Genomic DNA, 56,055 nt, shown 5'->3' with positions numbered 1-56,055 from the left:
GCACCGCAGGCGAGCAGGGCCGTGGAGACGATCATCAGGAGGACATGAATCTTCATGGGTTCCAATCTCCTCCCTCTCCCCTCGGGAGAGGGTCGGGGTGAGGGTATCTCGGGCCCCGGAATCCCCCCGTGTAACCTTTTCGAGCCCCCCGTCGTGGTCCCAGTGAGCCCAAGAGAAATCGGCTCGGAAACAGGGAGCGGACGATGAAGAAGACGACGGACGTGGTGGTGGTGGGAGGGGGGCTGGGCGGGCTGGCGGTGGCGGTGCTGCTGGCGCGAGGGGGGAAGAAGGTGACGCTGTTGGAGAAGTCGAAGCACCTGGGGGGCCGGGCGCACACGACGGAGGTGGAGGGCTACCACTTCAACCTGGGGCCACACGCGCTGTACCTGGGAGGAGCGGCGGGGCGGGTGCTGGGGAAGCTGGGAGTGCCGATGCCGGGAAGGAGCCCGGGGGAGGGCAGCTTCGCGCTGAGAGGGAATCGGCTGCACCCGATGCCGGCGGGAGCGGTGTCGCTGCTGATGACGGATCTGCTGGGAGCGGCGGGCAAGCTGGAGTTCGGGCGGGTGATGACGGGCCTGATGAAGACGGAGGCCGGGGAGCTGGAGGGCCGGAGCGTGAGCGGATGGCTGGACGAGCACGTGACGAGGGTAGAGGTGCGCGAGGTGCTGGAGGCCTTCTTCCGGGTGGCGACGTACTGCGCGGACACGAGCGCGATGGCGGCGGACGTGGCGGTGGAGCAGTTCCAGCTGGCGAGGAAGGGGGTGCGCTACCTCGACGGAGGCTGGATCGGGCTGGTGCGAGCGCTGGCGGGGATGGCGGGGGAGGCGGGGGTGGAGGTGGTGGGCTCGGCGAAGGTGGAGTCGGTGGTGCGGGAAGCGGGAGGGATACAGGACCGGGTGCGAGGGGTGCGGTTGGCGGACGGAACGGAATACGAGGCGGAGACGGTGGTGCTCGCCGGGGGGCCCAGGGACGTGGCGGCGCTGTTGCCGGGGGACGAGGTGGTGGCGGGGTGGGTGGCGGAGGCGAAGCCGGTGAAGGCGGCGACGCTGGACGTGGGGCTGTCGAAGCTGCCGAAGCCGAGGGCGCTGTTCGCGTTGGGGACGGACCGGCCGTGGTACGTGTCGGTGCACTCGGCGTTCGCGAAGCTGGCGCCGGAGGGGGGCGCGATGGTGCACGTGGCGAAGTACCTCGGGGGCGCGGAGGAGTCAGCGGACGAGGCGGAGCTGGAGGGGGTGCTGGACGTGCTGCAGCCGGGGTGGAGGGAGCACGTGGTGACGAAGCGCTTCCTGCCGGGGCTGACGGTGATGAACGCGCTGCCGGCGAGGAGCCTGGAGAAGAGGCCGGGGCCGCGGGTGGAGCACGTGCGAGGGCTGTACGTGGTGGGAGACTGGGTGGGGCGGGAGGGGCTGTTGGTGGATGCGTCGTTGGCGAGCGCGGAGACGGTGTCACGGCTGCTGGGCACGGAGGCGGGAGCGCGAGCGGCATGAAGCAGACGGCACACGAGGCGCTGGAGCGTGCGGCGCGGGAGCACGAGAAGTTCCTCTGGGGCCTGTGCTACCGGATGACGGGAGTGTCGGCGGACGCGGACGAGCTGGTGCAGGAGACGTACGCGAGGGCGCTGACGTCCCCGCCGGGGAGGCTGGAGGAGGTGCGCCCGTGGCTGACGCGGGTGGCGATGAACCTGGCGAGGGACAGGCTGAGGAGGAGGAAGCGGGAGGGGTACGTGGGCCCGTGGCTGCCATCGCCGGTGGACACGGGGGAGGAGGCGGTGGCGGCGGTGGAGGCGGAGTTGCCGGGGGGAGGGACGACGGAGGGCCGCTACGAGCTGTTGGAGAGCGTGTCGTACGCGTTCCTGCTGGCGCTGGAGGCGCTGACGCCGAGACAGCGGGCGGTGCTGTTGCTGAGGGACGTGTTCGACTACTCGGGGCGGGAGGTGGGGGAGTGCCTGGGGATGAGCGAGACGAACGTGAAGGTGACGCACCACCGGGCGAGGCAGGCGATGGCGAGCTACGACCGGGCGAGGTGCATGCCGACGAAGGCGTTGCAGGAGCGGACGAGGGAGGTGCTGGTGGGCTTCCTGGGGGCGCTGGCGTCGGGGGACGTGGAGGCGGCGGAGGCGTTGCTGGCGGATCCGGTGAGGGCGCTATCGGACGGGGCGGGCGAGACGTACGCGGCGCGGTTGCCGGTGGTGGGGCTGAAGAGGGTGTCGCTCTTCTACCGGCGGGTGCAGGAGATGAGAGGAGCGCCGGAGGCGGTGGAGCTGAGGATGTTCAACGGCCTGCCGGCGGTGGTGGCCGAGTGGAAGCACGGCCCGCCACGATTGCCGACGCGGATGGTCATCCGGGTGGATCTCGACGCGGAGGGAAGAATCGCGGAGGTGCACTCGGTACTGGCGAGCCGCAAGTTGACCCATATCCCCTCGCCCCCCGGGAGAGGGACGGGGTGAGGGTGCCCGGGCCCCGGGTTGAACCCGTGTAAACCCCCTCTCCCTTTGGGAGAGGGTTGGGGTGAGGGTCAGTCACCCCGGGACCCGCGGAACCTACCGGACCTGCGGCTGAACCCCTGCGTCCGAGCCCACGGTGGGAGAATCCCTCCGTTCAGGAGCCCGCCACTTCGCCAGTCCATAAACGCCGAAGGCGATGAGCGCGAAGCAACCGAACTGAGCGGGCGTCAGGCCGAAGTACCGTGCATCGACATAGGAGAGGTCGGTGGCGCGGAGGGAGTCGAAGAAGAACCGCCCACACGCGTACAGAATGGAGAGCAGGGGAAGCAGCCGGCCGCGGAGCGCCCCGGCGTTGCGCAGCAGCAGCAACAGGCCGGAGATGGCGAAGAGGAAGGCGGCGTCATACATGCCGAGGTCGTGGCGGGGCCCGAGGGGGAGGGGGAAGTCGACGGCGAGGAAGAAGTCGGTGCGGACGCCGGGGTGGTCGTGGACGGCGAAGCAGCCGAGGCGGGCGATGGCCCAGCCGGGGGCGACGGAGAGGGCGAAGGCGTCGGCGTAGTCGCGGAAGCGCAGCTTGCGGACCTTGAAGAAGACGACGGCGGCGAGGATGCCGCCAATCAGCCCGCCGAAGGACGACAGCCCGTCCCACACCTTGAAGATCTGGAAGGGGCTCTTGGAGAGCTCCTCGGGGTGGTAGGCGAAGAGGTGGAAGAGGTGTCCGACGACGACACCCACACCGACACCCCAGGGGGCGTAATCGGCCAGCGGGTTGGAGTCGAGGCCCTCGCGCTCGGCGTGGCGGGTGAGCATTCGGGCGGCGAAGAGGACGCCGAGCGCCACGAAGATGCCGAAGGGCTCGAGGGTGAAGGGGCCGAGCGGGATGGAAGGCGGTTTGATGTAGGGAATCAAGAGTCTCTCCGGCGGGCGGACGGGAACAGCCATAGTCCGCCTGGCCATCGGGTGGCGAACAAATGTGGGGGGTGGGGTGCTTCCCCCGGTTTCAACCCAGGAGCAGGCGGGCGAGCGCAATCTCCCCAGCGGACACTCCGTGCGGCCGCTATTTTCCAGCCTGTCGCGACTCGTATTACGCTTTCCCGAAGTGAATGGTTTCCGGTTTCGTACGTTGTGACAGTCATCCACTGGAACACACGGGGGGCCGATGGCGTCCAGAGCGGGGATGCCTGGGATTCATGTCAGGGGGGGCCGCTCTAGTCACACTGTGAGCCGACGGTGTGGAGAAGGGCGGTGTGACGGAGGACGGTGTCCCACCTCGGCTCCGAGAGGGGACGGCCGAAGCCAGGCCGTGGCCACCGGGCAGTCCGTGCAGTCGGTATCGAGTAAAGGAGCGAACCCATCATGAAGTCCTACCTCCTGGTTCCGAAGGAGTCGATCGAGACCCACGCCCATCCCGGCGTGCGGGGCACGGAGCAGGGAGAGCGCGTCCTGCAGCGCACCACCGCCCTTCAGTTCATGATCAGCGGGCGGGCGCCGGACATGCTGCGCAGCCTCGGTTTGCGCTCCGCCACGCTGCCCGGGCGTCTGCCCGAGGTGAGCAAGCCTCCCACCGCGGCGAAGAAGAAGACGGCGAAGGGCCGCGGCCGCAAGAACGAAGTCCAGGTGTCGGTGAACAACGACGGCCCGGTGATGGAGCCGCCCACGGCCTCGGAGGTGGGCACCTACCGCCACATGCCGCTCATTGGCGCGACCATGGCGCACTTCACCTCGGAGCAGGCCGAGCGTGTGGCCAAGGAGGAGCTGGGGCGCGACTTCGAGTTCATCCCGGACACGGTGCAGCTCACCTTCCCGGGCCCGGTGTCCGCGGGGCAGCTCGGCCCGCGCAACCAGGGCCTGTCCTCGCTCGTCAACCGCGAGTGGCCCGAGGAGTGCGGCGTCAACTCCGCCCATGCGCAAGGCATCAAGGGCGCGGGTGTGATGCTCGGCATCCTCGACACCGGCGTGGACGCGGATCACCCCGAGCACCAGAACCGCCTCATCCAGTTCCGCTACGTCTCGCTCTTCCCCAACTCGCCGCACAACCCGGCGCGTGACGTGCGCGGCTTCGACCCGGATGGGCACGGCACGCACGTGGCGGGCATCGCCGCCGGCCAGTACCACGGCGTGGCGCCCGAGGTGGACCTCTACGTCGCCTCCGTCATCGAGTCCGAAAGCATACGGACGAGCCTGGGCCGTGTAGCCGCCGGCATGGAGTGGCTGCTACACCAGTTCTCACGTCCTGAGAACGCCACCCGTCCCGCGGTGGTGAACATGTCCCTGGGGTTCCCCGTGCAGCCGCCTCAAGGTGTCAGCGACATGGAGTACCGCCTCAACATCCGCGCGCTGCAGACGCTGCTGCGCCGCCTGGTGGACTCCAACGTCCTGCCCATCGTGGCGGCCGGCAATGGAGGCGCTGGGACGGCTGGTTACCCAGCGGCCTTCCCGGAGGCCCTGGCCGTGGGGGCGGTCGACTTCTCGCGGCGGGTGGCCAGCTTTTCGGCCAGCGGCGTGGTGAATCAGCGATCTGTTCCCGACGTGATGGGTTATGGCGTGAACGTCTACTCGAGCACAGAACGAAGGTGTAACAACCAGGCGTTCTATGAACGAATGAGCGGAACGAGCATGGCCGCCCCTTACGTCGCGGGACTCGCCGCGCTATATCGCTGCCGTTCCCCGGACTTGACGGCACTTGAAGTCAGGGATTTGATTCTAGACAATGTGCTGAAGCTGCCCAAGACGCCTTCTGGGCGCGCGGGCAGGGGTCTGGCGGTCTACAAGTGATGGCGGCTACCAGGGCCGGCGGCGGGTGAGCGCCGGGCCTGTGGGAGGATGCAGGATGAGCAGGAAGACAGCCACATCGCCGCGCCGGGCCTCCGGCCGCTTCCCGAAGATCTCCGCGGTCACTCCGCTGCCGGGCTCTCGCGTGGAGAGCGTGCAGGGGTGGATCGAGGCCATGGTCATGCCCCGGGAGGAGCCCGGAGCGACCTGGCAGCCGTCCATCTCGCGCGACCGCTCGCACGCGCACAAGAGTGCGTGTGAGCAGAGCAAGAACTTCCGCGACTCGGTGCTGAACTACCTGCAGGCGCACCACCTCATGGGCGCCGTCAGATGGATCAGCGAGCCGGGCTCCACGGAGATGGTGACGCTCTACTGCACGCCCCGCGTGTTGGAGCAGCTCCAGCGCTCGCGCGAATTCGATGCCGGCCGCACCGCTGGCCTCGAGATGTACACCTGAGCCTTCCCCTCAGTTGTGACACCTGAGCGGGGCCCGAGGTTCCCCTCGGCGTCGGGACTACCGGACTGCGTGCGGTTCGCTCGGCTCCCTCGACTCGCGGGGCTCGCCGCCCTGGGTGGGCGTGTCCCGCCTGCCATGCTCGACCTTCCGAGCGTCCCGTCTATTCCCGACTGGAAATGATTTACTCACTTGACTTCCAAGCGGCAACCCCCTGAACGCTTGTTGCGGTTGCATCTGGGCGAAGAAGTCCCACCTTGCACCCTTTTTGATCGCGTTGTGCACGGGCCCCCCCGTGTGTGCTCCCTCTCCCCCTGGGAGAGGGTTGGGGTGAGGGTCTTCCTCCCCCTGTCCCTTGAACGAACGGGCCGGGCGGATGGGTCTGACCCCGTTCCGCGCCGGCCTGTTCACCCACCTACATCGTGAGGCCGCCGTCCACGTCGATGGTGCGGCCGTTGAAGTAGTCGCACTCGAGGACGAACTTCACCGCCAGCCACAGGTCCTCGGGCAGGCCAATGCGGCCCACGGGGATGTTGGCCACCAGGGCGTCGCGGGCCTTCTGGTTCATGCCCTGCGTCATGGGCGTCTCCACCATGCCGGGGGCCACGGCGCCCACGCGGATGCCGAAGGAGGCGAACTCGCGCGCCCAGGTGAAGGTGTTGGCGGCCAGGGCGGCCTTGGCGGACACGTAGTTGCTCTGCCCGCGGTTACCGTGCCGGGCGATGGAGCTCATGTTGACGATGACGCCGGGCTTCTGGTCCGTCTGCACCATCTTCGCCACCACCTCGCGCACCATGAAGGTGGCGCCGGTGAGGTTGACGCCGATGACGGCGTTCCAGTCCGCGGTGGAGAGCTTCTTGATCTCTCCCGTGGTCCGGTCCTTCTTCACCAGAAGTGAGTCGCGGAGGATGCCGGCGTTGTTGATGAGGCCATTGAGGCCGCCCATGGACTCGTGGGCCCACTGCACGAAGGCAATACAGTCCTCTTCCTTGGACACGTCCAGGCGGCGGCGGTGGATGCCCGCGGGCAGCGCGGCGAGCTTCTCATCGGCCACATCGCCCACGGCCACCTGGGCGCCGGCCTCGTGGAGCCGCGTGGCGAAGTGAGCGCCCATGCCCTGGGCGCCGCCCGTGACGATGACCTTCAAGTCCTTGAGCTGCATGCGTTCCCTCTCGTGACTGACGCAATGCGTTGCATGTTTGTGCGTCAGTGATGAATGACGGTTTTTGACAATACCGCGAGGGGAGTGTTACGCAAGGTTGAAAGATGAATCGGTCTTCAACTTCGGCAGCCGAGCGCCTTGTTCCAGCGACCCCGCGCGGCCAGCGCACGCGCCAGCGTCTGCTGCTGGCGGCGGAGACCGTCTTCGGGGAGAAGGGCTACGAGCACGCTTCCATCGCGGATATTACCCGGGAGGCGGAAGTCGCGCTGGGAACTTTCTACGTTTATTTCCCGGACAAGCAGTCCATCTTCGTCGAGGTGGTGGACGAACTGGGCGCGCGGCTGCGCCGGCTCATCGCCGAGGCGGTGAGGGAGTGCGAGGACCGGATTGAAGTGGAGCGCGAGGGTCTGCGCACCTTCTTCCAGTTCGTGAGCCGCCACCACAACCTGTACCGGATTGTGCGGCAGGCGGAGTTCGTGGATGAGGCGTGCTACCGGCGCTACTACGACCGTTTCGCCGAGGGCTACGTGTCGGGCCTGGAGCGGGCCATGGCCAAGGGCGAGGTGCGGCGCATGGACGCGGAGGCGCTGGCCTACTGCCTGATGGGCATTGGCGACTTCCTGGGCATGCGTTGGGTGCTGTGGGACCGCAAGGGCGGCCTGGAGCACGTGTTGGACACCGCGATGGAGTTCATCCGCCACGGCATGGACGCACGTTCTGCTGGAGGCGACACCGGCAGCAAGAAGGGGCCGCGCAAGGTGCGCGCTCCGCGGAGCAAGACGAACCGATGAGATACGCCAACATCCTGGCCACCGGCCGCTATGTCCCCGAGAAGGTCCTCACCAACGCCGACGTGGAGCGCATCATCGGCGAGCCGGTGGACGAGTGGCTCCAGCAGAACGTGGGCATCAAGCAGCGCCACCTGATGGCGGACAACCAGGTGACGAGCGACCTGTGCGTGGAGGCCGCGAAGCAGGCCATGGAGCGCGCGGGGGTGAAGCCGCAGGATCTGGATCTCATCATCATCTCCACGGACACGCCGGACTACCTGAGCCCGGCCACGGCCTCGGCGGTGCAGGCGAAGCTGGGCGCGAGCAACGCGGGCACGTTCGACATCAACGCCGCGTGCGCGGGCTGGGTGACGGCGCTGGACGTGGCGAGCAAGACGATCGCCGCGGACGACAGCTACCAGCGCATCCTGGTGGTGGGTGCGTACGGGATGAGCCGGTACATCAACTGGAAGGACAAGAAGACCTGCACGCTCTTCGCGGACGGCGCGGGCGCGGTGGTGCTGGGCGCCAGCGACAAGCCAGGCTTCATGGGCGCGAAGCTGCTGGCGGCCGGCGAGTACCATGACGCGCTGGGCGTCTACACGGGCGGCACGTACCGGCCGGCCACGGCGCAGACGCTGGAGCTCACCAACGGCAAGCCCTCGGTGCAGTTCGTGCGCAAGTTCCCCGCCACCTTCAACACCGAGCGCTGGCCCATGCTGCTCAAGCAGCTGCTGGAGCGCGCGAAGCTGACGATGAACGACGTGGACCACTTCGTCTTCACCCAGCTGAACCTGCGCACCATCGAGGCCACGATGAAGGTGCTGGAGCAGCCCATGTCCAAGACGAACTGGACCATGGACAAGTGGGGCTACACGGGCTCGGCGTGCATTCCCATGACGCTGGATGACGCGGTGGTGCAGGGCCGCATCAAGAAGGGCGACCTGGTGGCGCTGTGTGCCAGCGGCGGCGGCCTCGCGATGGCCTCGGCGCTCTACCGCTGGACGGCCTGAGCGTACCGGCAACACCACGGCAGGAGGGGACGACGCATGTTCATCGGCGATTGGATGGGCCGGGGGGCCATGTACTGGCCCGAGCACACCGCGGTGGTGGACGTGGCCAGGGGAGAGTCCGGCCGCTTCACCTACCGTGCGATGAACGCGCGCGCCGAGGCGCTCGCGGGCTGGTTGCGTGACGTGGCCGGCGTGGCACCGGGAGACCGGGTGGGCCTGGTGGCCCACAACGGCGTGGAGTACCTGGATGCCTTCTTCGCCTGCGGCAAGCTGGGCGCCATCTTCGTCCCCTACAACTGGCGTCTGCATGCGCAGGAGCTGTCGGAACTGGTGCGTGACACCGGCCCGCGCGTGCTCCTCTACGGCGATGACTTCCGCGGCGCCGTGTCCACCGTGCGCGAGCAGGTGGGCAGCGGGCTGCAGCTCGTCCACCTGGACGGGCAGGGGCTGCTGGCGAGCGTCCCGTACGCCCGGACGCTCGAGCACGTGTCCGCCTCGAAGGTGGCGAACCCGCGGGTGAGCGAGGAGGACATCATCTGCCTGCTCTTCACCGGCGGCACCACGGGCAAGAGCAAGGGCGCGCGCATCAGCTACCGGATGGTGGCGTGGAACACGCTCAACACGCTCATCCACGAGGTTCGTCCCGGCGACGTCACGGTGACGCACACGCCCATGTTCCACACGGGCGGACTGCTCGTCTACACGGTGCCGATGCTCTCCAGTGGCGGCACCGTGGTGCTCATGCGCCGCTGGGACGCCGAGGAGATGTTGCGGCTGGTGGAGCGCGAGAAGGTGACGCTCTTCTTCGCGGTGCCCACGCAGTACCAGCAGATGTATGACTCGCCGCGCTTCCGCTCGGCGGATCTCTCCAGCGTGCGCTTCGTGACGAGCGGTGGCGCACCGCTGCCGGTGCCCCTGCTGCAGGCGTGGCAGGCGGTGCACCAGGTGCCCTTCAAGCAGGGCTTCGGCATGACGGAGTTCGGCCCGGGCCTCTTCAGCATGGGCCCCGAGTTCGCCGTGTCCAAGGCGGGCTCCATCGGCCGGCCCAACTACTTCATCGACGCGCGCCTGGTGGACGACGACGGCCGCGACGTGCCCGAGGGCGCCACGGGCGAGCTCATCCTCAAGGGCCCTTCCATGTGCTCGGGCTACTTCGAGAACGCGGAGGCCACGGCCGAGGCCATCGACAAGGACGGCTGGCTGCACACGGGCGACCTGGCGCACCGCGACAAGGACGGCTTCTACTTCATCAACGGGCGCAAGAAGGACATGTTCATCTCCGGCGGGGAGAACGTGTACCCGCTCGAGCTGGAGACGGTCCTCTACGAGCACCCCGCCGTGCAGTCCTGCGCGGTGGTGGGGGTGCCCGACCCCAAATGGGGCGAGGTGGGCCGGGCCTTCGTGGTGCTCAAGCCCGGGACGCAGGCCTCGCCCGAGGCGTTGCTGGAGCACCTGCGGGGCCGGTTGGCGCGCTACAAGGTACCCAAGCAGGTGGAATTGGTGGCCTCCCTGCCGGTGTCCGCGGCGGGAAAGATTCTCAAGCGCGAGTTGCGTGAGCGGGCCATCAAGGCCGGCGTAAGCTGAGCCCAACCCCTTTCACGGGGCAATCCCAGACACATTGCGTCAACGGAGCCGGCATACGCCGGGAGAGAGGAACTGTCACATGAAGAAGCAACTGCTGTCGGCGGTGGTGCTGTGTGCGCTGAGCGTGGTGGGCTGCGAGGAGGACCTCACCCCCACCCCGGATGCGGGCACGACGGACACGGACGCGGGCACGGACGCGGGCACGGAGATCAAGTACAACACCGCGGACAAGGTCTTCACGTTCCTGGAGGGCAAGACGATGGTGATGGAGGGGGCCAACATCCCCAGCCATCCCAATGGCATCAACGAGAACCTCCTCTACGACCCGAGCACCCAGTGCTACAACAAGGTCACCATGCAGATGGCGTCCCGCAACCTCACGGTGACCAGCGTGCGCGCCGTGGTGGAGGGCGCGAGCGGCCAGGGCTCGGTGGGTGACTGCAACCGCGACAACATCCGCGACACGCTGGCCCCGTTCGTCTCCACGGTCGTCAACATCGAGAACGTGAAGGAGGACGGCACCTGCTTCGACATCACCGCCACCTTCAACGGCTTCTCGCAGTCGGGCCGCGGGTTGATCTCCCAGGATGGTACGAAGGTGCAGCTGGAGCTCTACTTCGCGGCGACCGGCCACCGCTGCGCGGACGGCGCGGTGGGCGCGAACACCGTCAAGCTGAACGGCAATGCCTTCACCGGCAACGCGATCCAGACGTACGTCATCCAGTAATACCCAACCGCGCTCGTGAGCGCGCACCCTCTCCGGAGACGAGACACGTATGACGTGGCGGTGGCTTGCTGACACGACTGGCAGGACGAAGTTTCGAGGGTGCGCGCTGGCGCTGGCCCTGGGTATGACGGGGCTGGCGCTTCCCGCGGCGGCGCAGAGCACGCCGCTGCCGGGGGCTTATGCCGAGTGGCAGGAAGCCCGGGAGCGCACGGAGGACGCTCCCGCGCGGGAGTTCGTCCTCATCAACTACTTCTTCACCCGCGTCACGGCGAGCAACCAGCTCGGTGACCCGGCGGGTCTCCGGGGCGTGTCACTCGGCCCCATCGGCTTCCCCGCGGGCAGCGCGGTGCGCGTGGAGAAACGCGAGGCCTTCTTCGTCGAGCAGCGCTGGATTCCAGTCATCGAATACAGCCCCATCTTCGTGGATGGCATGGCCAGCTTCCGTGCCCAGTTCGAGGTGGACTACCTCTGGGGCCGTGCGGCCAACACCGTCCAGCAGAACGAGGGCGGTGGCTTCAACGCGGATCAGATCAACATCCAGACGAAGAACGTCAACGTCGCTCTCTACCCGACGAAGGATCCCAACCAACTCACCCTCCTCTTCGGTACCCAGCCCGTCTACGACTCCGTCCACGACCCGACGCGCGCCCCGCTCGGCGACATCATCCGGACGGGCTACAAGCTGACCTTCCTGGGCAGTGATGCCACCGGTCTGTCCGTCTTCAGCAACTACCTGGGAGGCCAGGCCCGCCTGAGCCTGCTGCCGCTGGGCAGCTTCCAGGCGGACAAGGCCACCGATGACGATCCGCGCCTCAAGTTCGTGTGGACGGCCCTCGCGGATTACACCTACCCGCTGGCTCCGGGCACCAACGTGGGCCTGTCCCTGTGGCACCTGCGCGACGACACCAAGGGCGAGGCCTATGCCTTCGAGGGTCTGGTGCGCAGCGGCCCCGGCTCTCCGGGACTCGGCAGCTTCACCGGCGCGCCGCAGTTCGCCATCGAGCGGCCCAGTGGCTGGGTGACGTGGCTGGGTGCCAACTTCAACCACAACATCGACTTCCGCACCGGGCCGTTCGGCGCCTCCGGCTTCGTCATGTACAACGCGGGCCGTTTCCGCAGCAACCGGCCCGACACGACGCTCAACCGCCAGGTGGATATCAGCGGCCTGTCCGCCAACCTGGAGCTGCTCTACAACTTCGGGCGCACCTCGAATGACCTCGTCACGCTCGAGGGCATGTTCTCCACGGGTGACTCGGACCTGCGCGACGGCCGCTACACCAGCGCCTTCACCTTCAACGAGTACGGCCTGCCCGGCGCCGTGTGGTTCAACCACAAGATGCTCATCCTATTCCCCTTCACCAGCACGGTGAACAACTACACGGGCGCGGTGACGGACATCTCCAACCAGGGCTTCGGTCTGCAGAGTGTCATCGCCACCGGCGCGTATGACCTCATCCCCAACAAGCTCAACCTCAAGCTGGGCGTGGGCCACGCGCGGAGCTCCGTCACCGCGCCGGAGAACACGCCGGGCATCCCCCGTGGCCGCATCATCGGCACGGAGATCAACGCCGAGCTGCGCTACACCATCCGCTACCTCATGACCGTGGGTCTGCACGGTGGCTACATGTTCCGCGGCGCCTTCTACAACGGGAACCCGCGCGTCACCGAGAACCCGTGGGCCGCCTTCACCACCTTCACCTGGTACGCCTTCTGACCATGAAGACTCGTGCTCTGGGCCTGCTCGCGCTCGCCGCCCTCTCCTCCGGGTGCGTCACCTCGTACAAGGCGCGTCCGCCCCTGTCCTTCCAGGACTTCGACTACTCCTCCCTCGACGGCAAGCCCTGGCCCCTCCAGCGCCTGGCCCTGCCCGGCACCGCCGCCACCCACCACCTCGCGCGCGTGCCCGAGGTCGCCTACGTCGAGCTCAATCCCCAGGGACAGCAGACCGTCCTCTTCATCCACGGCCTGGGCTCGTACCTGAAGTTCTGGCGCTATCAGCTCGATGCCTTCGCCGCCCAGGGCTACCGCGTCATCGCCGTGGACCTGCCCGGCTTCGGCAAATCCGACAAGCCCGCCTCCTTCCCCTACACCATGGAAGCCATGGGCGACGCGGTGCACGAGCTCGCCCAGAAGCTCGGCGCGCAGAAGCCCATCCTCGTGGGCCACTCCATGGGCGGGCAGACGTCCCTCTCCTACGCCCTGCGCTACCCCGAGGACGTGAAGGCACTCGTGCTCACGTCCCCCGCCGGTTTCGAGAAGTTCAGCGCGAAGGAGAAGGCCTGGTTCAAGCGCTCCTTCAGCGTCTCCCTCATCAAGGGCTCGCCCGAGTACGGCATCTGGGGCAGCGTGCGCCAGTCCAACTTCGAGCGCTGGCGCCCCGAGCTCGCCTGGCTCATCGAGGAGCGCGTGCGCGTGGTCAAGAGCCCCGAGTTCGACTCCTACGCCTACGCCAACGTGCGCACCGTGAACGGGCTCGCGAACAACGACTTCGTGCGCGACAGCCTCCACCGCGTCTCCGTCCCCACCCTCATCATCTACGGCGAGGACGACCGCCTCATCCCCAATCCCTTCCTCCACGGGGGCGAGGTGCGTGACATCATGAGCTACGGCCACCAGAACATCCCCGGCTCGAAGCTCGTGGGGCTGGACCGCTGTGGCCACACCGTCCAGATGGACTGCCCCCAGGACTACAACGTGCAGGTGCTCGCGTTCCTCGAGGGCCTGGAGTGAAGGGTCCTCCCTCTCCCCCTGGGAGAGGGCCGGCCCCCACCCCCCTCCACTACGGGATGGTGTGGTTCCTCACCATGTTGAACTGCACGTTCTGCGTGAGGTCCTTCGAGTTGAAGTGCCCGTACGGATAGGCCGAGTACGTCTTCTCGCCCGTCTGTCCCGGGATGCGCGAGGTGTAGCTGCCGTAGACCACGTTGCCGTAGCCGATGATCTCATCCGCGGTGGACCAGATGGAGTAACGGTAGGCGCCCTCGTAGCTGCTGCTGCTCCGCAGGTTGTCGAGGTACGCCGAGCGGCCCGTGACGAAGGCGCCGACCAGGTAGCCCGGGTACAGGCCGTTGGTGCTGCCGCAGGTGGGCGTGCCCGGGCCCGTCTGGTAGCACGAGGTCAGGCCCAGGTTGGCGCCCGCGATGCCCACGAAGGTGTCCACCGAGGACGTCAGCGGCGCGCCCACGTAGTACTGGCCGCCCTCCAGCGAGTCCGTGGCGTAGCCGCCGAGAATCGCCTTGCGCGCCAGCGTCACGCCCATCGAGTGCGCGATGATGTCCACCTTGGCGGCGCCCGTGTAGGCCTTCACCGCCTCGATGAACTTGCGGACCTTCATCACGTTTGTCTTCGAGTGGTACTGGTACGCCGACATCATGGCGTCCGCCGGGCCCCACGTCGTCGCGTACAGCTCGCTCGTCTTGTAGCCCTTGGATTGGAAGAACTCGATGGAGGCATTCCAGCCCGACTGGCCCGCCGTGCCCGTGCCAATGGCCTTGTCCGAGTTGCCGTGGATGAAGATGACCGGCTGGTTCACCACCGTGTCCGTGCTGCTCGCCTTGCCGCCATGGCTGCCGCCCGCCAGGTCCGCGCGCACCAGGTTGTACGTGGGCTCATAGCCATTGGCCCTCAGCCAGTCACGGAAGTGCGTGGTAAAGCCAGACGTCGACACCGCCGCCTGCTCCGCGCTGCCCGTCTCCTCCGCGGACGCCTCCTGCACGGGGGCCTCCACCGGAGTCTCCACCTCCTCGGCGGGACCGCAGCCTGGAACGAACGCGCCCAACAACAGCGCACCCGTCAATGAAAGGGAATGACGCAGCCGCATGATTGCTACTCCTTGTTTTGGATGGGGAGCATGCGGCACGGGGGTGTGTGCCGCATTGCACGATTATAACGTTTTTCACGATTCATTGCCCGTGCGTTGGAGTTGGTGGGTGCACGAAAGGGCGACCTGTCCCCTCGCCATGTCAGTGCCTGCTGCGTAGGTTGGGTGACGCATGAGGTCAGGAATCACGCAGATGACTCTCTGCGTCATGCTGTTCCTGACCACGCGTGTCTCCGCTGAGGGGCAGGAGGCGCAGCACGGCTTACGCAAGCCGAGGCTGCGTGCAGTCCGGGTGACGGGTCGGGCCGAGGAGGTACGCGTGGCCGCCAGGACGGCGACGCGGATCCGTTTCGACACCGCCCTGGACGCGGAGCGCACGCGTCTGGAGGACGGGCTCGGGCGCTTCGAGCCGCTCCTGATGGGCAATGGCTTCCTCATCGTCACCCCGCGCGAGGAGCTCCCCGGCGGTGAGCACGTGACGCTGCGGGTGGTGCTCTCCGATGGCACCGAGGTGCCCTTCGTGCTCGCCACCAGCGACTCCGAGGTGGACGTGCAGGTGCGCGTTTCCCGCTACGACCTTCGTCCCCGTGGAAGGGCCGAGGCACCGGCCACAGTCTCCGCGGTGTGGCGCGAGCGGGTGTGGGGGCCTCGCGGCGCGAGCGCGGAGTGGCCCGAGCGGCGGCGCTCGCGTTGGGACGAGGGCCGGGCCGGACGGCTCGCGGAGTCCATGTTGGTGCTCGCCGCGCGCTCCGGGCCACTGCAGCAGGGAGTGCCGGGCGCGGGGCTCGAGGTGGAACGGCGCCAGTTCCACGCCGGAGGACTGTCCGGCTTCGTGGTGCGCGTGAGGAATCCGGACCCGCTGCGGTCCTGGGAGCCCGGCGATGTCCGGGTGCGTCATGCGGACGGAGGCGGGGAGGTGGAGGTGCTGGCCCTGCGGATGGGGCCCGGGTCGCTCCCGCCCGGAGGGTGGGGGTGGCTCGTCGTCGTCACGCCGGCGCTGCCCGAGGACGGGCAGGCCCGGTTCGAGCTGGAGCTGCGGGGGCGGAAGGGCGTCGCGCTGTAAGGGCAGCCGTGAGTGCAGTCGTGAGCCCGGAGGACGTCATGAAGATGAACAAGAAGACGTACTGGCGTCGTTGGATGTTGGCCCTTGGTGCTGCCGCTGCTCTCGCCGGAGGTGCGGCCTACGCCCTGCAGAAGGAGTGTTGGCAGTGCTCGCCCTGCGGATGCTCGTCCGATGGTGGTTACCTCATGTGTTGTGACGTCTACGCTTGCTGAGCGAGGCGCGCGACTCATGAAGATTGGTGCGGAACCCGGGCACGTCTTCCTCCCATAATGAGGGAGGCGTGCCTGGAGACATCGCACCGTGACTGGACTCGCCACCTCACGGAGGGGATGACATGAGAGGCGCAGCACATGCGTGAGCGGACACGCTCGAAACGGTTCGCGCTCGCGTTCGCCTTTGGCGGCGTCGCGGTCTTCCTCTGGCAGCTCGCTACTGCGTCCCCGGGCCCCGTTCCCTGGGAGCCGCCCCCGCTTTCCGGCCCGCTCCTCATTCCCCGCGCTTCTCCCCGGCCCCGGGCCCTCCTGCATGGCGCCTCCGTGCTCGATGCCAGCTTCGCGGCCTCCTCGGCCTCGCGCCTGGTGAAGGCCGTCCCCGCCTGGGTGTACTCCCATCCGTTACATGGTGTACCGGCAGCTCCTCCCGAGCCGCCGCCGCCTCCACCGCCTTCGCTCGCCAGTGTGATGCCGCTGTCCTCGCGGGAGCTCGCGCCGGATGGGCTTCCCGTCTCGGCGATGCGCTGCAAGCGGACCGGCGAGGGGCTCGACTGTGGAAGCTGCCGCACCGATGGGGACTGTCCCGCCGGCCAGGGTTGTGTGGCCAACCGCGAGACGCGCCGCTTCGAGTGCATGGCCTCCGAATGCGAGGTGGATGCCCACTGTTTTCCGGGCAGCCTGTGTCGAGCCGTCACAACAGGGGCCACCGGCATCGTCGTCCGCCGCTGTTCCCCCGAAGGTGTCCGCCGCGAGGGGGAGTCCTGTGATGCGCTGCCCGTCTCGCCCGCCAGCTCCTGCCGCGAGGGACTGCGCTGCGTGAACCAGGTGTGCTCCGCGCCGTGCTCGCAGGATGGCGCCGTGCGCTGTGCCCAGGGTTTCGTCTGCACCGACAGCCGCGAGGGCCCCGGTTGTGTTCCGGACTGTCAGCAGCTCGGATGCCCCGAGGGGCAACTGTGCTCCCGCGTCCAGGAGGGCCAGTACCAGTGTCTCGCGGCCTCGGAGGGGGATTGCCGAGACACCCCGTGCTCCGAGGGCGAGCGCTGCAACATGCGCATGTCCCGGGGCAGGGCCGTCTTCTGGTGTGCTCCGCTCTGCAACCCCGTGCTGTCCGGTTCATGCTCCGCCGGGAACGTCTGCGGCATGGGCAGCTCCACCGCCAGCACCTGCTTCCGCCAGTGCGAGCCCGGGGACCCCCAGTCCTGTGGCCCCGGTTGGACCTGCTCCACCGTCACCGAGGACATGTCTGTCTTTGGGTGTACCCCGGAGTTGCGTTAGGCCCTGTCTGACTTTGTCAGGGCACTGGCGAGTGCGGCGATGTGCCGCTCGTCGGTGCCACAGCACCCGCCGAGCAGGCGCGTGCCGAGTTCCGCATGGACGCGGGCCATTTCCCGCGCGAAAACGTCCGGGGGCTCGCTGTCGAGCTCCGCGCGCCCGTCGAGTTCCTCGGGCGAGAGGCGGGAGGTATTGGCCTGCAGGCCCACCACTCGCGCGCCGAGGGAGGGCGAGGCGGCCAGCTGGCGCGACAGGCCCTCGCGGAAGGCGGAGGGGTGGACGCAATTCACCATGTACGCTGCCGGGCGCGCACCGGGCAGGGCGTCGATGCGCGCCACGGCCTCGCCCAGCGGGGTTCCGTCGAGCAGCGTCCCGGTGGGACGGAGGACGAAGCTCAGCATGAATGGCGCCCCGGTGCGCGCCATCGCCAGGGCGAGGCCCTCGGCCTCCGAGAGGGCCGGCAGCGCCTGGGCCACGAGGAAGTCCACCCCGGCGCGGGCGAGCGCCTCCACATGGGGCGCGTGGAAGGCCGCCGCCTCCTCGCGGGGGAGGGCCTCCGCGGGTTGGTAGGCGTCCCCGCGGCACCCGACGAGCCCCCCGATGAAGACGCTCGCCCCCCGGCCGCCGGCCTCGTCGCGCAGGCCCGCCAGCAGCCCCACTGCCTCGGTGAAGACGTCCCGGCCAGCGAGGCCCGCGCGCGCGAGCCGTTCCTCGTTCGCGCGCCAGGTGGGCGTGAGGAGGAGGGTGGGCAGGCCGTGGCGCAGACCGATGTCACGGTAGTCGCGGTAGATGCCGGCGAGCGCCTCGCGTCCCTCCGGACTGAAGAGGAGGCCCGCGTTGGCCACGTGCGGGTCCAGCAGTCCCGCGGGGTGGCGGCGCAGGCGCTCGACCACGGAGCCCTCGGCGAGTATCAGCGGTGCCTCGTCCAGGGCACGAAGGAAAGGTGAAAGATTTCTGGTCATGGTGCCTGGGGAACCCTACCAAGGGTCAGCTGTACTTGTTGCGTCCTGCCATGACGCCGCCGTCGACATCCCAGATTGCGCCGGTGACCCAGGAGGCCTCGTTCGACAACAGATGGGCGATGGTCCGCGCAACATCCTCCGCGCGGCCCACGCGGCCGAGCGGATGGAATCCGTTGAACCCCTGGAGCGCACCGTGAACCTGCTCCTTCGGGATGAAACCCTCGTAGATGGGGGTCTCGACGACTGCCGGTGAAACCGCGTTGACGCGGATGCCATGGCCGGCCAGCTCCATCGCCAGGTGCTGCGTCAGCGAGTGAAGTCCTGCCTTGGCCATGGAATAGGCCGAGGAGGGAGTGGCCTGGATGGCCTGCCTGGCCCACATCGAGCCGATGTTCACGATCGCGCCCCCCTTGCGCAGCGCGACCATGGACCTGGCGACGGCCTGCGTGATGAAGAAGGTGGCCTTGTTGATGTCGAGATACAGGTCGTAATCGCGTTCCTCGTGCTCCAGGAATGCCTTCGGCAGGAAGACGCCCGCCGCGTTGACCAGCAGCGTCGCGTCGGCGTGGTCCCTGTTCAGTTGGGCCACCAGCGCCTGTCTCTCCGTGCCAGAGGTGATGTCCGCGCGCAGGCCGTCCACGGGACCGAACGCAGCCAACTCAGCGACGGCGGCCTGGACCTTGTCGTCCCGATGCCCGATGACAACGGCTCGCCCGCCCTCCTCGAGGACGATGCGGGCAACGGCCTTCCCCATTCCGCTGGTACCGCCCACGACGATGAGCTTCTGCTGGGTGAATCGCGCACTCATTGAAAGTTGCTCCCTTGCTTGGCCCGGCACGGAAAACCTCAGGCGGCCTGATAGATTCGGACGTTTGGGGCGGCGTCGAGGAGCGGCTTCAACGCGGTCACGACATCGGCGTTGAACAGGCCGCTCTCGAGGTAGGCGCTGGCCTGCTGCGCCGTGTCGAACCCGTGGAGCACCTGCACGTCCTCGTCACGGACGAGCAATTCCTTCGACTGCGCGCCGGCGATCGTCTCGAGGAATGGCGCCTTGTAGCGCTGGTACACGCCCACGGCCGCGGGCCGGTTGGCGGGAGAAATCTGCAGAGTGATTTGAAGGTAGACCATGGGTTTCCTCCGTTTGGACGTCTGTACTGCGTGTAAGATGAGCTATCCCGCAGGGGCAGCTCACCGAGGGCCGACGAGGAATTCATGCGTCTGGGTACCCGCCGCCGCAAACGAGATGTTCTTGGCTTCCGGCAAAGGAAATCTTGACCGCCCATGAGCGCGCCCGAATACCTCAACGCCCTGCGCGCCTTCGAGGCGAGTGCCAGGCACGAGAGCTTCTCCGCCGCGGCCGCCGAGCTTCACGTGACCCCGGCGGCGGTCGGACAACTCGTGCGAAGCCTCGAGGAGGCGCTCGGCATACCGCTGTTCCTCCGAGGCACGAGCGGACCGAAGCGGCTCGTCCTCACCGAAGCGGCCCAGCGGGCGCTGCCGGAAATCCGCGCCGGGTTCGAGCGGCTGAGCGCCGGCGTCGCGCGGTTGAAGGAGAGCTCGTCGGCGGGTGTGCTGACCGTGACGGTCAGCCCCGCCTTCGCGGCCAAGTGGCTCCTGCCGCGCCTCGAGCGGTTCCAGGCCGCATGGCCGGAGCTGGACGTGCGGCTCGACGTGTCCATCGAGTTGCTCGACTTCGCCGCGCGCGGGGTGGATATCGGCGTGCGCTACGGAGCTGGTGTCTGGCCCGGGCTGAGCGCCGACAAGCTCTTCGACGAGGAGGTCTATCCCGTCTGCTCGCCCGCGCTCCTGCGGCAGAGCCGCCGTCCGCGCCGGCCGTCGGACCTGGGCGGCCTACGACTCATCCACGACCGGTCCGTGGATGCCCGCGCGGGGTTCGCCACGTGGGAGGCCTGGCTCGAGAAGGCGGGCGCGAAGGACGTCGAGACGAAGCGAGGCCTGCGTATCAACAACTCCGCCGCGGTGCTGCAGGCGGCAATCGACGGGCAGGGCGTGGCGTTGGCCCGCAGCATCATGGCGCATGACGACCTCGCGGCCGGACGGCTGGTGCGCCTGTTCCCCGAGGTGGAGTTCCCTTCCGCGCTCGCCTACTACGCCGTCTACCGGCCCGAGTGCGCCACGCTCCCGAAGCTGGTGGCGTTTCGTGAATGGCTCGTTCGCGAGGCGTCCGAGCGCCAGGCTCTCTGACGGAGGACCGCCACCTCCATCAGACAGAGCCTGGACGCGGAGGCGTCAGTACCGGGACAGGTAGGCGCGGGAGCCGCCATCCGCCGCGCCGTAGTTCCAGTAGATCTGGTCCGCCGCCCCGCTGCCGTCGAGGTCCGCGAAGAAGTACTGCGTGTTGGCGGACTGGCTATATCCCGGGTTGTTCATCAGCGGGCCTCCCGAGAAGCCCGTGGCCGAGCCGAGGTACACCTGGATGCGCCCCTCGCGGTAGTCCGGACGCCAGAAGAGCTTGTCGGCGTGGCCATCGCCGTTGACGTCGGTGAAGTAGAGCCGCGTCTCGGGATTGCCGCTATAGCCGCCCGTGTGCGAGGTCAGGAAGGTGAACGTGCCGTTGCCGTTCGAGGCGTAGACGCGCGTGCGCCCCGAGTCCGCCGCCGGGTCCCACACGATCTTGTCCGCACGGCCGTCTCCCGTGACGTCCGCGAAGTAGAAGTGCGCGTCGCCGTTCTGGCTGCTCCCGGCATCCGTGTTGGTGTTGGACCAGGCGAAGGTTCCGTCACAGTTCGACAGGTAGACGCGCGCCCGGCCCGAGTCGAACGTCGGGTTCCAGTAGATCTTGTCCGCGCACTTGTCCCCGGTGATGTCCGCGAAATGGAAGGTGGTCGCGCTCGACTCGCTCCCGCCGTTGTCGTTCGAGTTGGTCCAGCGGAACGTCCCGTCACAGTTCGACAGGTAGACCCGCGTGTGGCCCGTATCGAAGGTCGGGTTCCAGTAGATCTTGTCCGCGCACGCGTCCCCGTTCACATCCGCGAAGTAGAAGGTCGTCGCGTTGGACGCGCTCCCTCCATTGTCGTGCACGATCGCCGGACCGAAGGTCCCGTTGCAGTTGCCCCGGAAGGCCTGGGTCGCTCCTCCGAGCAACGTGGGATTCCAGGACAGCTTGTCCGCGCAGCCGTCCCCCGTCACGTCCGCGAAGTAGAGCCGCGTGCTCGCCGAGGTTCCGTTGCCCTGCGTATCCGTCGTCGAGCCCGCCTGGAATACCGCCGGACGGATGGTCGCCATCACCGCGAAGTGGTCCGATGGCGAGATGCCGTCGTACTTGCTCGTGTCGATGAGCTGGTCCGACGTGGTCATGTCCCCGCCACTCACGAGGATGTAGTCGAGCCGGTTGTAGTTGGTGCTCGGGTTCTTCCAGGAGCTGTTGAAGGTCGCCGTGTCCGCCGTCGTGGCTCCCGTGTGCCGCGCCGAGCGGTACAGCGTCGGGGACGCTCCCGTCTCGAGCATCGCGATGGAGTCGTCGTTCGTCGAGTTCGGGTTCTGCGGGTCGGAGTTGAAATCTCCGAACACGATGATGGAACGGCCTGTCGCCTTCTGGGTGATGATGCCGCGGATCAGCTCCGCGTTCTTCTCTCGCGCCAGGCCACAGTTCACTCCGTGTGCCGGGTGCGAGTTGACCAGGAAGTACTGGCGGCCCGAGAGTTTGTCATCGAGCTTGATCCAGGCCGCCGTCCTCCCGGATGCATTCGGGTAGCAGGCGTTGGACTCGGCGTACGGATTGGCGATGCTGAAGTAGCCCTGCACGTCCGTGCCCGCCGCCAGCGCGAACCGGCTCCGGCGATAGAAGATCATCTTCGGGCTTCCGTTCGGCGGCTTGTAGTAGTCGTAGTTCCCCTGGAACGCGTTGATGAGATCGTTCTGGATGGCCGCCGCCGACGCCTCCTGCACTCCGAAGACGTCCGGGTTCCTCGCGGAGATGAGCTTGATGACGTCCGGGCTCCGCTGCGTCCAGCTGTAGATGCCCGTGTCATCCGCGTTCACCTGCCGCACGTTGTATGTCATCACCGTGAACGGCCGGTGATCCACCGCCGCCGCTGACTCGAGGCTCGCGAGCTCCTCGGGTTCGTGCGCGTCCAGTGTCGCCGGTCCACAGCTGGACCACAGCGTCGTCAGGGCCAGCAGGGCCGGGCCCTGGAGATTGATGCGAAGCCTGCGCGTCTCGAGCTTCATCTCTGCGCTCCTCTTGGGGGGGAGGCGCATCCTCGAAGAGTGGGACGGTGAGTTCAAGTAATTCGTGAATTGATTGGAATCCCTCACCCTAGCCCCTCTCCCAAAGGGAGAGGGGACATCGCACGGGCTCAACCCGGGATTCGTGGCACCCTCACCCCGTCCCTCTCCCGAGGGGAGAGGGGTTGTTGGTCCGTGAGGGTTCTTGACTGTGTTTGGGATTGGACCCTTGGCTATGGGACTACGACCCGGCGCAGGTGGGCGCCCAGGCGCGTCGTGAACTCGTAGTGGATCGTCTGCGCCCAGTCCGCCAGGTTCTCCACGTGCAGGTGCTCGTCCCCATCCTTGCCGAGCAGCGTCGCCGTCAACAGCCGCTCGTCATGCGTCGCCCTCGTCACGTCCACGATGATGTGGTTCATCATCACCCGCCCCAACACCGGGCACCTCCTCCCGTTCACCAGTACGTGCGCCTTCCCCGACAGCAGCCGCGCGTACCCGTCGTAGTACCCCACCGGTAGCACCGCCACCCGCGTCGCCTCCGCGCACCGGTACGTGCACCCGTACCCCACGTAGCTCCCCGCCGGCAGCCACTTCACCACCTGGCTCGGGCACCTCCACGACAGCACCGGCCTCAGCTCCGGCACCCGCCCCAACACCAGCCGCGCCGAGAGTCTCGTCTCCGTCGACGGCCACAGCCCGTACAGCGAGATGCCCACCCGCTGCGCGTCGAAACGCGCCCTCGGCAGCACCAGCGTCGCCGCGCTCGCCGCCATGTGCCGCTGCAATGGCTCCTCCACCGGCACGCTCGTCCGCAGCGCCATCAGCCCACCCTCGAAGACGTCGAGCTGGGACTCGGCGTACGTCTGCTCCGTCACGTCCTCCGTGTTCGCGAAATGGCTCAGCACCCCCACCACCCGCAGCACGTCCGCCGCCTCGCGCAGGAAGTCCAACTCGCCCCCCGCGATCTGCCCCGGCGTGAAGCCCTCTCGCCCCAGCCCCGTGTCCACGTGCACGTGCACCCTCAGCGGGTGCTCCAGTTTCGCCCGGCGCAGCTCCTCCGCCGTCTCCCTCCACGAGCCGTCCCCCACCACCACCTCCACCCCCGCTCGCGCCAGCGCCACCGCCTCCTCCGCGTCCGTGGCGCCAATCACCAGCACTTGCTTGCGCGGCAGTCCCTTCGCTTGCTCGAAGGCCCGTGCCGTCAGCGCGTCCCCCGGCGTGATGAAGTACAGGACGTCCACCAACGGGTGCACCAGCGGCAACATCTGCGTCAGCCCGTGGCCGTATGCATTGCCCTTCAACACCGCGCCCAGCGCCCTCGGCCCATTCGTGTCCACGGATAGCTTGCGCAGCGTCGCCACGTTCGCCGCCAGCGCTCCCGCCGACAGTTCCAGCCTCGATGCCACCTTCGCCGGTGCTCCCGCAGTCACTTCGTGCATCTTCCGCCTGACCGTCCTTCGCGCCCGCCGGCGCCCTGTGTGATTCTTTTTCTTCCAAAGCCCGCCCCATTGCACGCTCCATCCGAGCGGGCAGCCATGGGAGCGTCCGATGCTCCGCACCCGGAGGGGAGCCGCTCATGTCTTCCAAGTTGGCACTGAGCCCCGATGACACGGACTGGGAGCGGCCCACCGCCGGCCCCGGTTTGCTCCTGGATGTGCCCGCCGAGGGGTCCTGGCGCCATCGGCCCTTCTTCCACGTGCAGGCCACTCCTCCCTTCCTGCGCTTGATGGCCGGAACGCAGCCCCTGCTGTGGATGCATGTGGAGGAGGGCTGGGAGACCTGTGGCTTCCTGCGCGGCCCCGCTTGGGTGCCCGCCGTCCTTCCGCCCATCACCGCCGCTGACGTGCGCGCCATCCGCGAGCAGCCGGGTTCTCCCGCCTGGTGGGATGCCTGGAACCGCTATGTCGTCCGTCACCTCGAGGCTTCTCCCGCGTCGCCGCTCCACGCGGGCCGCTGGTGTCTTCGTCCCCTTCCCGAGGTGGACGCCGGCGCGGCCCGGAAATACTCCACCCGTCCCGCCGGGCCCGGCGTGCCGCCCGAGCCCCCGTACCTGGTCCATGGCGTCAGTGCTCTCGGCTTCGAGCCCTTCTGGCGCGAGTATTGGCAATTCGATGGGTACTCCCGGGACTCCCTGGGCGAGGACTTTCCTCCCAGTCCTCCCAAGCACTCGGGGCAGTTCGTCTGGTGTGGCGGGGTCATCTCGCTCCGGCCTCCCTCTCCCGAGGACTCCGGCCGCTTGAAGGTCTGGCGCAAGGCCGCTCGCGACGGCTCCCTTCCTCCCGTGCTCCTCTTCTACCTGGCCCCCTTGCGCAAGTGGGTGGTGCTCGATGGGCATGACCGGATCCTCGCCGCCTCGTTCGAGCAGTGTCCCGTGCCCATCCTCGGGCTCTGGCTGGTGCGCGAGTCGCCTGTCCCCGAGGAGGCGATCGCTCATGCGCGCAGGCGCGCCGAGCGGATGGTGGAAGGGCGTCTGCGGGAGGACGTGGCTCCGGATGTTCTCGATGACGTGAATCGCTACGTGCTGAAGGGGTACGTGGACGTCCACCGCTCCGCCATCACCCGCGCCTGGCCTCTGCCCGGCGGCGCCCGCGCCTGGCGCTCCGAGGTGCTCGACTGGTGCGAGTCCCAGCGACTGCATCCCCAGGCTTGGGAGTGGGAGCGCTTCGTGGCCCCCAGTTGGTGGTGAGCCCGGCCGTGCCCCTGGCGGGGGAGGGGGCTCGCTTCGTTCCCGTCGTGCGCATCCTCTCCGGCAGGAGGTCTCCCCATGAGCATCTGGCAGAAGCTGTCCTCGCGTTTCCGTGGGCATTCCGATGAAGAGGCGTCTCGTCCTCGACCTGAATCCACTGGCATGTCCTATGCCGACTTCGAGCGCGACAAGGACCTCAAGGAACGGCAGCTCTCCGGCGCCTTCGAGCCGCCTTTCGGCAAGGACGCCTCCGCCATCGAGCAGGACGAGTAGGGGGGACGGGTCTGGAGAACGGGGACGGGCACCCTCACCCCGGGGAGCGAGGGGATGGATGGCGAGTGAGGAGTCCTGTGATAGGTCGCTCGCTCGTTCCTCCTTCCTCCCTGCTCTCCATGCGCCTCCTGCTCGCCCTCCTCGTCGCGCTCCTCTGTGTCGTGCCGTCCATGGCCTCCGCACAGGCTGCCAGCCCCGCTGTGTTCCTCCTGCGTCCCGCCCGTGTCTTCGACGGTGTCTCCGCGAAGCCCCAGGAGGGTTGGGTCGTGCTCGTCCGAGGGGACCGCATCGCCGCCGTCGGGCCCGCTGCCCAGGTGACCGCTCCCCTGGGGACGGAGGTCGTCGAGCTTCCCGGCACCACCCTCGTCCCCGGTCTCATCGAGGCGCACTCGCATCTGCTCCTCCACCCCTACAACGAGACCTCCTGGAATGATCAGGTGCTCCGCGAGCCGCTCGCCCTCCGCGTCGCCCGCGCCACCAATCACGCCCGCGATACGTTGCTCGCCGGCTTCACCACCGTGCGCGATCTCGGCACCGAGGGCGCCGCCGATGCCGATGTCGGTCTCAAGCAGGCCATCCAGCAGGGCATCATCCCCGGGCCCCGCGTCCTCGCCACCACCCGCGCCCTCGTCGCCACCGGCTCCTATGCCCCCAAGGGCTTCGCTCCCGAGTGGCACGTCCCCCAGGGCGCCGAGGAGGCCGATGGTGTCGACAACCTCATCCGCGCCGTCCGCGGCCAGATGGGCAAGGGCGCTGATTGGATCAAGGTCTATGGCGATTACCGCTGGGGCCCGCGCGGCGAGGCGTTCCCGTCCTATTCGCTCGAGGAGATGAAGCTCATCGTCCAGACCGCTCGCGACGGTGGACGCCCCGTCGTCGTCCACGCCAGCACCCCGGAAGGCATGCGCCGCGCCGTGCTCGCCGGTGCGGAGAGCATCGAGCACGGGGACGGTGGCACCCCCGAGGTCTTCAAGCTCATGGCCGAGCGCGGTGTCTTCTTCTGCCCCACGCTCGCCGCCGGGGATGCCCTCCACCAGTACGGCGGATGGAAGAAGGGCACCGACCCCGAGCCCGCCGCCATCCAGCAGAAGCGCGCCAGCTTCCGCGCCGCCCTCGCCGCCGGTGTCACCATCTGTAATGGCAGTGACGTGGGGGTGTTCGCCCATGGCGACAACGCTCGTGAGCTGGAACTCCTGGTCTCCTACGGCCTGTCGCCCCTGCATGCGTTGAAGGCCGCTACCTCCGTCAACGCCCGCATGCTCCACATGGAGGACCGCATCGGCCAGGTGAAGGAGGGGCTCTTCGCGGACCTCGTCGCCGTCGAGGGAGACCCCACCCGCGACATTTCCGCGCTGCGTCACGTCCGCTTCGTCATGAAGGGCGGCACCGTGTTCCGGCGGTAAGCACCCCGATGCTAGGGTGCGCCGCCGTGCCCCGCATCTCCTTCACCTCGAGCCTCCAGCGTCATGTCTCGTGCCCCACCGAGCAGGTGGGCGGGACCACCGTTCGCGAGGCCCTCGAGCACTACTTCGCCCGCCATCCACAGGTGCGCAGTTACGTGCTCGATGAGCAGGGGGCACTGCGCCATCACGTCGTCGTCTTCGTGGATGGCGGCCAGCTTCGTGATCGTTCGGGCCAGCAGGAGCCGATCGGCGAGGCCTCCGACCTCTACATCATGCAGGCACTCTCGGGGGGTTGATCATGTCGGATCGCATCTTCGTCGCCACGCGCAAGGGGCTCTTCGAGCTCCGGCGTTCCCAGGGCCGGTGGCGTATCGCCCAGACGTCCTTCCTCGGTGATCCGGTCTCGCTCGTCGCGAAGTCTTCCGCGGATGGCACCCTCTATGCCGCGCTCCACCTGGGCCACTTCGGCGTGAAGCTGCGCGCTTCCTCCGATGGCGGTCAGCGCTGGGACGAGCTCACCGCCCCCGCCTTCCCCCAGAAGCCGGAAGGGCTCGAGGAGACGCTCCCCGATGGCAAGCCCTGGCCATGGCGCGTCGAGCAGATCTGGGCCCTCGAGGTCGTGGACGGCACCCTCTGGTGCGGCACGGTCGGTGGCGGGCTCTTCCGCTCGAAGGACCGGGGCCAGTCCTGGGAGCTGTGCCGCGGCCTCTGGGAGCACCCGCTGCGCAAGCAGTGGTTCGGTGGTGGCACGGACCTGCCGGGCATCCACTCCATCTGCCCGCATCCGAAGAACCCGAACGAGCTCGCCGTGGGCGTCTCGTGCGGCGGCGCGTGGCTCACGCGCGATGGGGGCGAGCACTGGGAGGTGAGCCACGGCATGTTCGCCGAGTACATGCCTCCCGAGTTGTGCGAGAACCCGGCCACCCAGGATCCGCACCTGCTCGCGCGCTGCGCTTCGCACCCGGACCGCATCTGGGCCCAGCATCACAACGGCGTCTTCCGCTCCGATGACGGGGGCTCCCGCTGGGTGTCCATCCCCGAGAGCGCTCCGAGCGTCTTCGGTTTCGCCATCGCGGCCCACCCGTCCAACCCGGACATCGCCTGGCGCGTCCCCGCCATCAAGGACGAGCAGCGCTTCCCCGTGGACGGCCGCGTCGTCGTCTCGCGTACCCGCGACGGCGGCAAGAGCTGGGAGGTGCTGCGCGAGGGCCTCCCCCAGGAGCACGCCTATGATCTCACCCTGCGCCACGCGCTCGACGTGGATGCCTCGGGAGAGCGGCTCGCCTTTGGCAGTACCACCGGCTCGCTCTGGGTCTCCGAGAACGGCGGGGACTCCTGGGTGCACCTCTCCGCGCATCTGCCCCCGATCTACGCCGTCCGCTTCGCCTGAGCGTTTCTAGCCCGCGGAGTCGATGATCTTCTTCGCGATGGCGAAGGAGAACCCCGCCCTCGCCAGCGCCGCGAGATCCCTCTGCCGGTTCTCCTCGCGCGTCTTCGCGTTCGTCCGGAAGGGGCCCAGCCGCTTCTTCCGCGCCCAGATCTTCGCCGCCTCTTCCTCGGAGAGCTCCGCGGTGGCGTCCGCCAGCTTCTTCGCCACCACGTCCGCCGAGACGCCCTTCAGCCTCAGTTTCTGGGCGATGACCCGCGCGCTCCGGCCCGAGTTGCGCAACGAGTGCGCCTTCATCCCCGCGTAGGCCTCGTCGTTGATGAGCCCTCCGCGCCTGAGCTTCGCCACGAGCTCGTCCACCCAGCCGAGTGCCTCGGTCCGCTCTCCCCCGTGCTCCTTGAGGGAACGGTCCACCCTGCGCATCAACACGCGCTTGAGCTGGCTCTCCGTTGCCGCGTACCGCTTGAGGTAGTGCAGCGCCGCGTTCTCCAGATAGCGGGGAGACACCTTCCTCGGCTTCTTCCGCGGGCGCTCGGCCTTCCGGCCCTGTTCTCCCTGCTGCTCTTCCATGGCGAGGCTGGGTGTAACACCCGGGTCAGACGTCCGGCAGCGCTTCCGTGGTTGCTGGTCTGGACGGCAGACGGACAGGCACGGTGGGGATGCACGGATCCAACCTGGGACCCGGGCACCCTCACCCCGTCCCTCTCCCGAGGAGAGAGGGGATGTTGGGGCTGTGGGGAAGTTGGGGCAGTGGGGTACTCGGTTAGAACGCTTCTTCGGGCACTTCCATCAGGTCCAGCGTGCCCTGCTCCACCATGCGCGCGGCGTGGGCAATCCCCGGCAATACCTCGTGGCAGAACCAGCGCGCGCTCGCGAGCTTGCCCATGTAGAAGGTCTTGTCGCCCGCGTTCGTCTTCATGCGCTCCAGCGCCACCGCCGCGTGCCGCACCAGCAGCCAGCCCACCACGAGGTCCGCCAGCGACAGCAGCACCCGGTTGCCCTGCAGGCCCACGTGGTAGATGGACTCGCCCATCTTCCCCAGCAGCGCTCCCAGCATTGTCTCCAGGTCCGCCAGCCCCTTGCTCAGCGCCGCCCGCTCGGCCTCCAGCTCCTTGCCGCCCTCGCCCGACTCCACTGTCGCGCGCACCTGCCCCAACAGCCGCTGCAGCGTCGCCCCTCCGTCCCTCGCCACCTTGCGCAGCAGCAGATCCAACGCCTGGATGTGCGTGGTGCCCTCGTAGAGCGAGTCGATCTTCTGGTCCCGGATGTACTGCTCCATCGGGTAGTCCTTCAGGTACCCCGAGCCCCCGAAGCACTGCAGCGCCGTCCCCAGCAACTCGTATCCCCTGTCCGAGCAGTAGCCCTTCACCAGCGGCAGGAGCAGGTCGTTGAGCGAGTCATACTCGGCGGCCTCCAGCGCCCGGTGCCCACCCTTGAGCTCCACCTGGTCCTGGATGGAGGCGGTGTAGAGGCAGAGCGCCCGCATGCCCTCGGCGTGCGCCTTCTGCGCCATCAGCATCCGCCGCACGTCCGGGTGGTGGAGGATGGTGACGCGCGGGGCCTTGGCGTCGCGCGCCTGCATCAGGTCCGAGCCCTGCTTGCGATCCTTCGCGAACTCCAGCGCGTTGAGGTACGCCGTGGACACCGTGGCCATGGACTTGATGCCCACCGCCATGCGCGCCTGCTCGATGATGTGGAACATCTGCCGGATGCCGTCGTGCACCTCGCCCAGCAGCAGGCCTCGCGCCGGCTTCCCGTCACCGAAGGTCAGCTCGCACGTCACCGAGCCCTTCAGGCCCATCTTGTCTTCGATCTTCGTGCACACCACGCCGTTGCGCTCGCCCAGCGCGCCGTTCTCCTCCACCCAGAACTTGGGCACGATGAAGAGCGAGAGCCCCTTGGTGCCCGGGCCCGCGCCCTCGGGCCGCGCCAGCACCATGTGGATGATGTTCTCCGTGTTGTCCGTCTCCGCGCTGGTGATGAAGCGCTTCACGCCCTCGAGCTCCCAGACGTCCCCGCCCACGTGCCGCGCCTTGGCCCGCGCCGCGCCCACGTCACTGCCCGCGTCCGGCTCGGTGAGCACCATGGTGCCCACCCAGCGCCGCTCCATCATCGCCGGCAGGAAGCGCTTCTTCTGGGCCGCGGTGCCCAGCCGGTCGATGACGCGCGCCAGCACTCCGCCCAGCGTGTAGAAGGCCACCGCCGGGTTGGCCCCCACCATCAGCTCGAACGCCGCCCAGCCCAGCGAGGGCGGTGCTCCCATGCCCCCCAGGTGCACGGGCAGCTCCAACTGGCCCATCCCCGACTCGTGATAGGCCGCCAGCGCCTTCTGGATGCCCGGCGGCAGCGTCACCGTCCCGTTCTCCAGCTTCGGCGGGTTGTGCTCGGGCTCGGTGAAGCTCGGCGCCATCTCCTTGAGGCACACCTCGGCGAACGTCTCCAGCGTCTGCCGCGCCGCCGTCTCGTCGAAGTCCCCGAAGGGCGCCTTGCCCAGCGAGCTCCGCCCGATCTCCAGGAACTCGAAGAGGTTGAAGTTCAGGTCTCGCAGGTTGGCCTTGTAGTGGTTGGGCGCGGACGACATCTCGGCCTCCGACTGGAACGGGTTGTGCGGGTAGAGGCCCAGGCTACCCCGTGTGATGGGCCGGATCCGCCATGTTTTCGCGGGGGGGTCGCAACCGGGGCCCGCTCGCTGCGACAATAGGACAACGAAGCACCTCCCGTGCGTCCAGCGAGGACCTTCCATGAGCATCCGAAGGATCGGCTTCAACCCCTTCGTCCAGACGGCGAACATCATCGAGGCCCAGCGGCGCATCGAGGCCCAGCACCGTGTCGACGCCGTCGAGAAGTCCATCGGGACCGATGACCCGGCGCTGATGACCGAGGAGCAGGCGCTCGAGGCCCTCAACGCGAAGCACCGCGCAGAAATGGAGGCGCTCGAGGCCGAGCGGGCCCAGAAGGAGCTCGAATCCCAGGCGCTGCGGGCCCAGCTGACGCTCGCCGATGGGTACGAGACGGCGGCCCAGCGCGAGATGGTGGACCTGAAGGGCGGGAAGGATGTCGCGAAGGAGGCACTCCCGAGCGCCAGTGCGGACAAGCCGGGCGTCTCGCTCGCGCACCTGGCCCGGGCCAATGTGTACGAGTCGGTGAGCCGGGCCGAGCGCGCCGCGGCGGAGCAGCTGGCCGCCCTGGAGCGGGCCGCGGCGGAGCAGGAGGCCGCTGGGGGGGCCGGGGCCGGGGTGGACGACTGGATGGCGGCGGAGGTGGATGCGCTCCAGGTGGACGATGGGTCCGAGGTGGAGGCCGAGGAGGACCCCTCCTGGATGGAGGCGGAGCTGTCCGCGCTCCAGGCCCAGGCCGAGGCGCTCGAGGAGGAGGAGGTCTACAGCGATCCGGGCGCGGACACGTTCCTCGCCAGCCTGGATGACATCGAGAACCTGGAGCAGGGTGGGAGAGACTTCGGCGACGCGGGGGCCAATGCCTTCGTCGCGAGCATGGACGACATCGCCCAGCTCGTGCCCGACGCCGCGTTCGAGGCCCTGCCCGAGGCCGAGGCCGTTTCACCGGCTGCCGCGGAGTCCGTGGCGCTGGAGCCTTCCGTGATTCTCGCGGAGGCGGTGGCCGTGCCGGAGGCCGTACCCGCGCCCGTGCCCGTGCCCGAGGCGGCCCCCGCTGCCGCTTCCAGTGCGCAGCAGGCGCCGGCCCTGGGGCTCCCGTTCGACGACGCGTGAACTTGTCCAACAGTTGGACAAGTTGGTGAAGAGCGCGCCCGGAGCGGGGGTATATCCGGGCCATGCGCAAGGTGGTCATTCCCCGCGCCGGTGGTTACGACCGGCTCACGCTCCAGACTCAGCCCGATCCCACGCCCGCTCCCGAGGAGGTCGTCGTCACCTCGGAGGCCATCGGCGTCAACTACGCCGATTGCGTCATCCGCATGGGGCTGTATGCCTCGGCCAAGGAGTACGTCGGCTGGCCCATCACCCCGGGCTTCGAGTTCGCCGGCACGGTGTCCGCGGTGGGCTCCGCCGTCACGGACCTCGCCGTGGGGGCCCGGGTGTTCGGTGTTACGCGCTTCGGGGGCTACTCCACGCACGTCGCCGTGCCCCGCCACCAGGTGTTCCCCCTGCCCGCACGCTTCGACATGGCCCAGGCCGCGGGCTTTCCCACCGCCTTCCTCACCGCCTACTACGCCCTCTTCGAGTTGGCTCACCCGCGTCCGGGGAGCACGCTGCTCGTGCACTCGGCCGCGGGCGGTGTGGGCGGGGCGCTGTTGCAGTTGGGACGCATCGCGGGTTGCCGTACGGTGGGCGTCGTCGGCTCCAGCCATAAGGTGGAAACCGCGCGGGCGCTGGGGGCGGATGTCGTCATCGACAAGAGCCGCGAGGATCTCTGGCGCGCCGCCGAGCGGGCTGCTCCCAATGGCTATGACGTGGTGCTCGATGCCAATGGCGTCTCCACGCTGCGCGACAGCTACCGGCACCTCGCCCGGCCCGGCAAGCTCGTCATCTACGGCTTCCACTCCATGCTGCCGCGTGAAGGGGGCCGGCCGAACTGGGTGAAGCTCGCCGCGGACTTCCTGCGCACCCCCCGGTTCGATCCGCTCTCGCTCACCAACGCGAACGCGAGTGTCCTCGCCTTCAACCTTTCCTATCTGTTCGAGCGCCGCGATGTGCTCGAGGAGGCCATGAGGCGGCTGCTCGCGTGGGTGGACGAGGGCCGCATCATTTCGCCTCCCGTTACCCGTATTCCGTTGGAGCGGGTCGTCGAGGCGCACCGCGCACTGGAGTCCGGTTCCACCGTGGGCAAGCTCGTGCTGGTGCCGTGAGGCGCGCGGGCTAGACCTCCGCTGTCCAGCCTTGCTTGCGTGGCTTGAGGCGCACCCGGAGGGGGGCTGGTTTCGAGGTCGCCACGTGCTCGAGTTGCTCGAGTGGGTACTCCTCCACGGGTTGCTCGTGCACCGCCATCAGCCGCAGGAGCCGCTCCGCCGTCGCCCCCATGGCGAGGGGCTTGTCGACCCGCTCCCACCGCGACACCGTCTCCTTGGCCACGCCCATCCGTTTCGCCAGGTCGCTGCTCGATAGGCCCAGCCAGGTGCGCAGGAAGCGGATCTCCCGGGGGGTGAGCGCCGCTTCCTTTCGTGCGAGCTGCAGCGTCAGTTGTGCGTGGAGCTGCTCGACGTTCGAGTAGCTCAGCTCCTGCTCTCCACACTCCGGACAGTGCCGGACCTGGACTCCCTCGATGATGACGCCCTCCAGCCCCGCGTAGGCGCGTCGCGTCTCGTGCCGGACCGTCATCTTCCCCCCGCACTGCAGGCATTTCATCGTTTCCTCCAGACCGTCACGACGACCAGCTCCGTCTCACCCCGGAAGGCCACCACCACCCAGATGGTGTTGGTATGGACCCGGTACCTCCAGGTGCCCTTCTCGTTCTCCGCGGGCTCGGTGATGTGCCCGCCTCGCAGCACGTTCGTCACGTCGACTTCCGTGAGGTCGTCCTTCTCCATCTCCTCGCGCGAATGGCGGGTGTAGGTGAGCTGGCCGTTCCTCAGCAGGAGCGAGATGCGCTTGCGCGCGGCATTGGCGTCCAATTGCTTGGACGGATCCTGGGTTGATCCCACGTCAATATAGCCTCTTTCTCCCAGCCGCAACACCACGTCATGGGTTGTGCTGGATGCCTGCCGGCCTTCTGCCGGCGGCGGAGGCTGTCTTCGTCGGACGATGGGCAGCTCCTGGCCGGCAGCCGCTCCCTTGCAGTCCTGATGCCCGGTCAGGGCCGAGGAGCGCGAGGCCGAAGAGCGTCCCGTTCCGTGGACGGGAATCCTTCCCGCGCTACCGGTTCGTCCGGTCCCGCTGCTTCATCGCCTCGTCTACCCGGCGGCCCAGTTCCGCGATGCTCTGCGTGAAGCCGATCGCCGTCACCGTCCCGGGAAAGCCGTTCTCCTCGTCCGCGAAGTTCGCCGTCCCCGCCACCCCCTCGTCGTAGTAGCGGTAGCCCAGGTTCGACAGGAACGCGATGACGTAGTTTCTCGGCGCCTTCCCCGGCAGCGCTCGCACGATTCCCGCGTCGCTCCCGTAGTTCTCCGTCTGCCCCGTCTTGTGCAGGAACTCCACCTCCGCCGCCGCGTTGCACGGCCGCGTGTCCCGCTTGAATGCCGTCACTCCCACCGTCGCCGTCCCGTCCTCCGCCAGCCACCTCGCCGGCACCGCCGTGGGGATTCCCGGCCTCGCGTTCGCGTCTCCGCACACCAGTGTCGAGCTCAAGCCCTCCGCGTACCCCTGGTCCGCCAACAGCTTCTTCAGGAAGTTCCTCGCCGGCTCCGAGAGCTCCGCTGCCGTGACGGCGCGTCCTTCCCTCGTCCTCCACAGCACCCCCGGGCCTCCGTTGATGAGCAGGAACAGCCGCGCCGTATCCAGCGCCGTCATGTGGATGCTCCCCGGTTGCCAGTTCCTCCCCGTCACCGGCGAGGTTCCGTTCACCTGCAGCGTTCCCAATCCCAGCGCCGCGTACTCCGCGTTCAGCTCCTCCATCGCCCCGCGCTCGTGCAGCAGCTTCACCAGTGCCTCCGTCGAGCCGTTGTCCGATTCGACGATCATCGGCTCCAGCCAGCCCCTCAGTGGCCGCTCGCCCTTGTCCACCGTGTCCCGGAGGAAGCGGTACCGCGTGTCCAGTGTCAGCTCTCCCCGATCCACGCGCTTCATCACCCCGTAGGCGATGAGGATCTTGAAGAGTGACGCGGGGTAGGGCGCCATGAAGCGCAGCGGGGCCTTCTCGTGTCCCGGTTCCAGGTCGTCCTTGGCGGGGGCGTCCGCCCAGCCCTTCTGCCCGTCCCAGCGCTCCAGGTTCCACCTCGTGAAGCGCACCGATGGTGTGCCCAGTGTCCGGGCGTCGATGGGCACCGCTTTTCCTCTCGGGTAGTCCCGAGACAGCAGCACGTTCGCGGCTGCTACCGGGCGGCCTTCCGCGTCCAGCTCGATGACCGCCACGTCCACGTTCGGCGGGTGGGCGATGCGCTCGCCCTTGTGTCTCCAGTCTCGCACCTGGTCGAAGCCCGCTTTGCGCACCGCGTTGAGTAGCTCGGTCTCGAGGAGCCGTGAACGGGTGGCGGAGAGGCGGGGCTGGGAATCCGGGCCGGCCACGGCGGCCGTGCACAACAGCAGGGCGAGGCAGAGCGGGGTGGGGCGCATGGGAGTCCTGGAGGGGTGACGGTAGTCCCGCGGTGGAGTCGCGGCCAGCGGACCTGGGACGCGGACTTTCGGTTTTCGTCCCGGGATGCTCCGGTCTACCCTCACCCCGTCCCTCTCCCAGAGGGAGAGGGCTCTCCCGGTGGGCGAGGGGAGTGGTCCGCGAGTTGGTGTCTTCTTGTTGTTGCCCGTTCTCAGCTTGTTCATCTCCCGGAGGAGTGACTCGTGCCCATCGTCCACGACTGGCTTGCCCGCAGGGCCTCGCTCGCCCCCGATCGCACCGCCCTCATCGACTCCCTCCGCGGTGACCGCTCCATCTCCTGGCGCGAGTGGAACTCCTCCGCCAATCGCACCGCCCGCCTCCTCCATGACGTCCTCGGTGTCCGCCGCGGCGACCGCGTCGCCGTGCTCGCCATGAATTGCACCGAGTTCCTCGACCTCCTCTTCGCCTGCGGCAAGCTCGGCGCCATCCTCCAGCCCCTCAACTGGCGCCTCAGCTCCCCCGAGCTCTCCTCCCTCCTCGCCGACGCCGAGCCCGTCGTCCTCGTCCACGGCTCCGACTTCCAGGCCCAGGTCCAGGCCGTCCGCCCCCTCGCCCAGAGCGTCCGGCACTTCGTCCACCTCGACGACTCCTCCGCCCGTCTGCCCGAGGACCTCCCCTTCAGCCACCGCGACTCCCTCTCGGACTCGCCCCTCCCCCCCGTGGACCTCGAGCCCGAGGACCCGTGGGTGCTCTGCTACACCGGCGGCAGTACTGGCATCCCCAAGGCCGCCATCCTCACCCACCGCTCCATCACCGCCAACGCCGCCAACACCGTCGTCAGCTGGGGCCTCACCGCCGACGACACCGCGCTCCTCAACGCGCCCCTCTTCCACACCGGCGGCCTCAACGTCTTCACCACCCCGCTCGTCTACGTGGGCGGTACCACCATCGTCTCCCGCGCCTTCGCCCTCGAGCAGGTCTTCGACCTCATCCACCGCGGCGCCATCAACCTCTTCTTCGGCGTGCCCACCATGTTCATCGAGATGCAGCGCCACCCGCGCTTCGACTCGGTGGACTTCTCCCGCCTCAAGCTGCTCGTCAGCGGCGGCGCTCCCTGCCCCCAGCCCGTCTTCGAGCGCTTCTTCGCTCGCGGCATCGACTTCAAGACCGGCTATGGCCTCACCGAGGCCGGGCCCAACAACTTCTGGCTCCCCTCCGGTGACGTGCGCCGCAAGCCCGGCTCCGTCGGCGTGCCCCTGTTCCATGTCGAGGCCCGGCTCGATGGCGATGGCGAGGAGGGCGAGCTGCTCCTGCGCGGGCCCCACCTGTGCGCCGGTTATTGGCGCCGCCCCGAGGAGACCGCGAAGACCTTCGCCGGGGGGTGGTTGCACACGGGAGACCTCGCCCGGCGCGACGCCGATGGGTGTTTCTCCATCATCGGCCGCAGCAAGGACCTCATCATCTCCGGCGGAGAGAACATCTACCCCTCCGAGGTGGAGAACGTGCTCGCCGCCCACCCCGAGATCGCCGAGGTGTGTGTGATTGGCGTGCCTGATTCCAAGTGGGGTGAGGTGCCTCGGGCGCTCGTGGTGCCCCGCCCCGGCGCGGACCTCACCGAGGCCCAGGTGCTCGACTTCTGCCAGGGCCGGCTCGCTCGATACAAGCAGCCCCGCTCCGTGCGTTTCCTGGAGGCGTTGCAGCGCACCAGCGCCGGCAAGGTGGATCGGCGTTCGCTCTCCGCGAAGCACGGTACATCAGGATGATGCAGTTGTAGACCCTTTCCTCTTTTATCGGTCGGATTGCGTGGTGCCCCCCTTTTTTGAGCACCTGTGGCACCACCGTTCCAAAGGTATTCTCGCCAGTGACGGGGGAATACCAGATTATTTTAGACTCTTCTTCAGGCGGCTGATGAAGACTACGTCACCTTGACTGAGGTTGGGTGCTCCTCGAATCGCATCCAAGAACTTGCCAGTGAGGTTGCCCCGCGCGGCCCACGAACCAACGAGTAGTTGTCCGAGAAACCACACCCCGAGTGGAACGAACTGCTTGATTGCGCTATCAGCGGGCAATGCGAGAGCAGCGAATGCACCAGCCAGCGCTGCCACTTGGAAGTTCTTTAGCTTTTCTGCACGGCGCTCGTACGCTTTAACGGTCTTGTTGAAGTCGCGGACAGCGTCGTTTAGAAAGACTGGATCGGGATTGGTCTCGGTCATTCGTGACAGTAGTTGCCTGAGTCGATTTATTTCACCACTGGAAAATGCCGTGGCGAATTCGATGACCGGCGCGTCGTTGTCAATAGCGAGTAATTCATCGAGTAGAGCTTCGACCGGGTGCCGTAGTTGATCGACCGTGTTTTTTCCCATGCCGGAGTAGAAGCTGCAGAGGATCTCGGTCTGCCCTTCCTCTGAGTAGCCTTCCACAGCGGCAGGATTAATATGCGCACCAATCGCAGCTGCCCATTCAACGGCGGCCCCACTCGAGTGAAACTCTATAAATAAGTCTCGGCCAGTCACTGCCTTGACTAGCGCGGCGACAATTGGCCCTATGCCGAGATTTCCGGCTCCCATCGCTCCGAGATTTTGAAGCACGATTTCACTGGCAGACCATATTGTTTTGAGTTCAGGGTAGATCGCTTGCAGTGCACGCTTGCTCGGGAAGTCTGTGGGTTGCTCCAGTATTTTGCCGAGATCACGTAGAAATAGATGCCTTTCATAGGCATCTACAGGAGGGTACAGGAAGGGGATACGCCGCCGCACATCTGCGATAGTTACTGCTGCCAGTCGGCGAGAGAGTAATATGCTGTGTGGTGCTTGATCAGCCAGTCCAGAGATTAGCTTGACCGGATAGCGATCTAGTGACTGAGGTAGAATCAGACTTACTCTTCCAAGACTGGCGAGTTCGATGAGTTCCTTTTCGGTGACCTTCAATGCTGAAAGGATTTCGTCATAACTGGAACCCCCCAATGGTCCGACCAATACGACCTTCTCGTAGATCGATAGATAGGTTCGCAGGTTCTGTGGAGGGAATACGGATGAGTTGACGAGGCATTTTGATTCCTTCGATGTCCAAGATTCAGGGAGGTACTCCTTGGCATTGGTATTGTGTTTGCTGAGTAGTCCTACCCTATGATCAGACCAAAATTGCTCGTCTTCTTCCAGCAGCCAACGGGCCTTGAGTGAAAAGGCCTGTGGAAGGCGTCGGCTTGGGATTAGGTTGATGTCGCCCTGTGGTGCTCGCTTGAATGATTCCTTTTGGAAATCGAGTTCGGGCTTGATCTGGATTTCGTAATTCAGGTCGAGTTGGGTTGCCAGAAATGCTGAGCGGAGTTGCTGCTTTTCGCCTTCATTCAGCGGTCGCTGGAACCAAAAGCTCAATGTGCCTGGCGCAACTGTGGACTCGGTGAGCTTGAAGTTCGGGAAATCCTTCGGGAGATGAAGTGTCAGGTCGACGAACAGTTGTTGGAGGGTTCTGGGAATGCCAGCAAGTGTGATGGATTCCTCAAGCGTTCTAGGCGGAACCTGTACTGCTCCGTGAGGCGGCTCCTTTGCGAGTCGTACCCTTGACGCAGTGAGTGCCGAGCGTTCTGCAACCCATTTTTCAATGGGGCGCCCGTCATCCGTCATAAGCCCTTGCTCTAAATCAGGGCAGACGATGACGAAGCCTTCGCGGGTTTTCCAAAGTCCAGTAGTTTCGATTTGTGGCTGCTGAACAAGGAGTTGTTCGTATATCCAGCGCTGTCCGAAATCTCGCATGCCTTTTCTTCCTGAGCGATGTGGTTCGAAGAAGATGTTTTTAGAGGGAAGCCATATTTGTGTTGATTGTTTCTGGATGTAATGTCGTTTTTTGTGTTGCCGGTGCTGAGTGGGTAGGTGGGGGCGGCTCGCGGTATTTGCGTGTGTGCGTGTATGGCGAGTTCTTGCGTGTACATCAGGCGAGATTGTCTTCTTTCGACACCGCTACTTCTTCACAGACCTGGAAGCGGGTGACCAACTCCCGGAGCTGGCGTGCTCTCACTTCCAGGTCCTCCACCGCCTTCGTTATCTGCTCCACGTTCGTCGCCGACTCCACCGCCTGGTTCGACAGCACGTGGATTCGCAACGTGAGCGCCTCGCCCGTCTCGGCCTGGGTGGCGTGCGCTCGCGCCGTGTCCTTCACCCGCCGCTGGATCTCCTCCGCCCCCGTGACAATCCGCTCCAGCGCCTTCCCCGTCTCCGCCGACAGCGCCAGCCCCTCGCTCACCTTCAGGCGCCCCTGCTTCATCTGCGCCGCCGCCGCCTCCGTCTCCGTCTGGCTCTGCTTCATCAGCGTGCCGATCCGCTCCGCCGCCGTCCGCGCCTGCTCCGCCAGCTTGCGCACCTCCTGCGCCACCACCGCGAAGCCCTTCCCGTTCTCCCCTGCCCGCATCGCCTCGATGGCCGTGTTCACCGCCAGCACCCGCGTTTGATCCGCCACGTCGGAGATGAGCTCCACCGCCCGCTCCACCTCCGCGCTCCACTCCGTCAGCCGCTCCACCATCCGCGCCGAGCGCTCCACCACCTGGGCGATCTCCTTCATCTTCTCCCCCGTCCCCCTCACCACCGCGCCGCCCTCGCGCGCCGCCTGCTCGTTCGCCTCCGCCGTCCGCGCCGTCAGCTCCGCCTGGCTCGCCCCCATCGCCAGCTCCTGCGTCATCCCCATCACCGCGTCCGTCATGTTCCGCAGGGACTTCGACTGGTCCTGCGCCGCCTGTCTCAGCCCCGCAGCCGAGCGGTGGATGTGCCGCGCGTCCGTCTCCGTTGCCCGAGACACCTCCCCCATCTCCCCCAGCATCCGCTGCACGTCCCCCACCATCGCGTTGAAGGCCCGGCCCAGGTCCCCCACCTCGTCGTGCGAGGGCGTCACCACCGTCACCTTCAAGTCTCCTCGCGCCACCTTCCCCGCCGCGTCCACCAGCGAGCGCACCGGCTTCAGCACCCGCCTCGAGAAGTACACCCCCGCCAGTCCCGCCAGCGCGACTCCCGACAGCAGCGCCACCCACATCCGCCGCTGTACCGCCGCCACCTCCCGCTCGATGTCCTCCACGTACACGCCCGTTCCCAGCACCCAGCCCCACGGCGCGAACAGCTTCACGTAGGACACCTTGGGAATGGGTTGCGGCTCGCGTGGACGGGTCGCCAGGTATTCCACCGCGCCCTCTCCCTCCCGGCGCGCCAGCTCCACGATGTCCGCGAACACCCGCTTGCCCGCCACGTCCTGGTACCCCTTCATGTCCTCGCCGATCCGCCCCGGCAGGAAGGGGTGCATCACCAGCCGTGTCTCCAGGTCGTTGATCCAGTAGTACTCGGCGTTCGCGTAGCGCAGGCCCTCCAGCATCGCCGCCGCCTTGTGCTGGGCCTCTCGCGGCGACAGCTCGCCCGCGCGCACCCTCGCCTCGTAGGCCTGGAGGATGCCGTGGCCCGCCTCGACCAGTTGCCGCACCGCCCGGATGCGATCGTCCCGCAGCTGCTGCCGGATGGCCGGCAACACGTACAGCTGCTGCAACAGCAATAGCGGCAGCACGGCGATCAGGAGCGCCACGTAGAACTTCGTCAGCAGGCTGCGCCTTCGTCCAATCGCGAGCGCCATCCCGCCCAGCCTAGGGCAAACCCGAGCGGTTGTTCAGGAGCCCACGGTCCGCCCCCCCGCTCCCCCGGGGGCTCAGCACCGCGGCAGGTTCGCGTCCGGCGGGCAGTTCCACTCCGCGTGGCAGCACTCGCCTCCCTCGCGGCCACAGGGCAACTGGCACGTCTCCACCCAGTCACAGGGGTGGCGGCTCTCCAGCCCCACCGACTGGGGCACCGTCTCCTCCGCCTCCAGTGCCCCGCAGTCCCTCGTGCCCGGCTCGCACGTCACCCCGGGGGGCGGGGGCTCGGTGGACACAGACCCCACCACTCCCACCGGCACTCCCAGCAGCAAGCCCGCCACGGCCACCACCATCGTCGCCTTCACGACCACACCCCCGTGCTGATCGCGTGACTCGTCCCACCATCCCGTCCCGGGGCTTCACCCGGGGACGTCACGTCACGTCACGAACGCTCGCTCATCCCGACGTCAGCCCGCGCCACGAAAACCTATTCCCAGCACGGCTCCCCTGGCGTCGCGGCCAGGACTTCAATCTGCTCATGGCGCGTCGCGCTGCGAAGTGCGCTGAACCGGGAATTCGCGACCTCGTCACCCAATAGGCGGACCGGGTGTTCGGCTCACGGCACTCGTTCGCCCCTCGGGGTGGGACGGTGGAGGGCACGGTGGGAGAGGGGTGGGGCTACAGCTCCGACAGGAGGCGGCTCAGGTCGTCCGGCTTCACCGGCTTCACCAGGTGCAGGTCGAACCCCGCCTCGCGCGCCCGGCTGTGGTCTTCCGTTCCGCTGTACCCCGTGAGCGCCACCAGCCGGATTCCCCGGCCGATCTTCGCCCGCAGCTCCTCCGCCACCCGGTACCCGTCCAGCCCCGGCAGTCCGATGTCCACCAGCGCCACCTCCGGCGTGCGCTGCACCGCCAGCTCCAGGCCCCTCAGTCCGTCCGCCGCCACCTCCACCCGGTGGCCCCACGTCTCCAGCAGGTCCTGCAGCGCCTGCCGCGCGTCCGCGTTGTCCTCCACCAGCAGGATGTGCCGCCGCCGCTTCACCAGCTCCGGCAACACCACCTCCTTCTCCGAGGCGTCCTCCGTCCGCGGCTGCAACGGCAGCCACACCACGAACTCGCTGCCCCGGCCCGGGCCGTCGCTGTGCGCCTCCACCCGGCCCCCGTGCATCTCCACCAGGTTGTGCACCAGCGTCAGGCCGATGCCCAGTCCGCCCCGCGTGCGCTCCAGCGACTCGTCCGCCTGGGAGAAGAGCTCGAACACCGAGGGCAATATCTCCGGCCGGATGCCGATGCCCGTATCCTTCACCCGCACCCGCGCGCTCTCGCGGGTGTCTCCCGTTGGCACGCGCTCCGCCTTCACGGTGATGGTGCCACCCGCGTTCGTGTACTTCAGCGCGTTGTCCAGCAGGTTGGTGAACACCTGCACCAGCCGCGTCGTGTCCGCCTCCATCCACATCGGCACCGCTGGCAGGTCCGACTCCAGCGTCAGGTGCTTGCCCTCCGCCTGGGGGCGGAAGATGGTCAGCACCTGCTCCAGCGCGCCCCGCAGGTCCACCCGCGTCTGGCGCAGCTCCACCTTGCCCCGCGTCAGCCGGCTCACGTCCAGCAGGTCATCCACCAGCCGCGCCAGGTGGTTCGTCTGGCGCTGGATGATGGAGACCATCTTCGCGTCCTTCGGGTCCGCCGGCGCCCGGCGCTCGAGGATGCCCGCAGCGGTGGTGATGGCCGCCAGGGGGTTGCGCAGCTCGTGCGCCAGCATGGCCAGGAAGAGGTCCTTGCGCCGGTCCGCCTCCGTCAGGTGCTCCGCGCGCCGGCGCAAGTCCTGCTCCGCGCGCCTCATGCGCAACAGCGAGCGCACCGTGGCGATCAGCTCCTCACCCTCGAAGGGCTCGGTGAGGTAGGCGTCCGCGCCGCCCTCCAGTCCGCGCACCTTCTTGTCCGTGGTGACGTAGGTGGCCGAGGTGTGCATCACCGCGATGGAGGCCGTCTCCTGCTGGCCGCGCAGGCGCTGGCACACCTCGTAGCCGCTGATGTCCGGCAGCTTCACGTCCAGCACCACCACGTCCGGACGCTCCTGGGCCGCCAGCCGCAGGGCCTCCTCACCGGTGGCGGCCTCCAGCACGCGGTAGCCCGCCATCGTCAGGGTGCGCGTCGACAGGTAGCGCGTCGCCTCGTCGTCGTTGACGTTGAGAATCGTCGCGGAAAAAGACAGCTCAGCCACGGCGGCTCCCTTCGCCCTTGTCGGTGCCCAGCCCCGTCTTGTGCAGCGCGTCCCGGATGCGCGTGATGGCCACCTCCCGGCTCAGCTTGTGCTTGGCCAGGATGGTGGAGGTTCCCTTCTCCAGCCGCTGGCGCTCCTCCTCCTGGAGCTGGCGCGAGGTGTGGAGGATGACGGGGATGTCGCGCGTGCGCGGGTCCGCCTTCAGCTCGTCCAGGACGTCGAAGGCCGTCATGTCCGGCAGCACGAAGTCCAGGAAGATGAGGTCCGGCGTCTTCTCGCGCGCCAGCCGGATGCCCTCGGGCCCGGTGCCCGCCTCGTCCAGGATGTAGGGCGTGTCCTTGAGGAGCTGGCGCAGCAGGTAGCGGTGCACCTCGTCGTCGTCGATGATGAGCAGCTTCTGCACCGGGCCGCTGCGTGCCATCTCCGCCAGCTTGCGCAGCAGTTGCTCCTCGCCCACCGGCTTGAGCCAGAACTCGTCGGCACCCAGCGCGCGCGCCTTCTGCTCCCGGTCCATGAGCGTCACCACCAGGACGGGGATGTCGCGCGTGGCCTCGTTGCTCTTGAGCTCGGAGAGGAAGCTCCAGCTCGTCTCGCCCTCCAGCATGACGTCCATCACCATGGCCGCCGGACGCACCCGCTGCAGCGTGCGGCGCGCATCCTCCACGGTGCGCACGGGCAGCACCTGGAAGCCCGAGCGCGACAGGTACTTCTCGTACAGGAAGAGCGTCTGCCGGTCGTCCTCCAGCACCATCACCGGGGCGCGGCCCGGCTCCAGCTGCTGGCTGCGCTCGGTGAGGCCCACCATCTCCTTCACCTCCGGGTGCACCCGGGGCACGATGAAGGTGAAGGTGGAGCCCTGGCCCGGCGTGCTCTGCACCGTGAGGCTGCCGCCCAGGAACTCCGCCAGCCGCCGCGACAGCGCCAGTCCCAGGCCCGTGCCCTTCACCTGCTTCTGCAGGGGGCTTTCCACCTGGGTGAATTCCTCGAAGATGTGCGCGTGGTGCTGCGGCGCGATGCCGATGCCCGTGTCGCTCACCTGGAAGCACACCGTGTCCTCCGGCCCGTGCTCGGCGGATACCGTGACCTGGCCCTTCTCCGTGAACTTCAGCGCGTTGGACACCAGGTTGCGCAGCACCTGGCTCACCTTGGCCTCGTCCGTCTCCAGCTCCAGGCCCGCCGGCGGCTCCTCGAAGCGCAGCTCCAGCGGCGAGTCCCCCGCCACCAGCGGCCGCATCATCCCGCGCAGCGCTCCCAGGAACTCCCCGGCGCCGAACTTCACCGGCCGCAGCGTCGCCTTGCCGGACTCCATCTTGGAGAGGTCCAGCAAGTCGTTCACCAGCTCGAAGAGGGCCTCGCCCGAGGAGCGGATGAACTGCACCTGCTTCTGCTGCTCCGGGGTGAGCGAGCCGTTGGCGGGGTTGAGCAGCAGCCGCGCCAGGCCGAGGATGGAGTGCAGCGGGGTGCGGAACTCGTGGCTGACGTTGGCCACCACCCGGCTCTTGATTTCGGCGGCGCGCACCAGGCTTTCCGTCTTCTCATCCAGCTCGGCGTGCAGGGTGCGCACGCCGCGGTTGGACTCCTCCAGCTCGCGGTTGATGCGGGTCAGCTCATCCGCGCGCCGCTTGAGCTCGCGCTGCTGGCGCTCCGTCTCGCGGTGCAGCGCCGCCATCTCGCTCATGGACTCCGTCACCTGCGAGAGCGCGTCGGCGTAGTCCTCCGTCACCAGGCTGCCCACCAGCGCCACGCGGCCCTCGTGCGGCGCGCCCCGGAAGGCGAAGGTGCGTGGGTGGCCCGCCACGCACAGGATGACTTCCCAGCGCTCCACCCGCTCGTCGCGGGACAGGGTGACGAGCCTGTCCACCTTGTCCTCGGTGCCCTGCGCAGCCAGCGAGCGCAGGGTCTGGCCGGGGCTGGCCTCGAGCAGCCGCGTGGCGCGGTCATCCATCCAGGTGAGGGTGCCGGACGCATCGCATACCAGCGCCACCTCGCGGCTCAGGAAGTGCCACAGGGACGCCGGTACGGACGCCGTCATGACTGCTCCTTTTCCAGGGCTGTCAGCCCCGTCGCCACCGTCACCCGGGGCAACTCCGAGAGGGCGACATCCCGGGTCAGCGCCGCCTCCAGCGCCTCCAGCAGCCCGCGGTAGCTGCACCGCAAGTCCCGGCGTGGCCAGAAGCCCGCGTACCACCGCACGTGCTCCACGAAGAGCCCTGGCCGTTGAGCACCGAGCGAATCTATCAAGTAGGACAGTTGCAACAGCAACTCGTCTCCCAGACGGATCTCCTGCCCCCGGGTGAGCGGCCCCTCGCGTGAGGCCAGCTCGCCGAGCGTCTGAGGCACCAGCCGGGGAAGGGCCAGGTGCACGGCGCGCGCGGGGCCCTCGGGCCACTCCAGCGCCAGCTCCGCCGCGCGCACGTACTCCAGGGCCTCGGGGGGCTGCGTCAGGCCCTCGCGCACCAGCGCGGCATACAGCCCCTGGAAGTGCGCGGCGAGGTGGCGCGAGCTCATACCGCGAGGCACCAGCAGCCCCTGCAGCCAGCGTGCGTAGCGCTCCATCACCCCGGCGTCCTTCGACTCCAGGGCCTGCACCAGGTAGCGCACGTGGAAGACGGCGTCCTCGCCGCCGAAGCGCCGCGCCCGCTCCTCGCCGTAGCGGGCGAACCAGAAGGGGTCATCGTAGAGCTCCGAGACGGACGCCTCGGCCAGCCGCTGCGTGCGGCGCTCCACTTCACGGGCCAACGACTGCATGGCTAGACCTCGAACATCCTGCAGGCCGCGGCCACCAGCTCGCGCGCGTCCTTGCCGAAGAAGGGGACTCCCAATTCCGCCTCCACTCCAGGAACCCAGGTGAAGGCCAACCCCCCTACGGCCATCGGTATCGCCGGTGCCACCTCGCGCACCGCCGCCACCGCTTTGCGTAGCGCGGGGAGGTGGTACGTCATGGTGACGGAGAACGCCAGCAAATCGGGTTTCGACTCACGCACCTCGCGCACCAGGTGCTCGGTGGGAACGTTGGCACCCAAAAAGCGCACGTCGAAGCCCGCCATCTCCAGGAAGTCGCTGGCCATGCGCGCGCCCAGCTCGTGCAGTTCGCCCTCCACGCACGTCACCACCACGTTGCGGCCATTGGGGGGGTCTCTCTGCATGTGGCGGTAGAGGTGGGAGAGGGCCAGCTGGGAGATGGCGGTGGCCATGTGCTCCTGGGCCACGGAGATTTCATTCTCCTGCCACATCCGGCCGATCTCCCACTGGGCCTTCTGGATGACGTCCAGGTGCAGGGTGGGCAGGGGGATGCCGCGCAGGATGCCCTCGTCCACGAGGAGGCGCAGGGCCTCACGGCGGTTTCCCGCGAGCTGTGCGGAGAGGTACGACGCGCGAATCGCGGCGATGGTGTCGGTGGTCAAGGTGAAGTCGCGATGGGGGGGGGCAGGGGCCAAGGTACTCGGGTCTGTTCACTCCTAGAAGCGCGGGCTGCTCGATTTCCCAAGGCAGTCAACAACGGCACGAGGGAGGGTGCGTCCAGGGTCCCTGCTCGCCTGCTCGAAAGTTGGGAAAGCAAGGGCCAGGGGAGGCCCCGGGGAAGAAAAGCGCGGGGAGTGAGGGAGGGGCGGTAACAGCCCGGGGCGGGTGCGGTGTTCCCTTCTCCGGCAGGAGGCCGCATGCGTTCCCCGACCCGCACCCCCGACTGGCTTCTCGAGAGGATCTCCCTGGGTGAGCTCCCCCCCGAGGAGCTCGCCCGCGCCCGGGCCCGCCTCCTGGAGGAGCCGGACGGTGCGGCCCGGCTCGCCGCGCTCGACGCGGATACCGCCGCCACCCTGGCCCGGCACCCGCCCGCCGGCGTCGCCCGGTGGGTGTCCGCCAGGGCCCGCAGCTTCCAGGATCAGGGGGAGCGTCCGGCGCGCCGCTTTCCCTTCCTCGCCACCGCCCTCGTGCCGGCGCTCGCGGCGGTGGCGCTCGTCGTCCTCGTGCGGCCCCAGGGGGCCGGTCCGGTGGCCCCGGAGACACGGGTGGAGGAGACGCGGGTGAAGGGCCTGGAGCCGCGGCTCACCGTTCACCGCCAGCGGGACGGGGCGGCCGAGACGCTCGCGGACGGGGCGCCCGCGGCTTCCGGGGACGTGGTGCAGCTGGCCTATGTGGCCGCGGGCCGGGGCCATGGCGTCATCCTCTCGGTGGATGGACGCGGCACCGTGACCCTGCACGCCCCCGAGTCCGGTGCGGGCTCGGTGCCGCTGGCGCCCGCGGGCACCCACGCGCTGCCCGGCGCCTATGCCCTGGACGATGCCCCGGGCTTCGAGCGCTTCTTCCTCGTCACCGCCGAGGCCCCCTTCGCCCTGGAGGAGGTGCTCGCCGCCGCCCGCTCGCTCGCTGGACGCCCCGAGGCGCGCACCTCGCCGTTGCCCCTGCCTTCGCGGTACATGCAGGCCTCCTTCACGCTGGAGAAGTCCTCCCCATGAGTGCCTCGAGAGTCCTCGCCCTCCTGTGTCTGCTGCTGGCCGCGCCCGCGCTCGCGGAGACGGGCCCGGTGCGGCGCCTGGCGCTGCTGGTGGGAGTCAACGACGGCGGACCCGGGCGCGTGCGGTTGCGCTATGCCGTGTCCGACGCGCGCTCCTTCGACAAGGTGCTGGGGGAGTTGGGCGGAGTGGCCGCCGCGGACCGGCGCGTGCTGGTGGACGTGGGGCGGGCGGGGCTGCTGGAGGCGCTCGGGGAGCTGCGCGCGCGCACCGAGTCTGCCCGGGGCTCGGGGGCCTCGCGCGTGGAGGTGCTCGTCTACTACTCGGGGCACTCGGACGAGGAGGGCCTGCTGCTCAAGGGCGAGCGCCTGGGGTATGGCGAGCTGCGCCGGGCCCTGAATGCGCTGCCCGCGGACGTGCGCATCGCGGTGTTGGACAGTTGCGCCTCGGGGGCCTTCGCCCGGGCGAAGGGGGGGACGCGCCGGCCCGCCTTCCTGGTGGACTCGGGCAACAAGGTGAAGGGGCACGCCATCCTCACCTCCTCGAGCGAGGACGAGGTGTCGCAGGAGTCGGACAGGCTGGGGGCCTCGTACTTCACCCACCACCTCATTTCGGGCCTGCGGGGCGCGGCGGATGCCACGAGGGATGGGCGCGTCACGCTCAACGAGGCCTACCAGTTCGCCTTCCACGAGACGCTGGCGCGCACCGAGAAGACGCGGGGTGGGGCGCAGCACCCGGCGTACGACATCGAATTGGCGGGCTCGGGGGACCTGGTGATGACGGACCTGCGGGCGACGTCGGCGGGGCTGTACCTCACCGAGGCGTTGGAGGGGCGGCTCTTCGTGCGCGACGAGGCGGGCACGCTGGTGGTGGAGGTGCAGAAGCTGGCGGGCCGGCCCGCGGAGCTGGGACTGGCGCCCGGGCGCTACCAGGTGAGGCGCGAGCTGGAGAGCGGGGCCTCCGAGGCGGGTTTCACGCTGGTGGAGGGGCAGCGCACCCCGTTGGCGGCGGCGAGCTTCCAGGCGATTCCGCTGGAGGCGACGGTGTCTCGCGGGGGGCCGGAGGTGGCGCCCGGGGTGGAGCCGGCGCTCGTGCGGCCCGAGTTCCTGGCGGGAGCCGGTCTCACCGAGGCGGAGGGGCTGTACCGGATGCAGAGCTACACGCGGGTGCCGGTGTCGCTGAGCCTCATTCCGCGGTTGAGCACCAACGTGCTGAGGCCGCCGAGCGGGTGGGTGGAGAACCAGCTCGCGTTCGGCGTGGTGAATGGAGGCCGGCAGGTGCGGGTGAGGGGAGCGGCGCTGTCGCTGGTGGCCAACTGGTACGAGGAGGAGGCCCACGGCCTGTTGCTGTCCTCGGGCTTCAACGTGGTGAAGAAGGAGGCGAGCGGGCTGATGGCGTCCCCGGCGGCGAACATCGTGCTCGGGGATGCCGAGGCGTTGCAGCTGGCGGTGGGCGCGAACGTGGCGGGAAGGGATGTGTGGGTGGGGCAGGCGGCGGCGGGGGCGAACGTGGCGGCGGGCTCGGTGTGGGGAGTGCAGCTGGCCGCGGGCGGCAACGTGACGGGGGGGAGCTTCAGTGGAATCCAGGGGGCCGCGGGCCTCAACGTGGCGCGAGGAGACTTCGCGGGCCTGCAGGGCGCGGCGGGCGGGAACGTGACGGGCGGCTCGGTGCGGGGCGTGCAGTGGGCGGCGGGCTTCAACCGCGCGGGCGACGTGATGGGCGTGCAGGCGGCGCTGCTGAACGTGGGCGGGGACGTGACGGGCGCGCAGCTGGGCCTCATCAACGTGGCCCGGGTGGTGACGGGCGTGCAGCTTGGCCTGGTGAACGTGTCCGAGGAGGTGAAGGGCGTGCCGCTGGGGCTGCTCTCCTTCGAGAAGAAGGGGCAGTTCCACGTGGAGCTGTACGGCAGCGACATCCAACTCACCAACCTGGCGGTGAAGTTTGGAGGCAAGTACGTGTACACGGCGCTGCTGGGGGGCATCGGGCCGGACGACCGGTTGGAGCGCTTCAGCCTGGGGCTGGGGCTGGGGGTGCACGTGCCGCTGGGCGAGCGGATGTGGCTGGATGGGGACGTGGCGGGCAGCACGGTGCTGCGCGTGAGGGACCCCTTCGCTGGCGGCTCGAACGTGCTCGGCCAGGGGCGGCTGATGTTGGGGGTGCAGCTCTTCCAGCGCTTCGCTTTCTTCGGTGGGCCCACCTACAACGTGTACCTGGCCGGGAGCGAACGGGACCGATACGCGCTCACCACGCTGCCCTCGCGGGAGGAGTGGCTGTCCGAGACCACCACGGTGCGGTACTGGCCCGGCGTGCAGCTCGGCATCCGGATGTGAGATGTGATTCAGCGGTGGGGGCCGCTACGGAGCCCTGAGCGGGTGTGCTGCTCGGGGCTCCGTGAATCGCCCTGATTTCAACCACCGCCAGGGAAACTCGGGGGGAGCACCTCGACCGACCATGGCGTGGTGGCGGTGCTCACGAGGAGGAGGCTGAGCTGGCTGGTATCTCCGGAGCGGAAGGTTCCCGCGAGCACTCCGAAGAGACCTTCGCCCGGCAGGGGCGCCGGGGTGATTTCGAACCGTGTCGGCTCGGCCCCCGTGGTCTCGGTGGCTGGCTGCACTCCCAAGGTCAGATCGAGCGAGGGAATGGGCACTCCCTCGGGCACGGAGGCCTGGGTGTAGGCCACATCGTTGAAGGGGACCTCCCTTGGCAGGAGCGGCGTGCCATCGAGCGGTGCGGCATCCATCACGGGCGCGCTGGCCGATGCATGAATGAAGCTCAGCCGGGCCTGGTCCGAGTCCTGGGTGAATTCCTCGGCGTAGGACGTCAGCGTGAAGTCGGAGCGATCATTCTCGGAGCTGCTTGGAGCACCCGTGGCGACGAGGAGATAGAGCTCACCGGACTTCAGCTCCGCGGTGGAGTGGCTGAACAGCGCCGGGATGGCCGGGCGGGTGCTGGTGGGGGCGGCGGCGAAGACGTCCAGCGTCGTCACGCCCGGAGAGATGAGGATGGGGGGTGACAGCGCGCCGAATCCAAGTGCGTCTGCCTGCTCCTCGTTGACGAGGAAGACATCCAACGGGCCCGCTTCCTCGGAAGCATTGAGCACGTACACCACGGGATCCGGCATGACGCGGGCCTCGAGCCCCTGGGTGTCCGCGACGATGAGCGAGAAGCCCGTTTCCGTCCGTGAGGCGGTGGCGAGCAGCCCCGTGGCCACGATGAGCACCGTGCTACCCTCCGGGAGGGGTTGCAGGGTGAAGCCCAGCGCCTCGGTGCGGGGATCCTCACTGCGGACCCGGAAGTGGAGGGGGACTTGCGCGGGCAGCTCCAATCCGGCGGCGCCGGAGTCCGTGAAGCGTTCCAGCTCCTTCACCTCGATGGAGTTATCATCATTCATGTCGATGTTCAGCGTGGGCGCATCCGTGCCCGTATGGACGATGCGCACGCGGATCATGCCGGGGGCCGGTGGCGCGAAGTCCTCCTGGATGGGCAGGATGCGCGAGGATGCCTCGGACGTACTGGAGCCCTGCTCTCCCGCGGCCACGAAGCTGACCTGGACGTCCTCCTCCGTTTCGAAGGGCTGACTGCTGAGGATGGGCGGCGACTCCAGTCCACTTCCCGCCGGGCGCAGATGGAGGGTGAGGGGAGAGGTGGGGAAGCGAGCCGTCCCGGTGGTCATTCCATAGGACACGTTGGTGAAGAGGGGCTGCTCCAGCTCGTTCACGTAGATGTCCACCGCGGGCATGTCCGGCGAGGCATGGATGAAACGCAACCGGGGCTGCTCTTCATCGCCGCCGCATCCCGAGAGAGCGATCAGGGCAGCGCCCAACACCGTGAGCCACCCCCATCTGAATCTGTCGAACATGGCTCCCACCTCCCTGTGACGATGCCCACTGGGACATCCCAGGGGCGGCTTGCAATCACAGGGTGGGGATGCCGTGTGTTGTTCCCAAGGCGACGGGCGTGGAGGCCTGCCTGATTGGGGAATTCTCCTGTCCGGGGGAAGTGCTGCCTTGTTGTCACCGGGGGAGGACGTTCCGCTCATTCGGCCGGTGGCGGGCCCCAGAAGACAGGCTCCCAGATGGAGGCCAGTGTAGTGCCCTGGACCATTCTGGCGTGGATGAGCCTGCCCAGCCCGCCTGTCTGGCTGGGGAGAACTGGCGAGTCTCCTGGGCGTGATCCTCCGTGGCCTATTGCGCCGGGCCCAGGAGGAGCAATCCCTCGCGAGCCAGCTCCAGGAAGAGCGAGGACGGGCAGCCGAGCTCCGCGCGAAGCCATGCAACGGAGTGCTCGCCGGTGCTGGCCCGGAGGACGCGGCCCCGCATTACCTCCAGGCCGCTCGGGACGACCTGACCGGGGCTCACGCTGGTGAGGAGCAGGTAGCGCTCCTCGTCGGGCAGGGTTTCCGGCAGGGTGACGGCGCCTCCCGAGCGGAGCAGCATCCGCGGCTCCATCCGGAAGGGGAGGACGTGGCACCACGGGCCGAGCCTCGGCCGGGCCTGCTCCAGTGCGGCTCCCTCCGGCGGCACCTCCGGTACGGCGGGCAGGGCCAGCCCCGACTTCCCCAGCTCGAGCAGGGCCAGCTCCGCCTCCAGCAGCTCGGCCAGGGGCGGGTGCACGAGCTCGCCCGAGCGCAGGAGTCCCAGGAGGAACTCGGCGAAGCGCCGCGCCTCGCGCACGTACATGACGCTGGTGGGGGGGTGCTCCCGCCAGTAGCGCTGCACGAGGGGCTGGAGCTTGGGGTGGGCCATGGCCTCGCTGGTGCGAGGCAGCGTGTTGGTGAGCATGCTCAGCCGGTTGGCGCGGTGGAGCAGGGTCGTCACCTTCATCCCCGCGTCGCGAGCCAGGGCGTGCAGCCGGCGCCGCTCGCGCTCCGTCAGCTCGAGGCCCACGAACCGGGCGGGTAGCTCCTGTTCTGGGAGGGCGGCCATTTCCGCCCGCAGCGCGGGGGACATGACGAGTGCGGAGAGTGCGCGCTGGAAGCCCGCCAGGGACATGACTCAGGGCCTCCCGCCGTGGCGCTCCAGCACGCCGCGCAGCCGCCGCAGCTCGCCCAGGAGGATGTCGGTGCCGAGCAGGGGGACGTAGTTGCCGAACATCTCGAAGACGACGCCTCCCAGATTGGGCAGCCGTGGCAGCACCTGCTCCAGGAGCTCCCACACGGGCTCGGGGCACGCGCCCGAGTGCGCATCCAGGTAGAAGCCCTCCCACTCGTAGCCGCCGGCGATGTGCAGCTCCACCACCTGCGAGAGGTCCAGCGCCTCGAGGAAGTCGAGCGGCGAGAAACCGTGATTGCGCGCGTTGGTGTGGAGGTTGTGCAGGTCCAGGAGGAGCCCGCTGCCGGTGCGCTCGCCCAACCGTTTCAGGAAGGCTGGCTCGCTCAGCTCCTGCTCGGGGAGCTGGTAGTAGAAGACGTTGTTCTCCAGGAGGAAGGGGGCGTCCACGGCCTGCCGCACCTGGGCGACGCGTCCGGCGAGCAGCTCCAGCGTGTCCTCGTCATATGGCACGGGCAGCATCACCCCGAGGTCCATGTGCTCGCCGGCAGCGTGGGGCAGGCGCGTGAAGGACAGGTGCTCGCTGAGCCAGGCGAAGTGGTAGCGCTGTTGCCAGCGCGCCAGCTGGGCGACGTAGTCCGGGGAGAAACCGCCCTCGGCACTGCCCAGCGACATGCCCACCGAGTGGGCGACGAGGGGGCGGCGCGCGGCCACCCAGTCCAGCAGCCGCAGTCCCTCGGGGTTCTCCCGGAAGCGCAGTGTCCCGTCGGGGCCCCGCTCCTCGGTCCAGAAGATGTCCGGGATGACTTCCAGGAAGTCGTAGGCCTCCAGGTGCTCGCGCACGAAATCGCGCAGCGAGCCCTGGTAGGACAATCCGACTCCCAGCCTGGCCCGGCGCCGGCTCAAGGGGCTACAGGTCGCCGGCCAGCAGGTTCTGGAACTGCGCGTTCAGCACCGTCGGGTCCGCGCCCGAGGCGCAGGTGGGGCACTCCTCGGTGGGAACGAGGACCGTTCCGCCGCCTCCCGTCACGGTGTCCAGCAGGTTGTTGTCCAACTCACAGGTCTCGGGAATGGAGGGGGTCGTGGTCATGCACTAATAGTAAAAAAAGACAGCCCTGGCGGTCAAGAGTACCCCGGAAGTCTGGCGCTGGGGTTGGTACCGGGAGGTGCTGTGGTGCCGGGCCGTTTGGGGTAACTCACCGCCATGCGCATCTGCACGGGGCTCGGACTGTTGGGCGGGTTGTTCCTGATCGGGTGGGTGGCCCTGGCGGTCTTCTTCTGGCGCAAGGAGCGGGAGGCCAGCCGTCGCCACAAGGAGCAACTGCGGTTGCTGGGCACCGAGGAGCTGCTGTCGCGAGCTCGCAACTGGGGGCCGATGAACCGTCACGGGGAGTTGCCGGCGGTGGTGGAGTTCCGCGCGCTGCTCGAGCAGCACCGTTACGAGGAGATGCTGTTGGGCTGGCGAGCGCTCACCTCGTCCCTGTTCGCCTTGGAGGAGCACGTCTCCACGGAGGGCCCCCAGTTCTACGACAGCGATTCCTTCCGGGTGCTGCGGGACTACGTGGAGGTCCTCCACGAGCGTCAGCAGCGAGGGGAGTAGCCGGTCGCCGGGCTCAGTCGTCGCGTGGGGCCGGGGGGGTGTTCGAGCGGAGGAACGCAGCCACGCGCTCGACGGCGTTGCGGCGGATGCTCGTGTAGAAGAGCTGGTACTCCACGGGGTGGTAGTTGCCCTTGCCGAGCGAATGGTCGAGCAGCCGGCTCATGAAGTCCCGGGGCAGGTCCGCGCGGATGAGGACCTCCAGCATTCCGTCCTTGCACTGCGCACCGGTGAGGCCGGGCATCACCTGGGGAGGAGTCGTCTCGAGGAACACGGCGCCTTCGTTCCGCTCCGGGGAGGCGGGCTCCGTGTCGTGCCGCCAGGTGAGGGGATTCACACAGAGGAAGGGCCCCGAGCGGGACGCCGCGTGGGTGACGGGCTCCCTCAGCCGGATGCGCTCCGTGGAGTGGGCGGCCCGTGCGTTCCAGCTGATGACGCAGCCGGTCTGCTCCGGCGAGTCGCAGAAGGGGATGTCGGGAAGGTCCTGCCGGAGGGTGCTCTCGGCCAGTGGAATGCCGGGGAGATACGCGGCGACGAGCTGGTTCCGGAGTGGGGTTCCGCTCACGGCCTCGCGCAGGAGGCGCCTGGCATGCGCGGTTCCCTGGCTGTGCGCCGCGAGGATGAAGGGCCGTCCGCGGTTGTGGTGCTCTCGCCAGTAGTGGAACGCCGTGGCGACGTCCTGGTAGGCGAGTTCCAACGCGGCCTGGCCCTTTTCGACCTGCCCGGTGAAGGCGGTCATGTTGGCCTGCCGGTACCGGGGCGCGTAGATCGCGCAACAGGCGTTGAAGGCGCTGGCTTGAATGAGTGTCGCTACCCGGTCGGTGGCATCGTTGAGAGTGGAGTCATCGACGGGCCCATTCCACTCGCCGCCGATATAGGTGGTGGGGTGGATGTAGAAGACATCCACGGGGGCCTGGGATGGCTCGACGGCCGTGCTCGAGGGGGGCACCGTGTCCGCGAGGTCCTGGAGTTCGGGAAGCGCGCTCCAGGCGGAGGGCCGTCTGTAGTCGGGGGGAGTGGGAGCACGCGCTTCGCTGAACGGAGTCCTGGGGGTGACCGACCACAGGAAGATGGGCGAGAAGTTCATCCCCAGGAGCACCAGCAGCAGGGAGCAGGCCAGGAGCGTGGTGGCGAGGATACGCAGGAGCTTGGCCCTCATGATTTCACCCGTACCGATTGCATGCGGCCGATCCTCACCCTTCTGGGAGCTCCGGTACATCCCCCCCTGCCGTCCCTGGAGCTCAAAGGTAGGTGGCTGCCTGCTTCAGCGCGTTCGCGGCCTCGGCACCATGGGCCACCTTTTCGTGCGAGACGATGAGCCGGACGAGCCCGGGTAGCTGGGCGAAGCGCTCGAAGTCCGCCCGGAGTGCCTTCTTGTCCTGGACGAACATGAGCTTCACCAGGCGGGACACGCGAGGCCCTGGCGCCGAGCCCAGCACCGTGGTGAAGAACCAGCCGAGCGGATCCTTCTTGCGGTCCATGTTGAAGAGGCAGTCGTTGAGCACCAGCGTCAGCCCGTCCTTCGAGTGGACGAACATGGCCCCTTCACCCGCTTTCACGCCGTGCAACATCTCCAGGCGGACCGTGTCGTCGGCGGGAAAGTCATCGTAGGTTCCGTCGACGGGGACGGCCTCGGCGATGGCCTGGCGGCCGCCACTCGGAGCGAACACGCGCAGGGTGGGGTAGCGCTTTTTGTAGGCGGGGGCGTCCAGGCGGTGGCTCTGGTTGGGGACGAGGAGCACCGCGGGTGGGCCCAGGGCCTCGAGTTCCCGCTGCTCCTTGTCGGCGAGGGCGATGGCGCTGTGAATGACGAGCGATCCATCGTTCCGGCGCACGACGGTCATG

General features: G+C 68.2%; 51 protein-coding genes (2 of these 51 only partly in view). 24 read left to right on the top strand and 27 right to left on the bottom strand.

What is annotated here, in order from left to right; translation table 11 throughout:
• Positions 1-56, bottom strand: partial view of an alpha/beta fold hydrolase gene (locus tag BO221_RS26580; RefSeq protein WP_073563334.1) — the 5' portion only. It extends 853 nt beyond the left edge of the window; 56 of the gene's 909 nt are visible here — the first part of the coding sequence; the start codon lies at positions 54-56; the stop codon falls past the left edge of the window.
• 147 nt (positions 57-203) lie between these two features.
• Between BO221_RS26580 and BO221_RS26575 the strand changes: the two genes are divergently transcribed.
• Together BO221_RS26575 and BO221_RS26570 are read left to right on the top strand one after the other, a co-directional pair.
• Positions 204-1,487 carry an NAD(P)/FAD-dependent oxidoreductase gene (locus BO221_RS26575; protein WP_073563333.1) on the top strand — a complete coding sequence of 428 codons (1,284 nt, stop codon included), beginning with the start codon at positions 204-206 and terminating at the stop codon, positions 1,485-1,487.
• Complete coding sequence (locus BO221_RS26570) at positions 1,484-2,446, top strand: sigma-70 family RNA polymerase sigma factor (RefSeq protein ID WP_073563332.1); 963 nt, start codon at positions 1,484-1,486, stop codon at positions 2,444-2,446. Before BO221_RS26575 ends, BO221_RS26570 begins: the two co-directional genes overlap by 4 nt.
• Positions 2,447-2,539: 93 nt before the next feature.
• Here BO221_RS26570 and BO221_RS26565 read toward each other — a convergent pair whose 3' ends face one another.
• Positions 2,540-3,352, bottom strand: coding sequence for a prolipoprotein diacylglyceryl transferase (locus BO221_RS26565; protein ID WP_233166273.1), 813 nt, complete (start codon positions 3,350-3,352; stop codon positions 2,540-2,542).
• Between the two features lie 447 nt (positions 3,353-3,799).
• Here BO221_RS26565 and BO221_RS26560 point away from each other — a divergent pair, with 447 nt between their 5' ends.
• Complete coding sequence (locus BO221_RS26560) at positions 3,800-5,218, top strand: S8 family serine peptidase (RefSeq protein ID WP_073563330.1); 1,419 nt, start codon at positions 3,800-3,802, stop codon at positions 5,216-5,218.
• 55 nt (positions 5,219-5,273) lie between these two features.
• Entirely contained in the window at positions 5,274-5,672 is a 399-nt protein-coding gene (locus tag BO221_RS26555; protein WP_233166272.1) for a hypothetical protein, read from the top strand.
• 412 nt (positions 5,673-6,084) lie between these two features.
• Here the strand turns inward: BO221_RS26555 and BO221_RS26550 are convergent, their stop codons facing one another.
• The gene (locus BO221_RS26550; protein WP_073563329.1) at positions 6,085-6,831 is read right to left on the bottom strand and encodes an SDR family oxidoreductase; all 747 of its coding nucleotides are present in this window, start codon (positions 6,829-6,831) and stop codon (positions 6,085-6,087) included.
• 104 nt (positions 6,832-6,935) lie between these two features.
• Here BO221_RS26550 and BO221_RS26545 point away from each other — a divergent pair, with 104 nt between their 5' ends.
• The 6 genes from BO221_RS26545 to BO221_RS26520 all read left to right on the top strand — a co-directional run bounded on the left by BO221_RS26545 (position 6,936) and on the right by BO221_RS26520 (position 13,655).
• A complete protein-coding gene (locus tag BO221_RS26545) occupies positions 6,936-7,622 on the top strand; it encodes a TetR/AcrR family transcriptional regulator (RefSeq protein ID WP_073563328.1) in 687 nt (228 codons plus the stop codon).
• Positions 7,619-8,614, top strand: coding sequence for a 3-oxoacyl-ACP synthase III family protein (locus tag BO221_RS26540; RefSeq protein WP_073563327.1), 996 nt, complete (start codon positions 7,619-7,621; stop codon positions 8,612-8,614). The genes BO221_RS26545 and BO221_RS26540 overlap by 4 nt, the downstream gene beginning before the upstream one ends.
• 36 nt (positions 8,615-8,650) lie before the next feature.
• A complete protein-coding gene (locus BO221_RS26535; RefSeq protein WP_073563326.1) occupies positions 8,651-10,198 on the top strand; it encodes a long-chain fatty acid--CoA ligase in 1,548 nt (515 codons plus the stop codon).
• A 79-nt stretch (positions 10,199-10,277) separates the two neighbouring features.
• The gene (locus tag BO221_RS26530; protein WP_073563325.1) at positions 10,278-10,925 is read left to right on the top strand and encodes a hypothetical protein; all 648 of its coding nucleotides are present in this window, start codon (positions 10,278-10,280) and stop codon (positions 10,923-10,925) included.
• A gap of 49 nt (positions 10,926-10,974) precedes the next feature.
• Positions 10,975-12,639 carry a hypothetical protein gene (locus BO221_RS26525; RefSeq protein WP_073563324.1) on the top strand — a complete coding sequence of 555 codons (1,665 nt, stop codon included), beginning with the start codon at positions 10,975-10,977 and terminating at the stop codon, positions 12,637-12,639.
• Positions 12,640-12,641: 2 nt separating this feature from the next.
• Positions 12,642-13,655 (top strand): alpha/beta fold hydrolase, encoded by a 1,014-nt coding sequence (locus BO221_RS26520; RefSeq protein ID WP_073563323.1) that lies wholly within the window; start codon positions 12,642-12,644, stop codon positions 13,653-13,655.
• A 49-nt stretch (positions 13,656-13,704) separates the two neighbouring features.
• Here the strand turns inward: BO221_RS26520 and BO221_RS26515 are convergent, their stop codons facing one another.
• Positions 13,705-14,745: a lipase family protein gene (locus tag BO221_RS26515; protein WP_073563322.1), complete on the bottom strand. Its 1,041-nt coding sequence runs from the start codon at positions 14,743-14,745 to the stop codon at positions 13,705-13,707.
• Positions 14,746-14,938: 193 nt separating this feature from the next.
• Here BO221_RS26515 and BO221_RS26510 point away from each other — a divergent pair, with 193 nt between their 5' ends.
• Both BO221_RS26510 and BO221_RS26505 read left to right on the top strand, forming a co-directional pair.
• Positions 14,939-15,808, top strand: a complete 870-nt coding sequence (locus BO221_RS26510; RefSeq protein WP_073563321.1) for a DUF2381 family protein — start codon at positions 14,939-14,941, stop codon at positions 15,806-15,808.
• 350 nt (positions 15,809-16,158) lie between these two features.
• The gene (locus BO221_RS26505) at positions 16,159-17,295 is read left to right on the top strand and encodes a hypothetical protein (protein WP_073563320.1); all 1,137 of its coding nucleotides are present in this window, start codon (positions 16,159-16,161) and stop codon (positions 17,293-17,295) included.
• On the opposite strand, the gene BO221_RS26500 is transcribed toward BO221_RS26505, so the two are convergent.
• Genes BO221_RS26500 through BO221_RS26490 form a run of 3 tightly spaced genes read right to left on the bottom strand, consistent with a single transcriptional unit; the run spans position 17,292 to position 19,382 of the window.
• Positions 17,292-18,254 carry a homocysteine S-methyltransferase family protein gene (locus BO221_RS26500; protein WP_073563319.1) on the bottom strand — a complete coding sequence of 321 codons (963 nt, stop codon included), beginning with the start codon at positions 18,252-18,254 and terminating at the stop codon, positions 17,292-17,294. The two genes, BO221_RS26505 and BO221_RS26500, sit on opposite strands and share 4 nt — an antisense overlap.
• A gap of 25 nt (positions 18,255-18,279) precedes the next feature.
• Positions 18,280-19,062 carry an SDR family NAD(P)-dependent oxidoreductase gene (locus BO221_RS26495; protein WP_073563318.1) on the bottom strand — a complete coding sequence of 261 codons (783 nt, stop codon included), beginning with the start codon at positions 19,060-19,062 and terminating at the stop codon, positions 18,280-18,282.
• A 38-nt stretch (positions 19,063-19,100) separates the two neighbouring features.
• Positions 19,101-19,382 carry a hypothetical protein gene (locus BO221_RS26490; RefSeq protein ID WP_073563317.1) on the bottom strand — a complete coding sequence of 94 codons (282 nt, stop codon included), beginning with the start codon at positions 19,380-19,382 and terminating at the stop codon, positions 19,101-19,103.
• Positions 19,383-19,535: 153 nt separating this feature from the next.
• On the opposite strand from BO221_RS26490, the gene gcvA reads away from it, so the two are divergent.
• Positions 19,536-20,459: a transcriptional regulator GcvA gene (gcvA, locus tag BO221_RS26485; RefSeq protein ID WP_073563316.1), complete on the top strand. Its 924-nt coding sequence runs from the start codon at positions 19,536-19,538 to the stop codon at positions 20,457-20,459.
• Between the two features lie 45 nt (positions 20,460-20,504).
• Here gcvA and BO221_RS26480 read toward each other — a convergent pair whose 3' ends face one another.
• Together BO221_RS26480 and alr are read right to left on the bottom strand one after the other, a co-directional pair.
• Positions 20,505-22,445, bottom strand: coding sequence for an FG-GAP-like repeat-containing protein (locus tag BO221_RS26480; RefSeq protein ID WP_073563315.1), 1,941 nt, complete (start codon positions 22,443-22,445; stop codon positions 20,505-20,507).
• A 230-nt stretch (positions 22,446-22,675) separates the two neighbouring features.
• Positions 22,676-23,881: an alanine racemase gene (alr, locus tag BO221_RS26475; protein WP_073563314.1), complete on the bottom strand. Its 1,206-nt coding sequence runs from the start codon at positions 23,879-23,881 to the stop codon at positions 22,676-22,678.
• A gap of 137 nt (positions 23,882-24,018) precedes the next feature.
• On the opposite strand from alr, the gene BO221_RS26470 reads away from it, so the two are divergent.
• From BO221_RS26470 to BO221_RS26455, 5 genes are all read left to right on the top strand, one after another.
• Complete coding sequence (locus BO221_RS26470; protein WP_073563313.1) at positions 24,019-25,128, top strand: hypothetical protein; 1,110 nt, start codon at positions 24,019-24,021, stop codon at positions 25,126-25,128.
• Positions 25,129-25,206: 78 nt separating this feature from the next.
• A complete protein-coding gene (locus BO221_RS54030) occupies positions 25,207-25,401 on the top strand; it encodes a hypothetical protein (RefSeq protein WP_143195695.1) in 195 nt (64 codons plus the stop codon).
• 77 nt (positions 25,402-25,478) lie between these two features.
• Positions 25,479-26,804 carry an amidohydrolase family protein gene (locus BO221_RS26465; RefSeq protein WP_233166271.1) on the top strand — a complete coding sequence of 442 codons (1,326 nt, stop codon included), beginning with the start codon at positions 25,479-25,481 and terminating at the stop codon, positions 26,802-26,804.
• A gap of 26 nt (positions 26,805-26,830) precedes the next feature.
• Positions 26,831-27,100: a MoaD/ThiS family protein gene (locus BO221_RS26460; RefSeq protein WP_073563701.1), complete on the top strand. Its 270-nt coding sequence runs from the start codon at positions 26,831-26,833 to the stop codon at positions 27,098-27,100.
• Positions 27,101-27,102: 2 nt separating this feature from the next.
• Positions 27,103-28,194, top strand: coding sequence for a sialidase (locus BO221_RS26455; RefSeq protein ID WP_073563312.1), 1,092 nt, complete (start codon positions 27,103-27,105; stop codon positions 28,192-28,194).
• A 6-nt stretch (positions 28,195-28,200) separates the two neighbouring features.
• Here BO221_RS26455 and BO221_RS26450 read toward each other — a convergent pair whose 3' ends face one another.
• Entirely contained in the window at positions 28,201-28,761 is a 561-nt protein-coding gene (locus BO221_RS26450) for a regulatory protein RecX (RefSeq protein WP_073563311.1), read from the bottom strand.
• A 193-nt stretch (positions 28,762-28,954) separates the two neighbouring features.
• Positions 28,955-30,772: an acyl-CoA dehydrogenase gene (locus tag BO221_RS26445; protein ID WP_073563310.1), complete on the bottom strand. Its 1,818-nt coding sequence runs from the start codon at positions 30,770-30,772 to the stop codon at positions 28,955-28,957.
• 160 nt (positions 30,773-30,932) lie between these two features.
• Here BO221_RS26445 and BO221_RS26440 point away from each other — a divergent pair, with 160 nt between their 5' ends.
• On the top strand, positions 30,933-31,919 hold the full coding sequence (locus tag BO221_RS26440; protein ID WP_073563309.1) for a hypothetical protein: 987 nt from the start codon (positions 30,933-30,935) through the stop codon (positions 31,917-31,919).
• Positions 31,920-31,981: 62 nt separating this feature from the next.
• The gene (locus BO221_RS26435) at positions 31,982-33,013 is read left to right on the top strand and encodes a medium chain dehydrogenase/reductase family protein (RefSeq protein ID WP_198956192.1); all 1,032 of its coding nucleotides are present in this window, start codon (positions 31,982-31,984) and stop codon (positions 33,011-33,013) included.
• Positions 33,014-33,023: 10 nt separating this feature from the next.
• Here BO221_RS26435 and BO221_RS26430 read toward each other — a convergent pair whose 3' ends face one another.
• The 3 genes from BO221_RS26430 to BO221_RS26420 all read right to left on the bottom strand — a co-directional run bounded on the left by BO221_RS26430 (position 33,024) and on the right by BO221_RS26420 (position 35,372).
• Entirely contained in the window at positions 33,024-33,509 is a 486-nt protein-coding gene (locus tag BO221_RS26430) for a type II TA system antitoxin MqsA family protein (protein WP_073563307.1), read from the bottom strand.
• On the bottom strand, positions 33,506-33,805 hold the full coding sequence (locus BO221_RS26425; RefSeq protein WP_143195694.1) for a DUF4258 domain-containing protein: 300 nt from the start codon (positions 33,803-33,805) through the stop codon (positions 33,506-33,508). The genes BO221_RS26430 and BO221_RS26425 overlap by 4 nt, the downstream gene beginning before the upstream one ends.
• Before the next feature lie 211 nt (positions 33,806-34,016).
• Positions 34,017-35,372 (bottom strand): serine hydrolase, encoded by a 1,356-nt coding sequence (locus BO221_RS26420; RefSeq protein ID WP_143195693.1) that lies wholly within the window; start codon positions 35,370-35,372, stop codon positions 34,017-34,019.
• A 222-nt stretch (positions 35,373-35,594) separates the two neighbouring features.
• Here BO221_RS26420 and BO221_RS26415 point away from each other — a divergent pair, with 222 nt between their 5' ends.
• A complete protein-coding gene (locus BO221_RS26415) occupies positions 35,595-37,115 on the top strand; it encodes a long-chain fatty acid--CoA ligase (RefSeq protein WP_073563305.1) in 1,521 nt (506 codons plus the stop codon).
• 117 nt (positions 37,116-37,232) lie between these two features.
• Here BO221_RS26415 and BO221_RS54025 read toward each other — a convergent pair whose 3' ends face one another.
• The 7 genes from BO221_RS54025 to BO221_RS26385 form a co-directional block, all read right to left on the bottom strand.
• Complete coding sequence (locus tag BO221_RS54025; protein ID WP_143195692.1) at positions 37,233-39,104, bottom strand: hypothetical protein; 1,872 nt, start codon at positions 39,102-39,104, stop codon at positions 37,233-37,235.
• Positions 39,105-39,279: 175 nt separating this feature from the next.
• On the bottom strand, positions 39,280-40,956 hold the full coding sequence (locus BO221_RS26410) for a methyl-accepting chemotaxis protein (RefSeq protein WP_073563304.1): 1,677 nt from the start codon (positions 40,954-40,956) through the stop codon (positions 39,280-39,282).
• A 72-nt stretch (positions 40,957-41,028) separates the two neighbouring features.
• Positions 41,029-41,319, bottom strand: a complete 291-nt coding sequence (locus tag BO221_RS26405; RefSeq protein ID WP_143195691.1) for a hypothetical protein — start codon at positions 41,317-41,319, stop codon at positions 41,029-41,031.
• A gap of 313 nt (positions 41,320-41,632) precedes the next feature.
• Positions 41,633-43,174, bottom strand: a complete 1,542-nt coding sequence (locus tag BO221_RS26400; RefSeq protein ID WP_073563302.1) for a response regulator — start codon at positions 43,172-43,174, stop codon at positions 41,633-41,635.
• Entirely contained in the window at positions 43,167-45,206 is a 2,040-nt protein-coding gene (locus BO221_RS26395) for a hybrid sensor histidine kinase/response regulator (RefSeq protein ID WP_073563301.1), read from the bottom strand. Before BO221_RS26395 ends, BO221_RS26400 begins: the two co-directional genes overlap by 8 nt.
• Positions 45,203-45,922, bottom strand: a complete 720-nt coding sequence (locus BO221_RS26390; protein ID WP_073563300.1) for a hypothetical protein — start codon at positions 45,920-45,922, stop codon at positions 45,203-45,205. Before BO221_RS26390 ends, BO221_RS26395 begins: the two co-directional genes overlap by 4 nt.
• 2 nt (positions 45,923-45,924) lie before the next feature.
• On the bottom strand, positions 45,925-46,578 hold the full coding sequence (locus BO221_RS26385) for a B12-binding domain-containing protein (RefSeq protein WP_073563699.1): 654 nt from the start codon (positions 46,576-46,578) through the stop codon (positions 45,925-45,927).
• Positions 46,579-46,833: 255 nt separating this feature from the next.
• Here BO221_RS26385 and BO221_RS26380 point away from each other — a divergent pair, with 255 nt between their 5' ends.
• Entirely contained in the window at positions 46,834-47,628 is a 795-nt protein-coding gene (locus BO221_RS26380) for an ActD-like protein (protein WP_073563299.1), read from the top strand.
• On the top strand, positions 47,625-49,955 hold the full coding sequence (locus tag BO221_RS26375) for a caspase family protein (protein WP_073563298.1): 2,331 nt from the start codon (positions 47,625-47,627) through the stop codon (positions 49,953-49,955). The genes BO221_RS26380 and BO221_RS26375 overlap by 4 nt, the downstream gene beginning before the upstream one ends.
• Before the next feature lie 77 nt (positions 49,956-50,032).
• On the opposite strand, the gene BO221_RS26370 is transcribed toward BO221_RS26375, so the two are convergent.
• From BO221_RS26370 to BO221_RS26355, 4 genes are all read right to left on the bottom strand, one after another.
• Positions 50,033-51,484: a DUF4397 domain-containing protein gene (locus BO221_RS26370; RefSeq protein ID WP_073563297.1), complete on the bottom strand. Its 1,452-nt coding sequence runs from the start codon at positions 51,482-51,484 to the stop codon at positions 50,033-50,035.
• A 325-nt stretch (positions 51,485-51,809) separates the two neighbouring features.
• Complete coding sequence (locus tag BO221_RS26365; protein WP_073563296.1) at positions 51,810-52,616, bottom strand: putative DNA-binding domain-containing protein; 807 nt, start codon at positions 52,614-52,616, stop codon at positions 51,810-51,812.
• Positions 52,617-52,619: 3 nt separating this feature from the next.
• Entirely contained in the window at positions 52,620-53,486 is an 867-nt protein-coding gene (locus BO221_RS26360) for a DUF692 family multinuclear iron-containing protein (protein WP_073563295.1), read from the bottom strand.
• A gap of 37 nt (positions 53,487-53,523) precedes the next feature.
• On the bottom strand, positions 53,524-53,703 hold the full coding sequence (locus BO221_RS26355) for a hypothetical protein (protein WP_073563294.1): 180 nt from the start codon (positions 53,701-53,703) through the stop codon (positions 53,524-53,526).
• A gap of 114 nt (positions 53,704-53,817) precedes the next feature.
• Between BO221_RS26355 and BO221_RS26350 the strand changes: the two genes are divergently transcribed.
• Positions 53,818-54,213, top strand: a complete 396-nt coding sequence (locus tag BO221_RS26350; protein ID WP_073563293.1) for a hypothetical protein — start codon at positions 53,818-53,820, stop codon at positions 54,211-54,213.
• Between the two features lie 13 nt (positions 54,214-54,226).
• Here BO221_RS26350 and BO221_RS26345 read toward each other — a convergent pair whose 3' ends face one another.
• Complete coding sequence (locus tag BO221_RS26345; RefSeq protein WP_158079914.1) at positions 54,227-55,369, bottom strand: DUF3089 domain-containing protein; 1,143 nt, start codon at positions 55,367-55,369, stop codon at positions 54,227-54,229.
• Positions 55,370-55,451: 82 nt separating this feature from the next.
• Positions 55,452-56,055 carry the 3' portion of a hypothetical protein gene (locus tag BO221_RS26340; protein ID WP_073563292.1) on the bottom strand. It continues 116 nt past the right edge of the window, so 604 of the gene's 720 nt are visible here — the last part of the coding sequence; its start codon lies beyond the right edge, outside the window; it ends in the stop codon at positions 55,452-55,454.

Source organism: Archangium sp. Cb G35, assembly GCF_001896145.1.
Classification (GTDB): Bacteria; Myxococcota; Myxococcia; order Myxococcales; family Myxococcaceae; genus Archangium; species Archangium violaceum.
Note: the sequence above shows the minus strand (reverse complement) of the source record. Positions and strands in the feature narration are given on the sequence as shown.

What these genes read in the sequence shown, in the direction of transcription:
- BO221_RS26575 (WP_073563333.1), top strand. Translation starts at nt 204, where the DNA reads ATGAAGAAGACGACGGACGTGGTGGTGGTGGGAGGGGGGCTGGGCGGG.
- BO221_RS26570 (WP_073563332.1), top strand. Translation starts at nt 1,484, where the DNA reads ATGAAGCAGACGGCACACGAGGCGCTGGAGCGTGCGGCGCGGGAGCAC.
- BO221_RS26560 (WP_073563330.1), top strand. Translation starts at nt 3,800, where the DNA reads ATGAAGTCCTACCTCCTGGTTCCGAAGGAGTCGATCGAGACCCACGCC.
- BO221_RS26555 (WP_233166272.1), top strand. Translation starts at nt 5,274, where the DNA reads ATGAGCAGGAAGACAGCCACATCGCCGCGCCGGGCCTCCGGCCGCTTC.
- BO221_RS26550 (WP_073563329.1), bottom strand. Translation starts at nt 6,831, where the DNA reads ATGCAGCTCAAGGACTTGAAGGTCATCGTCACGGGCGGCGCCCAGGGC.
- BO221_RS26545 (WP_073563328.1), top strand. Translation starts at nt 6,936, where the DNA reads ATGAATCGGTCTTCAACTTCGGCAGCCGAGCGCCTTGTTCCAGCGACC.
- BO221_RS26540 (WP_073563327.1), top strand. Translation starts at nt 7,619, where the DNA reads ATGAGATACGCCAACATCCTGGCCACCGGCCGCTATGTCCCCGAGAAG.
- BO221_RS26535 (WP_073563326.1), top strand. Translation starts at nt 8,651, where the DNA reads ATGTTCATCGGCGATTGGATGGGCCGGGGGGCCATGTACTGGCCCGAG.
- BO221_RS26530 (WP_073563325.1), top strand. Translation starts at nt 10,278, where the DNA reads ATGAAGAAGCAACTGCTGTCGGCGGTGGTGCTGTGTGCGCTGAGCGTG.
- BO221_RS26525 (WP_073563324.1), top strand. Translation starts at nt 10,975, where the DNA reads ATGACGTGGCGGTGGCTTGCTGACACGACTGGCAGGACGAAGTTTCGA.
- BO221_RS26520 (WP_073563323.1), top strand. Translation starts at nt 12,642, where the DNA reads ATGAAGACTCGTGCTCTGGGCCTGCTCGCGCTCGCCGCCCTCTCCTCC.
- BO221_RS26515 (WP_073563322.1), bottom strand. Translation starts at nt 14,745, where the DNA reads ATGCGGCTGCGTCATTCCCTTTCATTGACGGGTGCGCTGTTGTTGGGC.
- BO221_RS26510 (WP_073563321.1), top strand. Translation starts at nt 14,939, where the DNA reads ATGACTCTCTGCGTCATGCTGTTCCTGACCACGCGTGTCTCCGCTGAG.
- BO221_RS26505 (WP_073563320.1), top strand. Translation starts at nt 16,159, where the DNA reads ATGCGTGAGCGGACACGCTCGAAACGGTTCGCGCTCGCGTTCGCCTTT.
- BO221_RS26500 (WP_073563319.1), bottom strand. Translation starts at nt 18,254, where the DNA reads ATGACCAGAAATCTTTCACCTTTCCTTCGTGCCCTGGACGAGGCACCG.
- BO221_RS26495 (WP_073563318.1), bottom strand. Translation starts at nt 19,062, where the DNA reads ATGAGTGCGCGATTCACCCAGCAGAAGCTCATCGTCGTGGGCGGTACC.
- BO221_RS26490 (WP_073563317.1), bottom strand. Translation starts at nt 19,382, where the DNA reads ATGGTCTACCTTCAAATCACTCTGCAGATTTCTCCCGCCAACCGGCCC.
- gcvA (WP_073563316.1), top strand. Translation starts at nt 19,536, where the DNA reads ATGAGCGCGCCCGAATACCTCAACGCCCTGCGCGCCTTCGAGGCGAGT.
- BO221_RS26480 (WP_073563315.1), bottom strand. Translation starts at nt 22,445, where the DNA reads ATGAAGCTCGAGACGCGCAGGCTTCGCATCAATCTCCAGGGCCCGGCC.
- alr (WP_073563314.1), bottom strand. Translation starts at nt 23,881, where the DNA reads ATGCACGAAGTGACTGCGGGAGCACCGGCGAAGGTGGCATCGAGGCTG.
- BO221_RS26470 (WP_073563313.1), top strand. Translation starts at nt 24,019, where the DNA reads ATGTCTTCCAAGTTGGCACTGAGCCCCGATGACACGGACTGGGAGCGG.
- BO221_RS54030 (WP_143195695.1), top strand. Translation starts at nt 25,207, where the DNA reads ATGAGCATCTGGCAGAAGCTGTCCTCGCGTTTCCGTGGGCATTCCGAT.
- BO221_RS26455 (WP_073563312.1), top strand. Translation starts at nt 27,103, where the DNA reads ATGTCGGATCGCATCTTCGTCGCCACGCGCAAGGGGCTCTTCGAGCTC.
- BO221_RS26450 (WP_073563311.1), bottom strand. Translation starts at nt 28,761, where the DNA reads ATGGAAGAGCAGCAGGGAGAACAGGGCCGGAAGGCCGAGCGCCCGCGG.
- BO221_RS26445 (WP_073563310.1), bottom strand. Translation starts at nt 30,772, where the DNA reads ATGTCGTCCGCGCCCAACCACTACAAGGCCAACCTGCGAGACCTGAAC.
- BO221_RS26440 (WP_073563309.1), top strand. Translation starts at nt 30,933, where the DNA reads ATGAGCATCCGAAGGATCGGCTTCAACCCCTTCGTCCAGACGGCGAAC.
- BO221_RS26435 (WP_198956192.1), top strand. Translation starts at nt 31,982, where the DNA reads ATGCGCAAGGTGGTCATTCCCCGCGCCGGTGGTTACGACCGGCTCACG.
- BO221_RS26430 (WP_073563307.1), bottom strand. Translation starts at nt 33,509, where the DNA reads ATGAAATGCCTGCAGTGCGGGGGGAAGATGACGGTCCGGCACGAGACG.
- BO221_RS26420 (WP_143195693.1), bottom strand. Translation starts at nt 35,372, where the DNA reads ATGCGCCCCACCCCGCTCTGCCTCGCCCTGCTGTTGTGCACGGCCGCC.
- BO221_RS54025 (WP_143195692.1), bottom strand. Translation starts at nt 39,104, where the DNA reads ATGCGAGATTTCGGACAGCGCTGGATATACGAACAACTCCTTGTTCAG.
- BO221_RS26410 (WP_073563304.1), bottom strand. Translation starts at nt 40,956, where the DNA reads ATGGCGCTCGCGATTGGACGAAGGCGCAGCCTGCTGACGAAGTTCTAC.
- BO221_RS26395 (WP_073563301.1), bottom strand. Translation starts at nt 45,206, where the DNA reads ATGACGGCGTCCGTACCGGCGTCCCTGTGGCACTTCCTGAGCCGCGAG.
- BO221_RS26390 (WP_073563300.1), bottom strand. Translation starts at nt 45,922, where the DNA reads ATGCAGTCGTTGGCCCGTGAAGTGGAGCGCCGCACGCAGCGGCTGGCC.
- BO221_RS26380 (WP_073563299.1), top strand. Translation starts at nt 46,834, where the DNA reads ATGCGTTCCCCGACCCGCACCCCCGACTGGCTTCTCGAGAGGATCTCC.
- BO221_RS26375 (WP_073563298.1), top strand. Translation starts at nt 47,625, where the DNA reads ATGAGTGCCTCGAGAGTCCTCGCCCTCCTGTGTCTGCTGCTGGCCGCG.
- BO221_RS26370 (WP_073563297.1), bottom strand. Translation starts at nt 51,484, where the DNA reads ATGTTCGACAGATTCAGATGGGGGTGGCTCACGGTGTTGGGCGCTGCC.
- BO221_RS26365 (WP_073563296.1), bottom strand. Translation starts at nt 52,616, where the DNA reads ATGTCCCTGGCGGGCTTCCAGCGCGCACTCTCCGCACTCGTCATGTCC.
- BO221_RS26355 (WP_073563294.1), bottom strand. Translation starts at nt 53,703, where the DNA reads ATGACCACGACCCCCTCCATTCCCGAGACCTGTGAGTTGGACAACAAC.
- BO221_RS26350 (WP_073563293.1), top strand. Translation starts at nt 53,818, where the DNA reads ATGCGCATCTGCACGGGGCTCGGACTGTTGGGCGGGTTGTTCCTGATC.
- BO221_RS26345 (WP_158079914.1), bottom strand. Translation starts at nt 55,369, where the DNA reads ATGAGGGCCAAGCTCCTGCGTATCCTCGCCACCACGCTCCTGGCCTGC.